The organism is Nocardia sp. CA-084685 (genome assembly GCF_050955785.1).
Lineage (GTDB): Bacteria > Actinomycetota > Actinomycetes > Mycobacteriales > Mycobacteriaceae > Nocardia.
This window is the reverse complement of the sequence record NZ_CP192094.1, coordinates 3,210,052-3,266,018: the sequence shown is the minus strand read 5'-3', so window position 1 is coordinate 3,266,018 and position 55,967 is coordinate 3,210,052. Positions and strand designations below refer to the sequence as shown.

The following is a 55,967-nucleotide window of genomic DNA, read 5'->3' as shown; positions in this document are numbered from 1 at the left end:
CTCTCCCTGTAGTCGCTGCGCGGTCTCGAAGTAGTCGAGGATGGCGGACTTCAGTTCCTCCCGATGCGCCAGGCGACTTTCAGCGAGGAACTCGAGCTTCGCCTCGCGCGCCGAATTCCGTTGCACCAGAAGCGTTGCCGATGCACCGAGACCAGCGCCCAGCAAGGGCATCAAACCCGTTACCAACGTCGAAACCACACCAGAAGACATGGGCCCGATTCTTGCAATCGGCAGCCCACCCGCGGGTCGATTCGGCGCGCTGCTGTCGTTTCCAGCTGGCTAGGGTGTCGATATGGAGTGCATAATCGGCGGCTGCGGCGGCGTACGCTCCGCGGATGAAGGAGATCGGTTCCAGGTCGCGGACTTTGCCCGCACCGCCATACACGGTCTGGAAGTCGCTGACCGAGCCCAGGCAGCCGAGCGCACGCCCCTGGCTCAACCTGCTGGCAGACGAAGTGGACCCGATGGTCTTGAACGCCGATGAACCCGCAACGGTCGCGTGGTCATCGTTGTGGCCGAGCAGGCCCAACGACCAAGTGCGTTTCGACCTGACGGCCGTCGCCGGCGGGTGCACATCGCTGCGGTTCACGCTGCTGGCATACGGGCAACCGCCTGACCAGAGCAAAGTCGGACACCTCCGCCGTCGCCTGAACCAGCTGCTGTTTGCCGATCTTCGTTACTCCTTCGGACAGTGATCGATAGCATCTGTGAATGCGGTGGTCTGACTCGCCTATCCGCAGATCGGTTGGCAGCCAGCATCATTCGTTGTCCGCATGTGCCGACGAGCGTGCATCGGTCCGCTGGCACGACCGTCGACGGCGGCCCCGGTCTCGCATCCGGGATCGCACCCGAAATGGTTACGCCGAACTTCGATCACCAGCCGGAGCGGGTGTGCCGAGTCCAGTGAGCGCCTGCGGCAATGGCCCCTGGTGCAGCACGCCGAGGCGTTGGGTGGCACGGGTCAGGGCGACGTAGAGTTCGGCCGCGCCGCGCGGGCCGTCGGCGAGGATCCGCTCCGGCTCCACAACCAGGACGGCGTCGAATTCCAGCCCCTTCGTCTCCGATGCGGGCACCGTGCCCGGCACACCCGCCGGGCCGATCACGATGCTGGTGCCGTCGCGATCGGCTTCGTCGCGTACGAATTCCGCGATGGCAGTGGGCAATTCATCCTCGGTAACCTGCTTGGACCAGGGCCGGACACCGCACGCGCGGACCGACTCCGGCGCCTGCACTCCGGGGGCGAACTCAGCGAGCAGTGCGGCGGCGACGGTCATGATCTCCGCAGGGGTGCGGTAGTTCACCGACAGCGACCGGTAGACCCAGCGCCCGGGCACGTACGACTCGAAGATCATCTCCCATGAGGTCGCTCCGGCCACCGATCGGCGTTGCGCGAGATCGCCTACCACCGTGAAGGACCGGCCAGGGCAGCGCCGCATCAGGACCCGCCAGTCCATTTCGGACAGTTCTTGGGCCTCGTCGACCACCACGTGTCGATACGTCCAATCCCGGTCCGCGGCAGCGCGTTCGACGAGTTCACGGGTGTCGCGCTCGAGGAAGCGCTCGGCAAGGTCCTCGGCGTAGAGCATGTCCTGGGCGAGCAGGCCGATGTCGTCGTTCAGGTCCTCACGCGCGATGAGAGTGTCGAACACGCCTTCGGCGTACTCGGCCTCGGCCTTGCGTTCCCGCTCGGCGGCTCGTGCGGCGGCCTCGTCGGCCGCCTTGTCGCGGCCGAGCAGGTCGACCAATTCGTCGAGCAGCGGCACGTCCGACACCGTCCAGGCCGCACCATCGGCGCGCCACAGCGACTGGTCCGCACCAGCCGCACGCAACCGTTCCTGGGACGAATACAGCTGTGCCAGTAATGCTTCCGGCGTCAGTATCGGCCAGAGTTCGTCGAGTGCGGCGGTGAACTGGTCGGTGTCGGCGAGCTCGGCCACCAGGTCCGTCCGCAGGTTCTCCCATGCTTCGCGGTCCTCGCGGGTCAGCCAGCCACGGCCGATCCTGGCGATGGCTCGTTCGGTGAGCACATACGTGATGATCTCGCTGAACACCGAGCGGGCCTCGTTGTGTGGCAGCCCGCTCGCGCGTGCCTCCTCCCGTGCCCATTCCGCGGTCTCGGTGTCGATCCGCACAGTGACGTCCTTCAGTTCGATCTGCACCGGATGCTCCGGCACCCGCTGCCGATCGGCGATGGCCGCCGCGAGCACGTCGAGGATTTTCAGCGAGCCTTTGAGCCGCACGGCGGCCGGGGCGTCCTCGGCGGTGACGCGCAAACCGGGCACTAGATCGCCAGTGGTCATGAACACGACATTCGTCTCGCCCAGTGACGGCAGAACGCGGCCGATGTGGTTGAGGAATGCCGGATTCGGCCCGACCACGAGCACACCGTGGCGCTCCATCCGCTCGCGCTGGGTATAGAGCAGGTACGCGACGCGGTGCAGCGCCACCACCGTTTTGCCGGTGCCCGGGCCACCCTCGATCACCAGCACCCCTGGGTGGTCGAGCCGGATGATCTGGTCCTGTTCGGCCTGGATCGTCGCCACGATGTCGCGCATGCCCGCACCGCGCGGCGCATTGACCGCCGCGAGCAAGGCCGCGTCCCCTCGCTCGCCATCACTCGGGCGGCCGAGCACCTCATCGGTGAATTCGACAACTCGACGTCCGCGCGTGTGGAACTGGCGGCGTCGGCGCATGTTCTCCGGTGTCGCGGCGGTCGCGACATAGAACGCGCGCGACGCCGGCGCCCGCCAATCGAGCAAGAGCGGTTCGTACTCGTTGTCCTCGTCGAAGATGCCGATTCGGCCGATATAGGAATGTTCGCCGGAAACACTGTCCAACCGGCCGAAACACAACCCGTTGTCGGCCACGTCAAGCCGCTTGGCCTCCTTGGCCAGCGCGCGCACTTCGAAATCTCGTTCCATGGGTGTGCCGCCGGTTCCGCGCAGCGCGGCGGTGTAGTTGGCCTTCACTCGCGCGCGTTCGGCGTCGAGTCGCGTATAGAGCTCGGCCACATAATTCTGCTCGGATTGCAATTCGAGTTCATACTCTCGCGTTGTCAAGTTCCCCTCCTTCTCCTGGCTCGACGAATTCACTCGGAATGTGCTGCTCGACCGAGCGCGGCGGGCAGCGGCGTAGGGGCCACTGGTCCCACCATCGGTTCGACGTCCCCGCGCGACCTATACGTCGACAGCAACACACGCACTTCGTGACTCCCATTTCCGCAGGTTCTGGCTTCGGCCAGTGATTCTGCGGCACGACCGGGGGCTTGCCGCAAGCCCCCGGGTGCGCTATAGATTGAATACGGCGGGGGATGTCTGCTCCGTGGGGAGGTGCCCTACTTCATGAGACTGAGCAGACCGAGGTTCGGTTCGAGTGCGCCGTCTTGGCCGAGGGCCAGGAAGTCCGGCTCGATGTCGGAGAGCGCGAGCTTCCCGGCGCGTACCGCGCGGTAGCGCACGAACGACCAGAGGAAGACGTCGAGATTGTCGAAGCGGGTGCCGGCTTCGAGCACCTCCTCCTCGTGGAACCATACGGCCACTTGACCATTGGTGCGGACGACATACAGGTTGCCGCCGCCGTCCGCTCCGATCGAGTACACATCGTCGTCGGTCAACTCGGTCGTGTAGTCCGAATCAACGATGCCGCAGTCATTTCCGGCGAAATCGAATCCGTAGGACCAGTCGAAGATGTCCAAGAACTGCGCCAGCTTGCCCGAGCGCACCCGACGATCGAACGCGGCCAGCGCCGCCGCGTCCGCAGCAGCCAGGCGCGCGAGAAACGGTGCCACCGGCCGGGTTTCCTCGGGAACCTGGACGAGGTCGGCAGCGGGAAACCAACGGGCAAGATCGGTGTCGAGGTCGCGATCGGTGTAGCCGACCAGGTCGGCGAGGTTGAGCGTCACGCCGGGATTGTAGAAGGACCCGGGGACAACTAGCCGCGTCGATCTTGCACAGCAATGTATCCCACTCGATCCGAGTAGGTGTTGAGCCCGCTGATCTGGCCGATTAGTCGGTCGTTGGTCGGTCGTTGGTGTGTCGGCACAGAGTTGGTGGCAAGCCGCTCGCAAGGCCGACACCGATACTCACGAAGGACATCACCATGAAACTCACCTACCGCGCCAACGCCATTCGCCGTCTGGTTCCGCTCGCCGCGGCCGTGCTGGCACTCGGCACAGTGGCGGGTGGCGCGATGATCTCGGCCGCCCCGGCATCGGCGACACCGAGCTACGACTGCCCTGGCGGAAAGTTCTGTGGCTGGGACGGCGCCAACGGGACCGGCGACATGCTCTTTCAGTACAACGCGGAATGTTTTCTGCACGACATCGGCAACGGTGGCGTCGGCGACCGTTTGACCTCGTACTGGAACCGCACCGGGGTAACCGTCGCGGTGTACAACTGGACGGGCGAGCGCTGGCAGCTGCTCGCATCCGTCCCGGACAACGCTCGGGGCACCCTGCCGTCCAGCGCGGACAACAAGGCCGACGCGGTCGAGATGTGCCGCTGAATCGCGCCGGTGTGTGAGTGCGAAGTAACTTCGCACTCACACACAGCGTCCGCACGGCCCCGGGGACGCAACCGAAATTCCAACGGACCATCTCGGGGGCGCAGCCGAGATCTCGGTGAAAAGCCATGTCGCGAACCGGCCTTTCGAAAGCCTTGTGCTTGGCTGAATCCCGTGCGGAAACGGACTTGGCTTTCGACGACCGGTCTCGTACTCGTGCTGCTGTGGGGCGAGTGGGAGAACTGGCGCGCATCCCGCAGACTGGTGGGTTCGGTTAAGGGTGCCTCCGAAGCCGTCGTGGTTCTCGGCTATCGCAATGCGGGCCAACGCGCGAACATCATGAACCGGTGGCGGGTGCGTGCCGGTCTGCGTTCCATCGACCCCGCGGTCAGAACTCGTCTCGTGCTCTGCGGAGGAGCGTGCGCGGGTCCGCGGACCGAGGCTGCTCTGATGGCCCGATACGCCACGCAGACCCGCGGGTACCGCGGCGAGCTCGTTTTGGAAGACCAAAGCCGCACTACTTGGGAGAACATCAGTTTTGCGATCCCCTACCTGGAGGACGTCGATCGGATCAAAATCGTCTCGATTCCCCTCCATGCCGAGAAGGCGCGACAGTATCTCGCCCAGCAGCGCCCGGAGTTGGCGTCACGTCTGGTGCGGGGCGCGGATTATCGGTTCGGTGAGTGGATGCTGGTAAAGCCAGTGGTGGCGATCTACGGCCGGTGGAAGGACTCCCGCTCACGTGTCCGCAAAAGCCCGCGCGATGGCATCAGCCGTTGACCTCGATCGGCAATTTCGACAGGCGTGGGATCGAATGCGTCATCATCGCCGAGATGACCCGCACCGCAAGAACCGCGACGCACACGCGGGCGGTCACGCCTGCACGCCAGGCGGTCGGTATTACGTGGGAGGTAATCGACGCGCCGCAGCGACGCGGGCATGGTGGCAGGCATGAACGAACTCGGGACGACCACCACTCGGACTGTCGTCGAGGAGTTGCTGCGCCGGATCGGTGCGGGCGACCCGGACGCCACCGCCGCACTCTATGCCCCGGTCAGCGACTGGAAACTCAATTGGCCGGACAATGAGCACAACCGACCCGCCACGCCATGGATCCGCCACCGCGCCACCCGCGCCGACGCGGCCGCGCATTTCCGTGAAATCGCTCACCACCATGTGCCCGAAGAGGTCGGCACCGTGGTCGAACGCATTCTGGTCGACGGCCCAGACGCGGTGGTACTTGGTGAAATCCGCCAAACCGCCCGCCCCACCGGCCGCGCCTACCGCTCCCGTTTCGCGCTACATCTGACCATCGAAAACGGCCTCGTTACCCGCCACCACGTCTACGAAGACAGCCTCGCCGTCGCCCAAGCCTTCGAGCCACAGATACCCATGCACGACCGGAGCGACTCGAACGCATCATGATCCCGCCCTGTCTCAACTCTCAGATCAGCTGGCAGCCAACGTCATTCGAATTCCGTGCCAGGCAGAACGCCATGGCCCGCGATCAGATGCGTTGAAGCTGGAAAACATCCGAAATGCCGATGGGCGAACAGTCACGGACCTAGTTGGGCGCCAACCTATCTGCTGCGTACACTGCCGACAGCCCCCGGCCGGTACCCCTAATTCTCGGGAACCCGTTGGCGTACAGGCTGATCAGCGGGTCCCCGGACCAGGGGTGGCGCAGCGGCAATCATCCGCGCAGCAGACGATTCGGTCGCGGACTAGGTGGGAATGGCGCCGAGTTGTCGCAGCTGTGCGAAGACGTCGACGACACCCCAGATCTCAGCGATTCGGCCGTCGGCGAAGCGGACGATGAAGATCTCGTTGTACGCGACGGATTTGCCGGTCGGCGGCATTCCCCGATACTCACCCTGATGGGTCCCGGTGACCGTGTTCCGGAAGACAACCTTGTCCCCCTCGGCGATCACATCCTCGACCGCAACGTGAATATCGGGGAATGCACGAAGAAGCACAGCCCACACTTGTTTGAGTGCCTGTTGCCCCGTCGTACCCATCGGCACCGGCGCGTGGAACAGCATGTCCGGCATGACGACCTCATCGATCGTCTTCGAGATGACCTCCAGATCGCCGCTGTTGACGGCGTCATGGATGCGGCTGAACGCCGCCTTATTAGTTGCTGCTGTTGACATGTGGCTTCTCCTCGATTGACATGAACGGGTTTGCCGGACCGCTATCGGCTGATCCGACGCGGAACCGCCACCGTGACGAGCTTGTCCGGGTTGCGGATGGCATAGAAGTTGGTGATCTTGCCGTCGATGATCTCCATCAGGAAGACGCCTTCCAGGTAGTCGTGGCTGTAGACCGCCATGGCGGGAGTGTTGTTGCAGTTGAGCATTTCGATCCGCAGATTCGGTGTCCTGCTCGCCTTGTGGAACAGGTCCACGAGGCATCGGGCCACCTTCTGCGCGCCCACTACCGGTCTGCGCGTCGCGATGGCCTTGCCGCCGCTGTCGGCGGTCCAGGCGACCTCCGGAGCGAGTAGCGAAAGCAACCCCTGTGCGTCACCGGTGGACGCCGCTGTCATGAACTGCTGGGTGATCTCCGCTATTTTCACCGTGTCGACGGGCTCGAAGCGTTTACGCCGCGCCTGCACGTGCGAGCGGGCGCGATGGGCAACCTGGCGCACCGTCGCCACGGATTTGTCCACCGCCGCGGCGATGTCGTCATAGTCGAAGCCGAATACCTCGCGGAGCACGAACACCGCACGCTCGTCGGGAGTGAGTGTTTCCAGTAGTACGAGCATCGCCATCGACACCGATTCGGCGAGTACGACGTCGGCTGACGGGTCGTGCTCGTCGAGCAGCAGCGGCTCGGGTAGCCACGGGCCGATGTAGTCCTCGCGACGGCGCGCGCCGGCCCGCACGGCATTGAGGGCCTGCCGGGTCACCAACTGTGCCAGATACGACTTGGTATCGCGCACCGTCGCGAGGTCCACCTCGGCCCACCGCAGATAGCTGTCCTGCAGCACGTCGTCGGATTCGGTTGCCGAACCGAGGATTTCGTACACGATCGTGAACAGCAGTGGCCGCAGCACGGTGAATCGCTCGGCGTGCTCGTCGGTCGTCACGAGGACGCGACCACCGGCGCGGCGGAGGTCGGCCGCTCAGGACGCGGGCCGCCCTTCGGCCAGATCAGGGAACCCGGCTTGCGGGCCTCGCGACGGATCTTCCACACCGCGACCTTGCAGGTCACCTCCTTGATCCGCGCACCCATGCGTCCGCCGATGTAGAGGTTCACCGCGGTGTCGTCTTTGCGGGCGAGTTGTCGGATGCCGACGCGACGACCGAGGCTTACGCACGCCCCGGTGAGGGCCAAGTCGAGCATCGCGGGTTCGGTCCCCGCGATGTGACTCAGCACAGTATTCGCCGCCTGCGCCCCGAGCGGCCCGGCGCCCTGGCAGCTCATCCGCAGCGGTTGGCCCGATGGCGCTGCGGCGTCGCCGGTCGCCACGATCCGGTCGTCGTCGATGCTGGTCAGGGTTTCGTCGGTGAGTAGCCGACCGAGCGCGTCGGTCCGTAGCCCGCTCTCGGCCGCCAACTGCGGCACGCCGAAACCCGTCGTCCACATGGTCAGTGCGCTCGGTCGCGCCACACCATCGGCGAAGACGACCGCATCCGGCCGCACCTCCGTCACCACGTCACCCTCGAGCACGGCGACACCGTGCCGCGACAGCCAGTCGGCGACGTACCGGCGACCCGACGCGCTCAGTGCGGGCATCAGGGTTGCGCCACATGCCAGCGTGACCGCGCGTCCTTGTTCGGCCAGTTCGGCGGCCGTCTCGATGCCGGTCGGTCCGCCGCCGACCACGGTGACGGGAGCATCGACAGGCAACTCGTCCAGCCTGGCACGCAGCCGCTGCGCGGACTCGAATTCAGCGAGGGGGAAAGCGAACTCGGCCGCGCCGGACACCGACGGTATCGCCGCTGTGCTGCCGACCGCGTAGATGACATGGTCGTAGTCGAGCGTGCGACCCGACGCCAGGCGTATCGTGCGGGCAGCGGTATCGATGCGCGTGGCGCTGTCGACTACCAACCGAATGCCCTCGCCGAGCAGTGTGCCGTAGTCGATCGTCGCATCGCCGGTCCCGGCCACGAACTGGTGCAGGCGGACCCGGTCGACGAACTCCGGACGGGGATTCACCAGCGTGATGTCGATATCGGCGCGCATTCGCAGATGGTTGGCCGCAACTGTCCCGGCGTAACCGCCGCCGATGACGACGACCTTATGGGGTGTGTCGTGTTCATTCATGCCCACAAGACACCGCGCAACCCTGAAACATGACATGGATGCGACGTGACGTGCGTCACTCATCGCTGGAGTACGGCTCTGAGCAGCTCGGCGGGCGTGCCCGTGGTGGCATCGAGTGCATCCATCCACATCGACAGCAGGGCGCTCCATGTGCCGGGCTGTGGAAGTCGGCGCGTTGCCCCGCCGCGGCAATCTGTCGGACCACGTCGTTAATCTGCGAGGATGGTCAGACCTGAGTCGGCGCTGCGTCGCCTGTTGCGTGAAACAGGAAAACTGTTGCAACCGTACCGGTTTCACGGCGCCGACCCCAGGTGGATACGGGTCGAGCCAGGCGGTGTCGCCGCCGTCGGCCGCACTCGAGTTTCCCGCACGTGGACCAATGGGCAGCAGGTCCTCGGATTCGGCTTGGAGCTGGGTGCCACCCCAACAGCCTGGTGGGAATACCTCAATTGGCGCAACGCACAACTTGGCGTGCCGCCCACACCACTGGAAGAGGCCACGGGCCCCGACCTGATCAACACCCACCCCCTGCCCGACGGGCTGACCGCATCGTGGTCCATACGACTCGATCCGGAACAACCCGGCCAGCATGTCCTGCAACCCGATATCGACACCATTCGCACCGAACTGCCCCGGCGCGTACACGCCTACGCGCGCCGCGCATTACGGTTGGTGGAGCCGGACCAGTACCTCTACGAACTGCTCGCCCATCCCGACCCGCGCATCGGCGCCTGGGAGGCGATCGTTGTCCTGCTCGCCGATCGGGGACCAGGCCCCCAACTGGACGACGCATTCGACCAACTCCGGAAGCATTGCGCGGAACGAGACGCGTCCGCATACGCGGACGATGTCATCGCCTACGCACGAAACCGCGCCTTGGTTCACTAGGCCCGGCACTGCTACTTGTGGTAGGCATCGTCGCGGATGACTTGGACACCGCGCCATCCCCAGTAGACGCAGTGGCGCTGAATGAGACCGTCGGCGATCTCCATCACCTCGACGAAGTCCATTTGCTCACCCGTGGGCGTCTGGCGGGGGTATTCGAAGATCATGGTGCGCGCACCGTCGGTCAGGTAGCCCGTTCGATAGTAGGTGCGCAGCGGGGGTTTGCGCGCGGCGACTTGTTCGAGCACTGGCCGAAGTTCGTTGTGGCCGTGCACGACTCCGCTCTCGGTGCCCATGGTCAGTGGAACGGCGGGGCTTTCGAGCACGGCGTCGGGGGCGTACAGAGCCAGCAGTCCCGCCACGTCGTCATCGGACAACGCTTTGTCCCATTCGTAGTAGATCCGTTGTGCTGCTTGCGCAAAGCTCTCGTGGTCGACCATGACTCTCCTTCCGTCGTTATAGTCGCACCTACCCGATACACGTCGAGATAATCCGACCCGCCGCGATACCGGCGACCGGCACGAAGCCGGTCGCCGACACCGTTTCGCGTCCGGTCGCCATGTCCGGGCGCACCGCTGGAGGCCACGGTGCACCGCAGGTGGTCACGTTGTGGTGGGCACGGGACAAGTCAGTGTGCGCCGAGCGCATCCAGGATCATCGGACGCGCCGACGCGAGCGCTTGCTGCCAATAGGGCCAGGTGTGCGTTCCGTTGACGATGTCGAAACGCGCGGGGATGCCGAGTTCGGTCATTCGATCACGCAGCATCTGGGCGGAGGTCAACGTCATCGCTTCGAGGGCCATCCCGTTCGCCGTGTTGCCGATTCCGTACGGCAGGTCGAGCGGGCCGGGCTGGCCATTGCCGGTCCAGACGTAGACCGGCAGCCCGCGCAGCGATTCCGCCTGGACAGTGGCATCGTTGCGGATCCAGGCGGGGTCACCAGCCGGACCCCACATATCGTCCACATTGAAGTTGCCCTCGTCCCACATGGCAGCGCGCATCGCTTCGTTCCAGAGTGGAAAAGTCGGGTGCACGAAGCCGGAAAATGATCCGGCGAACTTGAATTGGTCGCGATGCTGGCCGGCCAGTATCAGTGCGGCATTGCCGCCCATAGAGGCACCGACAATCGCGTTGTTGGTGCGCGAAACGCCGTACCCGGCCAGGAATGCGGGCAACTCCCGAGTGAGGAAGGTTTCCCATTTGTACGTCGTCTGCTGACCATTGGTACTGCTGGGTCGGTACCAGTCGGTGTAGAAGCTCGACCGGCCGCCGACCGGGAACACCAAAGTGACGTTGTCGCCTGCGAATTCGCGCAGCGCGTCGGTATCGCTGGTCCACTGACTGTGATCGGTGGGCGCACGGAGACCGTCGAGCACATAGACGGCCGCGCTGCCGCCTCGGGCCGCCCACTGCACCTGGACCTTGACCGATCCCATACTCGACGGCACGAACAGGTCCTCGAAACCACCCGCGGGTGTGGCGCTGGCTTGTGCCGCACCGATCGATGACAGCAGAACGGCGGCTGCCAGCGCAGCGCCGGTCTTGCGCAGCCAACCCCAATGATTCCCAGACCGTGCTGTACCCACCCGCACACCTCCTACCGATCGGAAAGATCATCATAGTTTGCGCGACAATGCTCTCGCCTCAGCTGACCGCCTTCGCACTGAGCGCGCCGAGCCGTTCCTCATCGTCGGCCGTCAACTTCGTCAATGCGAAGGCGGTCGGCCAGATGGTGCCTTCATCGAGGGCCGCGATGTCGTTCGAAGCCGAACGTCGCGTACCACGACTGGAATTTCTCGGCGGTTCGGAAGAAGCAGACGACCTTGCCGCCCATGGCATACGCGGCCATACCGTACCAAAGTTTCGGTGTAAGAGCTGGTACTTGGCCGATCCCGCACCGGCTTCTCTTCGAAACCGATCAATCACTCGGAGCCGGACTTGCCCGGCGGGCGGAGCGCGTCGCGAATGGTGTCACGGAGCCAGCGCTGCGCCGGGTCGGCGTCGAGGCGGGCGTGCCAGAGCAGTCGCACTTCGACACCCGGTAGGGGTGCCGGGATCGGAAACCAGCGCAGGCCGAGGGCTTGGCCGTACTGTTCGGCGAGCCGCTGCGGCACGAGTCCGACGTACCGACTCGAGGCGACCAAGAGCGCGGCGACGGCGGAAGTCGGCACGACGGCGGCCACGCGGCGTTGCAATCCCGCGGCGTCGAGTGCGTCGTCGAGCGGCCCGCGAGCGTGACCACGCCGGGAAGCCGAGACGTGTGGATGGCGGCACAGTTGCCGCAAGGTCGGGCGGCGGCCCAGCGGGCTGTCGGCGCGGACTATGCCCACTATTCGTTCGCGATACAGCACAGCCGACCGGATGTCGGGAGCGACGATGTCGCCCGCGCCGATATCCAGATCGACCGAGCCGTCACGCAGCGCCTCGATGCTCTCGCTGCCCTCCGCGACGAAGCGCAGCGTTACGCCGGGGGCGACCGCGGCCGTGGCATCGACCGCCACTGCCGCCAGGGTCGCGGCCACACCGTCATTGATGCGAATCGTGAAGGTGCGTTGCAATTCCGCGACCGTGATGTCGCGATCGGCGCTGATCAGTGCCGAGGCCTCGTCCAGCAGGGACCGCACCCGCGGCGCGGTGCGCAGGGCGAACGGTGTCGGAGCCATCCCACGACCGGCGCGCACCAGGATCGGATCACCCATCGCCCGCCGCAGTCGGCCCAAAGCCCGGCTGGTCGCCGGGATGGACAGATGTAGGCGCTCGGAGGCCCCCGTGACGCTGCCGTCCTGGAGTAGCGCGTCGAATACGCGCAGGAGGTTCAGGTCTAGCTGTTCTGACACAGTTGCATCGTACGCAAGTATCAATTGTGAAAGTTGCGTGGCACGAATAATGGCCACGTCCATACGGTCGTGGCCGCGCGGACTCCGTATGTCGCATATGCCGCGTGGCTCGTGGTGATGGGAGTCGGTGTGACGCTGGCACTTCCGACATTGTCGGGCGCGATCGCAGGATCGCTGCCGCCGGAGCAAGCCGGGGTCGCAGCGGGATTGCAGGCCACCACCCGGGAGTTCGGCAGCGCGCTCGGCGTCGCGGTGATCGGCACGGTGCTCACTGCACGGTTCGTCGCCGCACTACCACCGGATATCCGCGCCGACCATGATCCGCACACCGTGGCACAAGCTCTGGCTTCCGGACACACCGATGACGTTGTGGCAGCGTTTGTTTCGGGTGCCGACGACGGACTACGGGCGATCGGCGTGCTCGTGCTCATCTCCGGCGTACTCGTCGTGCTGCAGTCGCTGCTGTCCCGACGTGGATCCGATCGTCGGGCCAAGGACCTCGATGCGTCCTCGCCATCGAGTAGATGGGCCGATTGGTCGCCGGACAAGCCGTCCGGGAGGTCGGTACTCGCCTGGCGATGATCGGTCGAACGGAACAGGCCCGGCAACTGCTCGCCGAACAATCCACACTGCGCACCGCACAGCAACTCGTCACCGTGCTCGGCGCCATGAAAGGCGCGGCGATGAAATTCGGACAGATGCTGTCGGTACTCGATGTGGATCTGCTGCCGGAATCGCACCGTGCGATGTTCCGCGACAAACTCGCCGAGCTACGCGATCAAGCGCCCGCATTCCCGTTTCCGGCGATGCGGCAGGTGATCGAGGACGATCTCGGGCCATTGGCGCGGGCATTCGCCGACTTCGACGAGAACGCCATCGCCGCGGCCTCGATCGGCCAGGTTTATCGCGCGAAGTTGCACGATGGACGCACCGTCGCGGTGAAGGTCAAATACCCGAGCGTGGACGAGGCCGTCGAGGCGGATATGCGCAACCTGGCAATGATCAGCAGACTCTGGAAATCCATGCTGCCGAGCGCGGCCGATAGCGATGTACTGGAAGAAATCGCCCGCAATATCGGCAGTGAACTCGATTACGTGCACGAAGCACGAACCCAGCACCGGGTCGCCGCACGCTACCGGGACCATCCGTTCATCACGGTCCCCGACAGCGTCGAAGAGCTCTGCGGGCACCACGTCCTGGTGACCGAGTTCGTCGACGGCAAGTCGTTTCAGCAGATCCAGGACCTGCCAGCGCCCGAACGCGATGGGATCGGCGAGCTGATCTATCGCTTCTATGTCGGTTCGCTGTTTTCGGATTTCGAATTCTGCGGTGACCCGCATCACGGCAATATCATGCTCGCCGCGGACGGTCGCGTCGCGTTCGTGGATTTCGGGCTCTACAACAATATGGATCCGGTACATGTCGAACTCGAGCGTGCGTGTCTACGGGCCGCCGGTGAAAATCGGGCCCAGGACCTTCATGCGGCGTGGGTGGATCGCGGCATCATCGACCCGGAATCGGATGTCACGGCAGCCGAATGCCTGGAGTATGTGTGGGCGGCCGCCGGCTGGCATCTGACCGATGAGGAAATCACGGTGACACCCGAACTCGCCACCGGCGCAGTCATTCTCGCGGTCGACCCCAGGGTCGCCGAGTTTCGCGGTATGCGACAGCAGTGGCTTCCGCCGGAGCATGTCTTCTCGCGGCGAGCAGACCTGTTCACGCTCGCCGTATTGGGACAATTGCGGACGACGAACAATTGGCACCGAATCGCCCGGGAGTGGCTCTACCACGAACCTCCGGTAACCCGGATCGGACGGGCGACAGCGTTGTGGCGCGCCGACCGGTGACACCTTGGTGGTGATCCGCTCCACCTTGGGGGAAAGAGCTCAGCACTCGGGGACCTGATATCGGCGGGCGATGCGGCGGACAGTTAATCAAGTCACCGCAACCGAACCGGAGCCCTCGATGTCGATCACCCGCACCCCCGCCGCCTCGGCGGAACGTCGTGCCACGGTCTCGACCGAGGACGGCGTGGAACTCGCGGTTCGCGAATACGGCCCGCGCGACGCCGAGCTCACGGTGGTCCTGCTGCACGGGCACTGCCTGCGCACCGCTTCGTGGACCTACGTACGCCACGCGCTGCTGCGCCGGTACCCGGGCGCCCGGATCGTCTGCTACGACCACCGCGGCCACGGTGATTCCGCCGCCGCATCCCGGCGGACCTACCACCTCGAGCAGCTCGGCAACGACCTGCGCGACGTTCTCGATGCTGTCGCCCCCACCGGACCGGTCGTCCTCGTCGGCCACTCGATGGGCGGCATGACGGTGCTCACCTATGCCAGTCAGAACCCGCATGAGATCGGCACGCGCATTACCGGGGTCGCACTCATCGCGACCGCAGCGAGTGGACTCGCCGACGCCGGCTTCGGACGCCTGCTGCGCAACCCGGCCGTTTCGGCATTCCAGGCGGCCGTCCGACGCGCGCCGGGCCTCATGCACCATGCGAAGCTCATGGCCTGCAAGGTCTTCGCCCCGATCATCCGTACCGCCGAATTCGGCGATCGCAAGGTGAGCTCGCGGGTGCTCGCCCTCGCCAACGCGATGCACAACGAGACGCCGATCGTGACGATGGCGAGCTTCCTGAGCGCCTTCATAGTCTTCGACCAGACCGACGCCCTCGCGGTCCTGTCGAAAATCCCGACCTTGGTGCTGTGCGGTAGTGCCGACCTGATGACGCCGCCGCCGCATTCCATCGCGATGGCCGCCGCCATCGAGTACTCGGATTTCGTCCTGGTCGACGGTGCCGGCCATTCGGTGATCCTCGAGCAGCCGACGGCGGTCGTCGAGGCCATCACCCGCCTGATGACGCGCGCCGGCGGTACCGGCACGGCCGCGGGCGCGCACCTCGCCCTCGTCGCGTAGTGGGGCGGCGAGCAACCTCCGCACGCGACGTCGCGGTCTCCGGCACGCTACGGTCGCGCCCAATTTTTGGCAGTCAGGCCGCTTCAGCTCGAATCGGGACTCGCATGGGCCCCATGAACGCTGTATCCATGTGGATACTCCCTTCGGGTTCAGTAGCCGACGGTGAAATGTTGTGTATCGCATGGGGTTTCGAGTTCGTCGAGGACCGCCACGGCGAGATCTTCGGCGGAGATTCGGGATGCGCCATCGGCATCGGTGATGAGGGTCGTGGTGCCGCGTCGGTATCTTCCGGTGCGATGTCCGGGTTCCAGGAGGGCGGGCGGACTGAGATAGATCCAGTTGGCGGGGTGAGTTCGGCAGGCTTCCCATTGCGCGACGCTGGCGGCGGCGATGGGGCGGATCGCGGGCGGCACGTACTCCGGACTGTCTATGACGAGCCGATCGGGATGCCTCGGGTTTCGCAGCGGTGCCGCACCGCCGACAACGAGGATGCGCGCGTCAGCTGCCGCGGCGGCGTCGAGTAGCGCCGTCGTGGTGGCGACGACAGAGTCTTCCTGCCCTGGCGCTGGACGGGTCGCCAGCACGATCGCATCGGCGCTATCGAACAGACCGCTCAACTCGTCGGCGTCACTTGCGACCGAGGTCGTTCCCGGTGGCAGCATGGTAGGCCGCTGGTTCCGGAATACCGCGATGAGGTCATGGCCGCGGCTTGCGGCTTCGTCGAGGACGCGCGAACCGACCATGCCCGCGGCTCCTACTACGGCGATTTTCATCGAATTGTCCTTTCCAGTCCGGCGCGCATGGGCGCGGGAAGTTGACCGGCGACGATGGCGGCGAGTGCGAGGCCGAATCCGAGGAGTTGGATCGGGCCGAGGGTCTGGTCGAGCAGGACTGCGCCGAGCACGGCAGCGACCAGGGGTGAGAGCAGCGACAAGATGGAGACCGAGTTGACGGGCAAGGTAGTGATGCCGCGGAACCACAGGACGTAGGCGAGCAGGCCGCCGAACAGACCGAGCCAGAGGTAGCCGAGGATGGCGGGCGGATCGATGGTGGGAGGCGCTCCCTCGAACAGGATGGTGACGGGCAGCAGGAACAGGCCACCCGCGGTGAGTTGCCAGCCGGCGAAGGCCGTTGGACTCGCTTCGGCGGGCCGTCCCCAGCGTTTGGTGAGCGTCACGCCGAGCGCCATCGTGGCCGCGCAACCGAGGCCCGCCACGATCCCGATTGCGTCCAGTGCCGCATTCGGCCCGATCACCACCAGACCGACGCCAACGAGCCCCACCGCGCCCCAGCCGATCCGCCAGGCCGATGGGCTCTCGTGCAGGACCAGCACGGCCAGGATCGCCACGATGAGTGGCTGAGCCGCTGCCAAGGTCGCGGCAACACCACCCGGCAGACGTTCGGCCGCAACGAACAGCAGTGGAAAGAACAGCCCGATATTCAGAACGCCGAGCGTCGCGGCCTTTCCCCACCACGCTCCGCGCGGCACCGTCCGGGTAACCGCCAGTGCGATCAGACCGGCGGGCAGCGCACGCAAGAGTCCCGCGAACAGTGGATGTCCCAGCGGGAGAAGTTCGGTGGTGACCACATAGGTCGTGCCCCATGCCAAAGGCGCGGACGCCGTCAGCGCGGCCCGCGACAGGTTTCCGGTGGTTACTCCGGAAACCCGCTGTGCTGCTGGATTTTTCACACTCGCAATTTCACCGCCAAAGAATTGATGAGTCCAACACATGTTTGTCACTGGATCAATCTCGATACAAGATTGATCCATGGAGCTCCAGCAGATGCGCTATGTCGTCGCGGTCGCCGAGACGAACAGCTTCACCAGAGCCGCCCAACGGTGTCTGGTCGTCCAGTCCGCCCTCAGCCACCAGATCGCACGTCTGGAACGCGAACTCGGCGCGCGACTCTTCGAACGCACCAGCCGCCGAGTGCGGCTGACACCGGCCGGTGCGGCATTCCTGCCCGCCGCCCGCCAGTGCCTGGACGCCGCCGAGCGCGCGGCGGGCGAGGTCGCCGCGGCTGTCGGGGAAATACGCGGACGCCTCGCCGTCGGCCTGATCGCGACCGTCGCGGCGGTCGATATCCCGGATGCGCTGCGCGAGTTCCGTCGGCTTTATCCGCAGGTGCGCATCGACTTGCGGGTGGGCGCGAGCGATGACCTCATCGAACAGGTCAAGGACGGCACCGTCGACGTGGCCTTCCTGGGTCTGCCCACCACGGCGCACCCCGAGGGTGTCGCCGCCCACGAGCTCGCGCGTGACCGCCTCGTCGCCGTGGTCGCGCCCGATCATCCTCTCGCCGACCAACCGCTGGTCGACCTGCGCAGACTCTCTTCGGAGGTTTTCGTGGACCTTCCGGCCGGGACGGCCGGACGCATCCAATCCGATCAAGCCTTCGCCGCCGCCGGCCTCGACCGCGACGTCGCGTTCGAGGTGACCACCGGGGATTACATCGCCCGACTGGTCAGACCTGGCCTCGCCGTGGCCATGCTCCCCGCCGCCTACACGCCCCAGCTCAGTGGCGTTGTCACCATCGAGGTCACCGACGCACCGGCCCGCATCGAATACGTCATCTGGAGCCGTATCGGCCGGACGCCCGCGGCGACCGCTTTCCTCACCATTCTCGGAATCCCCGTAACCGACCGCCCACCAGGCTCATAGGAGACCAGCCTTGTTCCATGGCTCACATCCTGGGACAGCCCTTGCATTCAGAACAGTTGTGATTACACAATTGTTGTGTGAATACAACTGTTGGAGAGTTGGCGCCGCGACGGAAGTTGGTGGTGTTGGCGACGTGTTGCCTGAGCCTGCTGATCGTGTCGATGGATTCGACGATCGTGAATGTCGCGGTGCCCGCTATTCGGGTGGATCTGGGTGCGCCACTGGCTCGGCTGCAGTGGATCATCGATATCTACACGCTCACGATGGCGAGTCTGCTGATGCTCGCGGGCGCGACGGCGGACCGGTTCGGGCGGCGGCGGGTGTTCCGGATCGGGTTGACGGTGTTCGCACTCGGGTCGCTGGCATGCAGCCTCGCACCGAATATCGAAACTCTCATCGGGGCAAGGTTTTTGCAGGCGATCGGTGGATCGATGCTGAACCCGGTTGCGATGTCGATCATTACGCAGGTTTTCACCGGGAAAGTGGAACGTGCTCGCGCGGTGGGCATTTGGGGTGCGGTGGTCGGCATATCGATGGCATTGGGACCGATGGTCGGCGGCGTGCTGATCGATGGACTCGGGTGGCAGTCGGTGTTCTGGATCAATCTGCCGATCTGTGTGCTCGCACTGGTCTTGACGACACTGTTCGTGCCGGAATCGAAGTCGGCCACGGTGCGCGGGCTCGATCCGATCGGGCAGCTGCTGGCCATCGCATTTCTGTTCACGGTGGTGTTCGGGTTGATCGAGCGGTCGCCCGTGGTATTCGTGGTGTCGGTGCTCGCCCTCGTGGCCTTCCTGTGGCAGGAATCGCGACGCTCGGATCCGTTCATCGATCTACGCTTCTTCCGCAGTGTGCCGTTCGCCTCGGCGACGGTGACCGCGATCTTCGCCTTCGCCGCACTCGGCGCATTCCTGTTCACCTGCTCGCTGTATCTGCAAGAGCTGCGCGGTTATTCGGCGGTGCACACCGGGGCGCTGTATCTGGCCATGGCGGTCGCGACACTCATCTTCTCGCCCCTGTCAGGGCGTCTGGTTGGACGCCACGGGACCAAGCCCTCACTGGTCGCGGCGGGCATCGCGATGACCATCGCCGCCGTGCTGCTCACCCGACTCGATGTGACGACTCCGATCTGGCAACTGGTCATCGTCTTCGCGATCTTCGGAATCGGATTCGGCATGGTCAATGCGCCGATCACCACGGCGGCGGTCAGCGGGATGCCGCTGGATCGCGCGGGCGCCGCGTCAGCGGTCGCCTCGACCAGCAGACAGGTCGGCGTGAGCATGGGTGTCGCACTGTGCGGCGCGCTGACCGGCGCCGGTCTGTGGTGGCTGATTGCGGTTTTCACGGCCGGAATCGCCATACTCGGCATTGTCGCGAACACCCGCTGGGCCGCGCGGTCCCGCGATCGCGTCGCCCCGATACTGGAAGAGAAGGTCCCCGCACATGCCGGATGACGCGCCAACCGCCGACGATGTCTGGGCCCAGCTCACCCACTTGGTGATGGATACCCGTGACTCGTGGAAGCGGGCGGTCACCGAGCGAACCGGATTGCCGTTCAGTCGAATTCGCATTCTGCGCCGCTTGCGGCCCGGCCCGCTCACGCTCAACCAGATCGCGCAGGCGACCGGCATGGACGCGCCCGCCACCACGGTCGCGGTCAATAATCTCGACGAACTCGGCCTCGTCGTGCGCGAGATCGACCCCACCAACCGCCGCCGCAAACAGGTCTCCATCACCAATGCGGGCCGCGCCGTACTCGCACAGGCCATGGCGACCCCCGACCCCGCCCCTGCCACCGTCACCGCCCTCTCCCCCGACGACCTGCACACACTGCACCGGCTCTTACGCAAGCTCGAACACTGACCGTCGGCACATGGGCATTTCACTGTCTCCGAGCGGCACATTGTGCTTGAATCGGCTGTAGAACGTGTTCTAGCTCTGGGAGGTGGCCATGGCCACGCCGTCGATTCCCGCCGGATTCGATTTCACCGACCCGGACCTGTGGGCGAAACGCAGACCCACCGAGGAATTCGCGGAACTGCGCCGAACCGCACCGGTCTGGTGGTGTGCCCAGTCCGACCGGTCCAGCGGCTTCGATGACGGCGGCTATTGGGCGGTCACCAAGCTCGAAGACATCAGGGAGATCTCGAAACATCCGGAGATCTTCTCCTCCTCCGCCAACAGCGCGATCATCCGGTTTCAGTCCACCATCACCCGCGAGCAGATCGATATGCAGCGGCTGATTCTGCTCAATATGGATCCGCCCGCCCACACGAAGAATCGGCGCATCGTGTCCAAGGGCTTCACACCGCGCGCGGTGGAGGGGCTGCGGGCGGCGCTCACCGAGCGCGCGGCCCGAATCGTGCACGAGGCGAAGAAGTCGGGTAGCGGTGATTTCGTGGAGCAGGTCGCCTGTGAATTACCGCTGCAGGCCATTGCCGAACTACTCGGGGTGCCCCAGCAGGACCGCAAGAAGCTGTTCCACTGGTCCAATCAGATGATCGGCGCCGACGATCCGGAGTACGCCAGCGATGCCCAGACCGCACAGCTGGAATTGAGCGGCTACGCCTGGAGCATGGCCGAGCAGCGGCGGGCCTGCCCGGCAGACGATATCGTGACGCAGCTGGTCAATGCCGATATCGAGGGTGAGCAGCTGGGTTCGGACGAGTTCGCGTTCTTCGTGATCCTGCTGTCGGTGGCGGGCAATGAGACCACCCGAAATTCGATCACCCACGGCATGAAGGCCTTCGTCGACAATCCGGACCAATGGGAGCTCTACAAACAGCAGCGGCCCCGCACCGCGCCGGATGAGATCGTCCGCTGGGCGACCCCCGTCTCGGTATTCCAGCGGACGGCGATGCGCGATGTGGAGCTCGGCGGACAGTTGATCCGCGAGGGTCAGCGTGTCGGTTTGTTCTACAGCTCGGCCAATTTCGACGAGGATGCCTTCGAGAATCCGTTCACCTTCGATATCCTGCGCGATCCCAATCCACACGTCGGCTTCGGCGGCGCGGGCACGCACTACTGCCTCGGCGCGAACCTGGCCCGACTCGAGATCGATCTGATGTTCAATGCCATTGCCGACACCATGCCCGAATTGAGTCAGGTCGCCGAACCGGAACATCTGCGCTCCGGCTGGCTCAATGGCATCAAACGGTGGGAAGTACGTTTCGATTGATGCACGCGACCTCGGCAACGCCGTTGCCAGCGCGCATCATGTACTTATGGATCCTGAACCAGTGCGGGTGCGGGTGATCCTGTTGTTCGGCGATCGGGCGCAGGTGCAGACACCATGGCATCCGGCACATTCGCCAATGTGGATACCGGCGGCCGATATCGCCGAACAGGCCGGGCTGCCGCAGAACGAATTACCGGGACGGGAGTTCTGGGCCATCGGTGATGAGCACGAGCTGACCGGATTTCGGCTGGTCTTCGATCCGCGGCTCTGATAAGCATCAGGCGGATTCTGCAGAGTATGCGCGAGTGCTGTGGCTATCGTCACGCAATTTCCGAACGCCGCAAGCGCTTTCGGCCCATCTCCTGGTGCGAGCGGACACGCCGCACGTCGAGCTGAGATGGTCGACCGTAGTCGACCATGGATCAGTTCGGCACAATGTCGTACTTCAGCAGCTCGAAGCCGGTGGGCACGGTGGCGCTCATGGAAATGCGATCGCCGGACCAGGTACCGATCAGTGCGAAATCGCCACCGGCGCAATCCGCGCCTTCGGCGGTGAGCATCGGCAGCGGGTGGATGCGGTGGCGGTCGTCGCCGTGTCGGACCGCCGCCTTGTCCACATAGGTGCGTTTGTCGTGGTTGAGGATGTAGCGGCCGATGAAGCCGTGCTGGGGCGCGATCAGCGGGGCAACGGAGGCGGCCTTGTCATACAGACTGATCTGCTTCCCTACTTGCGGTCCGGCCCACACCACGCGCGTCGGCACCGTCAGGAGGCGCTCCACACCCTGGACGAAGTCGTCGCCGATCCAGGCGCGTTTCAGGAAGCGGACCTTGGGTTCGAGATACCCGATCAGCTTGTGGTCGACGTCCAGGAAGACGGCTCTGCAGAACGGCCCCACGGGGGTGTTTTCCTCTCTGGGATAACGGCTTTCGGACAATCTAACCGTGCCGGGCGCGCCGTCGCGCGGCGGGCGGTAACAGTCGAGTTACCGGCATGTTGAGGTCTGGCTCGAAATCACCTGAAGGGGGTGCCGCGACGCGCGAGCTAGGCTCGGACGATGCGATACGCCATTTCGGTTCCGCAGCTCATTCCCGACGGATCGTTCCAACCGGAAAATCTGCGGACCTACCTGGATCGAGCCGAGGCGCTCGGCTTCGAAAGCGCCTGGACGACCGAGCAGCTGCTCGGATCCGCGCCCAATCTGAGTCCGATCGAGTTGTTGACCTACGCGGCCGCATGCAACGAGCGGCTCCGCTTCGGATGCGCGGTGTTCGTGACGCCGCTGCACAATCCGGTGCACCTCGCCAAACGCATCAGCACGCTGGATCAGCTCACGCGTGGCCGACTGGAGATCGGCGTCGGGATCGGCGGGCGCAACCGGATGTTCTCCGCCTTCGATGTCGACCCTGCCGACAATCTGGTGACCCGCTTCAATGAGGGCCTGCGCGTCATGAAGGCGCTGTGGACCCAACCGCGAATCGATTTCGAGGGCGAGTTCTGGCAGTTGACCAGTGCCACCATGGAGCCGAAGCCGTTCCAGAAGCCTTATCCGCCATTGTGGTTCGGCGGCAGCACACCCGCGGCCCTGCGCCGCGCGGTCCGGCACGGCAACGGTTTCTTCGGCGCCGGTTCCAGTACGACGGCCAAATTCGCCGAACAGGTCCGGTACGTGCGCGAAACCCTGGCCGAGAACTCCGGCGCCCCATCGGATTTCCGTATTGCCAAACGCGTCTACATCGCGGTCGACGACGATCCGACGCGGGCCGAACAGCGCATGGCCACCGCCCTGACCGACTTCTACGGCGACTTCGGCAAAACCCTGCTCCCCGTCGCCGTCCACGGCACACCGAAGGACTGCATCCAGGGCCTGCGGGAAGTGGCCGATGCCGGGGCCGAAATGATCCTGATCAACCCGCTTTTCGACGAGGCCGCGCAGATGGAGCGCATTGCCGCGGAGGTACTGCCGCAGGTCGATTGAGCAATAACGGAGCACGCCCGCGTCGACCACTTCAACGGCGACATCCGCAACGACAACTCCACCAACGCCATCGCCTACGCGGCTTGAAGAGACCGTGCCAGGGTCAGCGGGGGTCGGGGGCCTCTGCGGTTTCGTAGCCGAGGCGGACATCGTGGGCTACCTCGCCGCCGGAGACTGTTACTCGGGTGGTGACCGGTGGATAGCCGCGCGCGATTACGGTGTAGTGGCCTTCGGGGAGGTCGGTCACCAGATAGCGGCCGTTGGCATCGGTGCGGGTAGTGGCGGTGAGATCGCCGGATGCGTCGAGGACGCTGATCTGGATGTCCGGCACGGCTCGGTCGCCGTCGGCCCAAGCGGATCCGGCCAGGACGGCCATCGATGCCATATCGATGTCGTGATGCAGGAGACCGCTGTCGGGGATGGTGAGGGTGGTGGCACTGGGGCGCATATGCTCGGCGACGGCCACCAGGGTGTAGGTGCCCGAGACGACGCCGTGGCAGACATATCCGCCGTCACTCGCGGTTATCGCGGCACCGACGACCTCGCCGTGGATATCGGTGAGTGTGACGGTGGCACCGGGTAGCGGGGTACCGCGACCGGCCGAACGGACCACACCGGACAGTTCGCCGGAGCCCGTCAGGGTCAGATCGAGCAGCTGTGGTCGCTGTCCGATGGCCACGCTGACCGCCTCTGGCCGATGTCCGGTCGCCGACGCGATCAAGACGTAGTTGCCCGCGGCTGGCGCTTCGATCCGGTAGCCGCCATCGGCATCCCCGATCGCGCGCGAAACCTGGTGTCCCCGTTGGTCGATCAGCGTCAGCACCGTGCCCGGCACCGGTCTGCCGTCCTCGCGCCCGATCCGCCCGCCTATCGACGCGCCTTCGTAGTCGAGGACCGAATGCGACTGCGGTACAACGGCGGCCACATACACACCATTGCCGTCGTGATTTACCGAGATGCGGCCAACCGCACCCGCCAGCACCGGTTCGGGTTCGGAGAGCACCTTCGCCGCACCCTCCCAAACCTGCGCCTCATCCCAGCTGGATTCGGACTCCAACGTCGCCGACTCCATAGCGGGCACCGGATTGTCCTGCAGCGGAATCTCTTTCATGAACATCAGCACCAGGCACGCGAGCAGTGCGACTCCCGCCGCGACATAGAAGACGCCGTGCATCGCATCGGTGAACCCGATCAGAATCGGCACCCTCAGCTCATCCGGCAGCGCCGCGATTCCGCTGGTATTGCTCTGCATGGTGCTCAGCTGCGCGGCATCGAATCCGGCGGGCAGCGCGCCACCGAAGGCGTCGATGATCCGGTGCGGCAACAGGTTGAACAGAATGGTCAGGAATACCGCGACACCGAGCGTGCCGCCCATCTGCCGGAAGAAGGTCGCCGATGCGGTCGAAACACCCATATCCGAACGCGGACCGGCATTCTGCGCCGCGATGATCAGGGTCTGCATACAGCAACCGAGCCCGAATCCGATGACGCCGCCGTAGACCATCGGCTGCCAGAGCGGACTGTCGTAATGCACCTGCCCGTAGAGCCCCGCGCCGACCGCGATGATGAATGTCCCGATCACGGGGAGGATCTTGTAGCGCCCGGTCAACTTGGTGGTCAAGCCGGCCAGCTGCGAACCGAACATGATCCCCAGCACCAGCGGCAGCATCAGCAGACCCGATTTGGTCGGCGAATATCCGCGCACCACTTGGAAGTACTGCGGCACCATGACAATCGCGCCGAACATCGCGATACCGACAATGAACCCACCCGCGATGGTCACGCTGAAGGTCGAGTTCTCGAACAGCCGTAGCGGAATCAGCGCCGCGTCCTTCATCAGGAATTCGACGAGCAGGAACAGCAGCAGTCCGCCAGCACCGATCCCGTAGCAGATGAGCGCGTGCTGCGAACTCCAGCCCCAATCCCGGCCCTGTTCGGCGACGATCAGCAGCGGCACCACACAGGTCGTCAATGCCACCGCGCCGAACCAGTCGATGCGGTGATCCTGGCGCTGATGCGGCACATTGAGCACCTTGGCGACCACACCGAGCGCGAGCACACCGATCGGCGCATTGACCAGGAACACCCAGCGCCAGCCCTCGAGGCCCCAGAGCTGGTCGTAGTTCGAGAAGAAACCACCGAGTACCGGACCGAGCACCGTCGCCGAACCGAAGACCATCATGAAATAGCCCTGGTAGCGCACCCGCTCCCGGGCGGGCACGATATCGCCGATAATAGTGAACGCCAACGACATCAACCCGCCCGCACCCAGGCCCTGGAAAGCGCGGAATCCGGCGAGTTCATACATCGACGTGGCGAAGGTGCAGGCCACCGAGCCGATGACGAACAATCCGATCGCTGTGAGATAGAACGGCTTTCGACCGTAGATATCGGCCAGTTTGCCGTACAGCGGGGTGGTGATCGTCGCGGTGATCAGATACGCCGTGGTCGCCCAGGCCTGTTCGTCGAATCCGTCCAGGCTGTTGGCGATCCGCACGATCGCGACGCTCACGATGTTCTGATCGAGCGCGGCGAGGAACATGCCGAGCAGCAGTCCGGACAGGATGGTGAGGATCTGCCGGTGCGACAGTGACGTACCCTCACCGGCACCCAGGTCCGGCGACGTTGCCGGGGCCTGGCTGGTCGAATTCGTCATAATTTGAGCCCTAGTTCTGATCGGCTATCCGTGGTGGAAGTGTCTCGAAACCTGAGTCGAGCCGGTCGAGCGATTGGCACACTGCGCCACAAGCGATCCGCCCCCACGCCGATCACCCGTAACTAGTTGCGCTCGCTAATATACATACGGCCGCTCGGGGTGAAACGGCCTGGTCGGGTCATCCCGGCACCAATACCTCAGCGGCCGAGCGGATCCGGGCGGCACTGCGCCGGATCACTGGCAACGGCTCGACCGCAGCCGAAGATTATGACGGGTTCGGCGTGATTCGACGGGTCCCAGATCTGGCCGACGCCGAGCAGAACAGCAGCGCAGGCCGCGCCCACCACGGCGGTCGCGGTACCGAGCACCAGCCACGGCAGCAGATCTTCGAATGCATCCGCAAACTCTTGGCATACTTGGTTCTATGCTGGTCAATAGGGGTTGAACTCACCACGCCAACGCGGGTTCAGTTCGTCGGCAAGCCGTTTGGGGGCCGAGATCCTATTCGGGTTGCCGTCGGAGGTATACCGCTGGTCGGGATGCTGGTCGAGGCGGTCGAGCCAGTAGGCCGAGGCGAAGTCGACCTCGGTCTTTCCCGACCGGATGCGCGGCACACCAGCGGGATCGACCTGACCGAACGGGGAGGGTGCTGGCTCGGCGCCGACCAGCAACACGGCTTCGAACGCGTAGTTCGTACCGTCCCAGCTTCCTGCGGTGACGAGGGCACGGTCGCTGGGAAAGATGCCGAGCGGTAGGGCCATCGTGCGCACGCGATCGCCGGGCGCCGCGATCGCGATCGCGCGCAAGTTCTCGACCAGCTCACGCTGCACACCGGTGCTGTCCAGCCGACCGAGGTCGGCGTGACTCGCGGTGTGCGCACCGATTTCGTATCCGTGCGCGGCCAGCCAGGGCAGTGCGCGCGCGTCACCGGCGAACGGCTCGTTATTGACATAGAACGTCGCGGTGGGCCGGAAGTCCGGATTGCGTGCGCCGAACTCCTCGAGTATCCCGATCGCGGTATCCGGAGCCACCGTGGCGTCCCCGATGAACCGGAGTTGGGTGCTGGTGGAGTCGTCGAAGGTGAGCACCACCGGATGGGTGCCAGCAGGGATGTCGATATGGCCGCGGATGTAGTTGGCGACGGTCACCGGCCGGTAGTTCTCGCGGTACAGGCGCTCGAGTTCGGCGCGGAACTTCTCCGGAGTCTGGTCGTATTCGCCTACCGGAGTCGATGTCACCTGGTGATACATCAGGATCGGGACGAGTCCGAGTTCATTGGCTCCCACCGCGATCGGGTCGGGCGTCGAGGTGGCCACCGGAACCTTTTCGATGGCCGCCGGGGCCGGATCCGCCGCTGCCCCACATGCGGTGACCGTCGCGAATATCAAGGCCGACAGGACAACCCGAGTTCCGCTAGCCCTGCACCGCACCACCGATCGAACGGTACGCGGCGGCGAGGAATCTCGGTTGCGAATCGGCATAACCACGCCCGATGGCGCTGTCCGAGGTAGATAGTTGGGCAATAGCGACAAATGAAAGTTGGTGTGCGCGTTGGACAAATTGGTCCCGATCACCGGGCGATGGCGGCTGGCGGCAATAGCGGTTATCGCAGCATTATCAATCCTCATCGCATCCGTGATCATCGGCGCCCATCGGTCCGAGCCCGCGGGTTCGACGCTGACCGGATTACCGGACGGAGTCGTCGGCGCGAGCACGCTGACCGGGCTCGCATTGCGCGTGGATGCCCAGGGCCACAACCCGAGCGATATGCGGCTCGAACTCGACGGCAAGACGGTGAACGGCACGGTCGAGGGCGATTCGGTGGTGTATCGGCCCGGTCAGCTCGCCGATGGCGATCACAAGTTCACCGCCGAGATCCCACGCGCGGGCATACTCGGCCTGTTCAGCGCCGGTCTGGGGGTTACCGCAACCTTTACCGTCGACACAGAGGCGCCGAAACTCGAGCTGACCCAGCCGGGCAGGGCCGGATCGTATCGTCAGCCGATTACATTGCGCGGCAAGGAATCCGGTGCCGTGCGCGTCTTCGTCGGCACACAGTCGGTCACGCCCGCCGCGGACGGCACCTTCGAGATCACGCTGGCGCGCACTCCCGTCGGCGGTGAGGTGACCGCGGTCGACGCGGCGGGAAATAGGGCGACGCAGGCGATTACCACATCGGTCGATATGCCTCGGGTCAAGGCCGCGCACATCACGGCGTACGGATGGGCCTACGACGGCTTGCGCGAACCCATTCTGGATATGGCGCGCGAGGGGCGCATCGACACCGTTCAGCTCGATATCAAGGATGAGGACGGGGTTATCGGTTACGACTCGCAAGTGCCGCTGGCACGGCAGGCGGGTGCGGCCGCAAATATCTACGATGTGCGCGCCGCACTTCGACAACTGCACGATATGAACGTGCGGGTGGTCGGGCGGATCGTGGCCTTCCGTGATCCGGCCATGGCCGAATGGGCCTGGCACGCAGGACATCCGGACTGGGTCATCCAGAACCCCTCCGGTCAGCCGTATGCCAGCAAGTACGGTGCGATCGCATTCACCAACTTCGCCGATCCGGAAATCCGCAAGTACAACATCGATCTCGCCACCGAGGCAGCCGAACTCGGCTTCGACGGAATTATGTACGACTATGTCCGGCGGCCCGATGGTGCGCTGTCGCAGATGCAGTTTCCGGGGCTGACCGTCACGCCGAGCGCATCCATCGCCGAATTCCTGCACGAGAGCCGGGATCCGGTGCGCGATAAAGGCGCGAATCTCGGTGCCGCGGTGTTCGGTATCGCTGCGACGCGGCCGGATGAGATCGCACAGGACATTCCGGCGATCGCTCGGTATGTCGACTATGTCGCTCCGATGCTGTACCCGTCGCATTGGAATCCTGGTGAGTACGGTGTCGCGAACCCGAACGCCCAGCCGTACGACATCATTTTCCGGTCGCTCGCCGATTTCTTCGGACAGACCAAAGGTACCGGCGCGAAAGTCATTCCGTGGCTGCAGGATTTCAGCCTGGGAGTGAACTATGGCGATGCCGAGGTCAAGGCGCAGATCGATGCCGCGGCCGCGGCGGGGACGAATAGTTTCTTCCTGTGGAATGCGGCGTCGCGGTATCACTCATGGGCGGTGGTGCCTGGTTGATTCCTACTGGTCCGCGTGGCAGGTGACGTCGGCGGCGGGCAGGGCGCCCTCGGCGAAGTAAGTATTGATCGCGTTGTCGACGCAGGCGCTCAAATCCGGCCGGAAGGTCATGTGGATGCGGATGTCCTGCAGTGTGACCAAGCGGGATGCGGAGAGGTACTGATGTAGTCGGACACCGTGGGTGTACGGGGTTCGGGCATCGCCGGTCGCCTGCAGGATAAGCACCGGAACCGAATTCCGCACGGTGGTGGCGGGTTCGACGGGTCTTGGCCAGAATGCGCACGGCTGGATGTTGTTGGCCAGCGGACCGAATATGGGCTGGGTGGCCCGGCTGGTTTCGATATTGTTCGCATACCACGCCGGATCTGTCGGTGCCGCGGCATCACCGCAGGTGATCTGGGCGAGGACGGAGTTCTCCTCGGATCGCAAGGCCTGCAAGACGATGTGCAGGCGTGGCGCCCGCGCGGCTACGGGTGGGCCGCCCGCCGCATCGGCGATCTCACGTAACGATTCGGCCAGCGCTTGGTTTCGCCGGAAATCGGTCACCATGTTGTGCAAGAGAAATGGAAGCCAGTGATCGTCGATCGGGAAGTCGTCGATCACGATCGGTTGGCGTGCCGCCGCGGCGATCAACTCCGTCACCCATGCCCGCACTTCGACCGGGGACGACCCGAAGTGATAGGTATCATCCTGTCCCGCAGCCCAATTCGACCATTCATCGATCGCTCGCTCGTCCGACGGACCCCAATCCTGGACGAGGCCGGTCCAATAACGATCCGGGTCGATTGCGCTGTCGAGCACCATCCGGTCACTGCGTTCTGGGAACATCTGGGTGAATACCGCACCGAGATACGTGCCGTAGGAGACACCGTAGTAGCTGAGCTTCGGTTCGCCCAGCGCCACTCGGATGACCTCCATATCGCGAGCGGTATTACGGGTGGTGAGCTGGCGCACCTTCACCGGATCATCGGCCAGACATCCTGCGGCCATATCCGCCGCCATCGCGGTTTCCCGCGCGAAGCCGTGCGAATCCAGACCCGCCGAATGGATCATTTCGCCGACCGGCCACCCGCAGCGCGGCGTGCGCCCGGAGTCGCCGATCCCACGCGGATCCATACCGATCACATCGAAACGCGCCCGCACCTGCGCAGAGAGCACGTCACCGAGCAGATCCACGGTGTCAAGACCCGACGCACCGGGCCCGCCCGGATTGGCCAGCAGAATGCCATGACGCTGATCCGGATCGGTGGCTCGTAGCCGCGATATCGCGATCTTCAGTGTGCGATCGGAGGGCCGCAGATAATCCAGCGGCACCAGCACATCCGCGCATTCGGCCTCGGCCTTGTCCAAATCCTCGAGACCGCAAGCATGCCAGTGCAGTCGCTGGTGATAGAACCGGTATTCCGGATCGACCTGCGCCCCGGGCACGGTGATCAACGCCGCCCCGACCGCTACCAGCACCAGCCACCGCAAAAGCGTCGCCGACAACCCACCCACCTCTCACCCGCCAAATCCCGCAACTTCGTACCACACCCACATGCGGGACACCCTTGCCACATTTGGTGGTGCCGCCGATACTCCATGGGGGCCGCGCCACCGCCGGTTCCGCATCGAGGGGAGGAACCAATGCTTCGAAACCAATTGAATTCACTACGGACAGTGGATGATTCGCTCATCTACGGGCAGCCGTACGAAACGTCCGACGGCACCACGATCATCACCGCCACCAGGACGGGCGGCCCGCTGCGCACCGCTCGTCCAGTGGGTGCGTTCGTCGTCCATGAAGGCGAAGTCAGTTGGACGCCCGCGGTCGATGCTACCCGGATCGCGCTGATGGGTGAATTGATCGGTCTACTGGCCGCGGTCATCGCCACACTCGCGGTGCTGCGTAGGCCGCCGTGGCCCGATCTATCGCGGGTGGTGGCAATCAGACGGGACTCGCGACACACTTGATCCCGTGAATCGCATGCCACTCGGACATATGGACCGGGGCGGTCCGCCGTGACCGCACTCGCACGCGGGGAAAATCGCCCCGCGCCCGGCGACCGGATGATCGTGACCGTCAGCTGTGCGGCGCCGGTCGATGTGTCGGCGCTCCTGCTCGGGGCCGACGGGCGGGTCCGATCCGATGCCGACTTCGTCTTCTTCAATCAACCGGCCGGGCCCGGCGTCACCTATCGGCACGGCCGCGGCGCCGGCGATATGGTCGATGTGCAGACTTCCGCGCTGCCCGCCGATGTCGACAAGGTCGTGGTCACGGCCAGCCTCGACGGCAGTGGGCCGCCGACCTTCGCGGGCGCGAGTTCGCTGACCGCGACGATCGGATCCGATGCGGGAACGCTGACCTTCCCGATGACCGGGCTCAGCACCGAGACGGCCGTTGTGTGCGTGGAGATCTACCGGCGCGGCGGTGCGTGGAAGGTGCGCGCGGTCGGGCAGGGCTACGACAATGGGCTGGCCGGAATCGCGACGGCATTCGGTGTGAATATCGACGACGAACCCGAAACGGCGCCGCCCGCTGTGCCCCATCCGCAGTACCAGCAGCAGGCCCCAGCGACGCAATATCCAGCCCAGCCGCAGTACGCGGCTCCGATGCCGCCCGCTGCGGCACCGCAGCAATACCCAGCCCAGCCCCAGTACCAGGCTCCGCCCGCCTATCCCCAGTCCGGCGCCGTGCCGCCACCACCGATTGCACCCCAGCAAGGAGCGCTGCCGATGCAGAGCGAACTGTTCGATCCGAGCCACGCCGAGGTCAACGGCATCGGCATCCAGAAGCAGGGCGGCAAGATGATCAAGGTCGCCGTCAATGGCGAGACCATGGCGCGGGCCGGCTCGATGGTCGCATACCAGGGCGATCTGCATTTCAAGGCGCTGGGTTCGGGCGGTATCGGCCGGGCGATCCAGCAGCGACTGACCGGCGAGGGTGTGCCGCTGATGCAGGTGACCGGTCGCGGCGACCTATTCCTCGCCGATTCCGCCGCCGACGTGCACACCGTCGATCTCGACGGCACCGATGGGCTGACCATCAACGGCTCGAATGTGCTCGCCTTCGATACCTCGCTGTCCTACAACATCCAAAGGGTCCAGGGCGCAGCCGGTTTCGCCAGTAACGCGGGCTTCTTCAACTGCGTGTTCACCGGGCGCGGTCGCATCGCCATCACCACACACGGCTCGCCGGTCGTCCTCAATGTCGACCAACCGACCTACGCCGACCCGCAGGCCGCGGTGGCCTGGTCGTCGAGCCTGTCCACCGGCATCAAACGCAACGATTCCTTCGGCCTCGGCCGCCTCATCGGCCGCAGCACCGGCGAGGGCCTCACCCTGTCGTTCTCCGGGCGCGGTTTCGTCATCGTGCAGCCCTCGGAACTGCCGCCGGGCGGGTTCATCGGCGGCACCGGTGGCGGTCAAGAGGCCGGACAAAGCGGCGGCGTGCTCGGCGGCTTGTTCGGATAACCGCCCGGCGCTGGAACCGGCTGGGCCACAGCCGGTTCCAGCGTCCGGTCAGTTCAGCAGACCCCGCCGGGCCAGGAGCGGTTCGATTTCGGGGGCGCGGCCGCGGAAGGATTCGAAGGCCGTCAGCGGGTCGACCGAGCCACCGCGGGAGAGCAGTTCGCGACGGAAGGTCTCGCCGTTCTCGCGGATGGACGCATCACCCTCGTCGAACCATTCGACGGTGTCCGCGTCCAGCACCTCGCTCCAGATATAGGAGTAGTACCCCGCCGCATAACCGCCGGAGAATATGTGGGCGAAGTAGCCGGTCCGGTAGCGCGGCGGAATCGCGTCGATGGCCAGACCGGCCTTGCGCAACGCTTCCCCTTCGAACGCCTCGGCATCGGTGTCGGCCAGCGCCTCGGGTGCGGATACGCGGTGCCAGGCCCAGTCCAGCAGTGTCGCGCCGAGGTATTCGACGGTCTTGAAGCCGGTACCGAACCGCGCGGCCTCGGCCATCCGCTCGACCAGTTCGGTGGGCATCGGCTCGCCGGTCTCGATATGCCGGGCGTAGTTGGCGAGCACCTCCGGTCGCGACATCCACATCTCGTTCACCTGGGATGGGAATTCGACGAAATCCCGCGGGACTTCGGTGCCGGAGAAGAACGGATACGTCACATCCGAGAACAGTCCGTGCAGTGCGTGCCCGAACTCGTGGAACAGCGTGCGCACATTGTCCCAGGTGAGCAGGGCAGGTTCGCCCGCGGGCGGCTTCACGATATTGAGGTTGTTGACCACTACCGGCCGTTTACCCAAAAGCCGTGACTGGCTGACCAATGCGTTCATCCACGCCCCACCGCGCTTCGACGGTCGTGCGAAGAAGTCACCGAGGAACAGTCCGAGCGCACTGCCGTCGGTGTCGAATACCTCGAAGATCCGCACCTCCGGGTGGTATCCGACCAGATCCTCGCGCTCCTGGAAGGTGATCCCGTACACCTGCTCGGCGGCGAAGAACACTCCGTCGCGCAACACCCGCTCGAGCTCGAAATAGGGACGCAACGCCTCCGCGTCTACCGAAAACCGCTCGGCCCGAACCTTTTCCGACCAGTACTGCCAATCCCATGAGCGCAGCTCCTGCCCGCCCATGGCCTGTGCCAACTCGGCCGCCTCGCGCTCCGCATTCGCCACCGCTGGTGCGATCAAACGCCCGAGCATGTCCTCCACTGCCGCAGGGGTTTTGGCGGTCTGATCCGCAACCGTATAAGCCGCATGATCCGAATAGCCGAGCAGCGCGGCCCGTTCCGCTCGCAATGCGGCGATCCGCACGGCGAGCGCGCCGTTGTCACCCAACCCGCGCCCCAGTGAAGCCGCCATTACGCGCTGCCGCACGTCGCGGTCGGCCAGTTCCGCCAGCACCGGTTGATTCGAAACGTTCTGCAGCCGAAGCGCCCACGCGCCCTCGCGCCCCAACTCCCGAGCATTCTCCGCGGCCGCGGCCACTGTGGCCGGCCCCAGTCCCGCCAATTCCGCCGCCGACTCGACGACCACAGTCGCATCATTGGTCGCCGCCAAAATGTTCTGCCCGAATTCCGTTGCCGCCGCAGCGAGTTCCGCATTCAGCTCACGCAACCGCGCCTGTCCCTCCGCATCCAGGCGAGCCCCCGCCCGCACGAACCGAATGTGATACCGCTCCAACAGCCGCGCTTCCTCGGGATCCAATCCCAATTCCTCCCGGCGGCCGTAGAGGGCCTCGACCCGCGCGAAGAGCTGAGGATCCAAATAGATCGCGTCGCGATGCGCCGCCAGCTTCGGCGATACCTCGGCCTCGATCGCATCGGTGGTCGCACTGGAATCGGCGCTCGTGATATTGAAGAACACATTCGCGACCCGGATCAGCACCGCGCCCGAACGCTCCAAGGCCGCAATGGTATTCGCGAAACTCGGTTCCGCTCCGCTCGAAGTGATGGCGGCAACCTCAGACAATTGCTCCGCCATGCCTCGCTCGAACGCAGGCAAATAGTGCTCCGTAGCGATCTCGGCGAACGGAGGAAGTTCATACGGCAGCACACTTGGCTCGAAGAACGGGTTGCTGGTCATAGGTCAACCCTATTGACCTCTGACCCGCTTCGCACTGCCCTGGGCCACCAGTGGCAGCAGGCTGTCGGCTGCGATCGGTAATGTCGAGCGGGTGAGTGGCTGGGTGCGGCGAAAGTTCTACAGGGTCGGACGATTCGATCGAGCGGTCGGCAGCGCGGTCGCCGACTTACCGGCATCGATACTCGACAGCGGCCTGCTACGGCTCACCAAGAGTGCCGATTTCAGTGCGCTGTGGCTGGCCAGCGCCGCACTGCTCGCCACCCGCCAGGGCACACCGCGGCGGGCGGCGCTGCGCGGGGTTGTCTCGGTCGGGGGCGCGAGCCTGGCCGTCAACCTCGGTCTCAAGACGCTCATTGCGCGGCGCCGACCGGCCGCCGAACTATTGCCCGCATACCGGCGGCTGACGCCCGCCCCGAAATCCTCCTCCTTCCCCTCCGGGCACAGCGCCTGCGCGGCGGCATTCGCCACGGCGGTCGCACTCGAAAGTCCGCGCACCGCACTCGTTGTCGCCCCGCTGGCAGCTACCGTCGCGTACTCGCGGGTGCATACCGGCGTGCACTGGAGCTCCGATGTGCTCATCGGAGCGGCCGTAGGTTCCGGTATCGCATTGGCCACCCGACGCTGGTGGCCGGTGCGTGAATCGGACGAGGCACAGGCCCGGCTGGTCCGTGAGGCGCCCGCAATGGTGGCGGGCAAAGGTCTTGTGGTGTTGGTGAATCCGGTTTCCGGTGATCCGAGCTACGATCCCACCGCCGATATCAGCGCGGCCCTGCCCGCCGCCACCGTACTGCGCACCGAACCCGACCTGGATGTCGCCGAACAACTCGAACGAGCACTCGCCGAACACACCGAGCCGGTGTTGGCGATCGGCATCGCCGGTGGTGACGGCACCGTGGCCGCAGCGGCCGCGGTGGCGCTGCGGCACGAGTTGCCGCTGGCCGTCATACCCACCGGCACGCTCAACCATTTCGCGCGTGATCTCGGCGTCTACGACCTGCTCGAGGTGATCGATGCCACCGGTGCCGGTGAAGCGGTCGCGGTCGATATCGCGCGCGTCGAGTACGGCGACGAAACCGGTTCGCATACCAGGCATTTGATCAATACCGCAAGCATCGGCGCCTATCCGGACCTGGTGCGACTGCGCGAGAAATGGCAGGCGCGCTGGGGCAAATGGCCCGCCTTCGCGGCCGCGCTGGTGGCCACCCTGCACCGGGCCGAACCGATCGAGATCTATCTCGACGATCGCTGGCAGCGAGTGTGGTTCCTGTTCATCGGCAACGGCCCCTACCACCCGCACGGCGCCGTACCCGCCTTCCGCGACCGGCTCGATGCCGGACTACTGGATGTCCGCTGGCTGCGCGCCGATCTGCGTTGGTCGCGCACCCGTGCGTTGGTGGCACTGCTGCTGGCCGCGATCGGCCACAGCAAGGTCTACGGCGAGCGCCGCCTACCCGAGCTGCATGTGCAATTGCCCAGACCGGAGGCGCTGGCCACCGATGGCGAGGTGATCGGCAAGGCCACCCACCTGCATTTTGCGATGGCGGGCCAGCTCGCTGCCTACCGCCGCGACGAATCGAACCCCCGCTGGGCCGACCGGTTCCGCCCGCACCACCGCCGCGCGCCTTGGCTCCGCGATGCCTTCCGCACAAACCGCACGCCTACTGCGTAGGTCCTGGCCGCGCAATAATGACGGAAGTGTGACGCGCTGCTCGGCGGGGACTTTCCGTATCGGACCGCGGGTTGTACGTGGGGCCTATATAAGGAGGTCAGGTGGCACAGGAATACAACCGGAACCCGGCCGCGGTAGACGCGCTGTCGCCCGAGCAGTACCACGTCACCCAGGAGAACGGGACCGAGCGGGCGTTCACGGGCGAGTACTGGGACAACCACGAGCCAGGTCTCTATGTGGATGTGGTGTCCGGTGAACCGTTGTTCGCCTCGGTCGACAAGTTCGACAGCGGTTCGGGATGGCCGAGTTTCACCAAGCCGATCGATAGCGACCACGTCGTCGAAAAGCGAGATTTCAGTCATCTGATGATCCGCACCGAGGTGCGTTCGGCGCACGGTGACAGCCATCTCGGGCATGTGTTCACCGACGGACCGCGCGCGGCGGGTGGCCTGCGGTATTGCATCAACTCGGCAGCCCTGCGGTTCATCCACCTCGATGACCTCGAGGCGGAAGGTTACGGTCGGTACAAGACCCTGTTCACTAAGGAGGACGCGTGACGGACACGCGAAAGGCGATTCTGGCCGGCGGCTGCTTCTGGGGCATGCAGGATTTGATCCGTAAGCGGCCGGGGGTGATTTCGACGCGAGTCGGCTACTCCGGCGGGCGCAACGATCACCCCACCTATCGCAACCACCCTGGCCATGCCGAGGCCGTCGAGATCATCTACGACCCGACCCAGACCGACTATCGGGCACTGTTGGAGTTCTTCTTCCAGATCCACGATCCGACGACGAAGGACCGCCAGGGCAACGACATCGGTACCAGCTACCGTTCGGCGATCTTCTATCTCGACGACGAGCAGAAGCGCGTCGCGCTGGATACCATCGCCGATGTCGACGCCTCTGGCCTGTGGCCGGGCAAGGTGGTCACCGAGGTGACCGCGGCGAGTGAGTTCTGGGAGGCCGAACCCGAGCACCAGGACTACCTGCTGCGCTACCCGGACGGCTACACCTGCCACTTCCCCCGACCGGGCTGGAAGCTGCCGAGACGGCAGGCCGCCACACAGTAGTTGGTCTTGTGCCGCAATTCGTTGCGGCACAAGGTGCGGTCTGGACGGCGACTAGAAGAATCGCGCGGCGGCGAATCCTGTCAGCAGGACGCAGAATCCGCCGATTTCGCCGACGATCAGTGCGACCAGCACCCAGCGGAAGGTGGGCGGCGGATTGTGCATCTGGTTGTCGGTGTCGCGGCGGATTCCGTGGTTGACGTAGTTGGCGATCGTGATGACGAACATCAGGATCAGCGCGGTGGCGGCAATGGCATTGACGGCGGTGGGCCAACCGGATAGTTCGACGAAGATCGCTATCATCGCGGTCGCGAACGAATAGAGCAGGGCCGAGCGGTGCGCGATATCGACGTACGGGTGCGCCCGGCCATCTGGTGCGCCGACCATCGCCAACCACTTCCACACTCCGAGGCCGAGCGCCGTCACGAAGAGCATGCCGGCGGCCAGCAATACCAGTGCAGTCAGCGTGCCGATGGTCATATCCGGACACCTTTCACCGACGTTGTCATGTCAAGCGTCGAGTATGTCTGGACAAGCGACCATCTGCCACCGGTGGGAATGATCATGAACTCCCGGTGAGAGATTCGAGCTCCCGAATTTTCCGGCACTCGTCACTACCGGTGTGAGGCGAAAGCGCCCGCTAGGTGCAGCGGATGCTCAGTTCGTGCCGGAAACCCCGGCCTGACCTGGCGAAGCACCGGTGCCGGTCAGGATGGTGCGCAGGACCAACTCAGGGTCGTCGATCATCGGGACATGCCCGACACCGGGCAGCACCTCGAACGTGGCATCTGGTAGGCGCTGCTTGGCGATCTCGCCATTGACCGCTACCGGAAAGATCCGGTCGGCCTGCGACCAAGCCACCGTGATCGGGCAAGGTAGTCGCTCGAAATCCGCGATCGCATCCTTGGTACCGAGCAGATCATCGGTGACCGTGCAGCCGAGAAGATCCGCGACAATCCCATTGGCAGCCGATGATTCGAGGCCGTCACCGTGTTCGGCGATCACCCGCAACGCCAACCGCCGCACCAGCGATGACCGCAGTGTCAGCGGGGCGAGCGGCCGGGTCAGGCGTGCGAAGGTGACGTTGCGCGCGATGGTCGCGGAGGAATCGGCATGTCCAGTGCCGCCCGCATCCCAGAATCCGGCCGGTGAGAGCGCGCAGACCGTACGAGCACGACCCCGGCGCGCCAACTCGATGGCCGTCCACCCGCCGAGCGAGTTTCCGGCCAGATGTGCTGTCGCCCAACCTTTTTCATCGAGCAGTCGTTCAACCTCGTCGACAAAGTCGGTGATCCGCGCCGGACGCCGCGACACCGCCGCCCCACCCCGATGCCCCAGCGCGGTCAGCGCCAGCAGCTCGAACTGGGCAGACAGCGGCGGAATCAACGGATCCCACACCCGCGCCGACATCGCTACACCGTGCAATAGCACCAGCGGCTCACCGCTCATCGGACGCGGCCCACATCGACGTTCATGGCCTATCTCCTCATCGCTCCGGAACAGATCTACATCAATGGGCCGCTTGACGGCGAGCGGCCTCATGGAATCGCGTGGAGCTACCCGGCCGAACGGTTCTCCTGCCACCGCCGCACTGCCGTCTGTACCGCCGCTTCGTCTTCGACGGCATGGGCACCGGATGCGCCCGCGGCACCGAGGATCAAATCACCGTCGGTGACCAGAACACCACCGGCCCACGGGACGAAGTCGCCGCCATATAGATGCCGGATGCTATCGACGATCCCCTCTGGCAGGTCGATCGTGCCGGAAGCGCGCAGTGTGTACAGCGCGGTTCGCGCCTTGGCCACAGCGATTCGGCTGGTCATAGGCATAGCGCCATCGCCGCGTCGCAGGACGATCACCTCTGCGGCCAGGTCGACAACCGCGACGGCCAGCGGCGGGAACCCCCGCTCCGCACCGACCGCCAATGCGGTTTGCACCAGCCGATCCGCATCTGCCAACGTCAACCCGGGAAGTCTCGGAGCACCAGCCACGAACACGAAACTAACGACGATAGCCTCGGCCGTCAAAGCATCCATCTGTCATCCGCATGAGCGTGCTATCCAGCGTGGCCGCAAGTGATCTGGGGCCGGCAGGTCACCGGGATCACTGGCGGTGATCCGTTCCTCGCTCCACAGCTCCAACCACGGTCTCCAGTTCATTCCATGAACGCTACGAATAGCCTCCGACAAGTTCGGCATGCGTGCAGGCCGAGATCGTGGTGAGAGGAGCTACTGGTCGTGCTTCGACATGTCCGCACATGCCGCTGGGCGTGTGTCGGGCTCGCCGGTCATATCTTTGTGTCCGGGGTAGGCGACGCGCCTGCGCGTTCCAACAGCTCGGCGGTCGCCTCCCACAGGCGCCGCTCCCGGCCGCGGTCGTGGGCCACTGGCTGGACCTCGGTCAGCTTGGTCTTCACGACGAACGCGCCGTCACGCAGGTGTGCCCACCGCTTGTCGAGGGCCATCGCGGCCAGCAGCGGCCCCGAGCGCTGCGGCGTCGAGACCCCGGGAATCCGGCCCAGGGCGCGGCTCATCGCCTGGAACGCCGCGGAGGCGCCGCGACCCAGCGCGGTGCCGGGCATCCAGCCCGGCTCGAACACGGACACGTTGATCCCCGGGCCGGCCTGACGTTGCAACTCGTGGGCGTAATAGAGGATCGCGAGCTTGGCGTTGGAGTAGGCGATGCCGGAGGCCTCCATGCCCGGGGTTCGCTCACCACCTGCCGGGCGGGCGAGCTCGACGGGGTCGGTCCACTCGGCCTCGGCCACGTGTAGCAGCTTGCGCCAGAAGTTGGCGTGGTAGGTGTTCGAGCCGACCAGCACGACCCGCGTCGGGGCGGTGAACGAGATGAGCAGGTCGCCGATGAGCTGTGCGTGGGCGAGGTGGTTGACGGCGAAAGTCAGCTCGTAGCCGTCGGCCGAGACCCGCCGGGTGTCGGCCGACATGGTGCCGGCGTTGGCAACCAACGCGCGCAGCGGACGGACGGCGCCGTCTGCGAGGAGGCCGTGAGCGGTAGCCGCGGCGGCACGGACCTCCGCCAGGCTCGCCAGGTCGCAGCCGATCTCGTGGACGCGCGCCCCGAGGGCACGAGCCTCGTCGGCGACCGCGGTCAGGTCACGCCCGGCGCGGCCGACGAGCAGCAGGTCGGGTCGCTGCCCGTCCGGGCGGTCGGCCATGGCCAGCACGGCGTGGCGGCCCAGGTTGCGCGTGGGGCCGGTGATGAGGACGGTTCCGGGTTCGGTCATGGCTCCAGCCTGCGAGCACGAGCGGGTCGCAGCCAGTCGTCCGGTTTTCGTAGGACCGTCAGGACCAGGACAACCGGTGCAGACTCGTCCAGAATGGACCGCGTGGAAGCGTGGGAGTTCGGCCGGACGGTGCGTCGCTGGCGCGACCGGGTGGCACCCGAGGCCATCGGTGTCTCGGCAGGCCGGCGGCGCCGGGCCAACGGGTTGCGCCGCGAAGAACTGGCCGCGCTCGCCGGCATCTCGGCCGACTACCTGACCCGCCTCGAGCAGGGACGCGCGACCGCGCCGTCGACGCAGGTGGTGGAGTCGCTGGCCCGCGCGCTGCGCCTGGCCGACACCGAACGTGACCTGCTATACCGGCTGGCCGGGCACGCCGCGCCCGGCCCGGACGTCGTGCCGTCGCGGGTCACCCCCAGTGTGCAGCGGCTGCTCGACCGGCTGTCGCACACGCCGGTGGTGGTCTACGACGCCACTTGGACGCTCGTGCTTGCCAATGCGCCGTACCACGCGCTCATGGGCGACACGACCACCTGGCGCGGGCTGGAACGCAACGCCGTCTGGCGCAACCTAACCCGGCTGCCCTCGCGGGTCGTGCACACCCCGCGCGAACAGGCCGAACACGAAGCCCGGCTCGTGGCCGACCTGCGCCTGACCGCGTCGCGCTACCCCGCCGACCGCGCGCTGCGGCGCCTGGTCGCCGACCTGGCCGGCGGTAGCGCGCGGTTCGCCGAACTCTGGGACGTCGAAGCCCCGCCGTCCCTGGCCGCCCCATCCCGGCGCAAGACCATCGACCACCCAGCGGTCGGCCGGATCACCCTCGACTGCGACACGCTGCTCGTTGCCTTGGACGACCTGCGTATCAGCGTCTACACCGCCGAGCCCGGCACCGAGGACGCCGACCGCCTGGCCCTCGCCGCCGTCCTCGGCACCCAGTCGCTACAGCTCTGAGCGCAAATGTTCGGAAGTATCAGGTGAGACGCCGTCGGGCGTCCGGCCGGGTTTCTACCCAACATCCGCTCATAGCCGCTGGGCATGTGGTGATGAACGTCCGCATCTGCCGATTCCGCGATGATTCAACGGCGGGTTCTCCCGACAGCAACGGTTACGGTTCCAGTGCGTGGGAACTGGCTCGCGACAATAGCCAGCTGTACCCCAGGATGAGGGCATGATCGAACCCACGGCGGTGTTGGGAGTGGCCGCGACCGAGTTGGGAATGGTGCTGACGCCGGGCCCGAACATGATGTATCTGGTGTCGCGCACCATATCGCAGGGACGACGAGCGGGTCTGGTATCGCTATCGGGTGTGGCCGTCGGATTCATCGTGTATCTCGTGGCCGCCACCGTCGGGATCACCGCGATCTTCGCGGTGGTGCCGGGGTTGTATCTGAGCATGAAGCTGGCCGGCGCAGCTTATCTGGCGTACTTGGCGTGGAAGACGTTGCGCGGCGGCATCTCTGTGTTCGAGCCATCCGATCTGCCCGCCGACTCCACGCGCAGGCTCTTCAGCATGGGGCTGGTCACCAACCTGCTCAATCCCAAGATCGCGATCATCTACATGGCGTTGATCCCGCAGTTCGTGACCCCAGAACAAGGGCGAGTCTGGTTGCAGAGCCTGCTGCTGGGCGCAGTGCAGATCGGTATCGCGCTGACGGTCAACGGCATGATCGTGCTGGGAGCCGCCACAATCGCCGCGTTCCTGACCGGCCGACCGCTCTGGATGCGGGCACAACGCTGGGTCACCGGCACAATGCTCGGCGTCGTCGCCGTTCTACTAGCTACCGACCGGACCCGCCCGGTTCCGACCTAGGCTGACCGACGCGAATAACACGCTGCTGGCAAGTGCGCGGTAAGTAGCCGAATATCGGATGTGTCGTCCGGGTTGTCGCGGTCCCCAGGGTGGCCGACCAGACAGTCCCGACGCGATTCATCCTGCGGTTCAGCAGTGCCTCTGGGAGCGGGTTGCATTGTGTTGCTGCAGGTTACGGCTCGAGCACGATTTTGCCGTGGGTGTGTCGGCGTTCGAGTTCGGTGTACGCCTGGCGGACCTGCGCCAACGGGTAGACGTTCGCGATCGGGACTTCGAGTTGTCCGTCGGCGATCAGGGCGGCCAATTCGGCGAGTACCTCGGCACCCGGCGGGGCGTTGGTTGCGGGTTCGGTTTTGACTCCGTACTTCGCGGCTGCTGCGAAATCGGCGATGGTGTCGATCCGTTCGACCGCGACGCCGAGAGCCAGGGCCAGTTCGACGTACCCGCCGCCGTGGGTGTCGATGAAGGCATCGATGCCGCCCGGTGCGGCGGCCTTGATCCGGTCGACCACGCGGTCACCGTATACGACCGGGATCACACCGTGGCTTTGCAGCCACTCGTGGTTGTACTGGCTCGCCAGGCCGATGACCGTGGCTCCGGCACGTCGCGCGAGCTGAACAGCGAGCGAGCCGACTCCTCCGGCTGCGGCGGAGACGACAACGGTCTCCGCTTTGTCGAGTTGCACGGAATGTACTGCCCCCCATGCCGTCACGCCGGCGACGAATAGGCCGCCCGCCACCTCCCATGAGACGTTGCGCGGTTTGGGTGTGAGGTTGTCGACGTCGACCTGGACCAACTCGGCCTGGGCGGCTCGCTTCTCGGAGAACCCGATCACCTCGTCGCCGACCGAGAATCGGTCGACTCCGGCGCCGACTTCCGCGACAACCCCGGCGAGATCGCTGCCCTGCCCGGAAGGAAAGGTCGAGGGAAAGATGTCAGCCATCGCGCCGGTTCGGATGGCGGCCTCACCGGGGTTGATGCCTGCCGCTTTGACCCGCACGAGAACCTGCTCGTCCCCGGGCACAGGGCGGTCGATCTCGTCGACCCGCAAGACCTCGATTCCGCCGAACTCGTCGTATCTGACTGCCTTTGTCATTGTCGTGCTTCTCCTCCGACGCGCGACGCGCGGCTGACTTCGAGAACGGGAATGGTGGCGACCGGCGTGCCCGTCACCAGGGCACTGTTCCGGCGTCGTCGAAGAATCCGCCGGTCGGGCCGTTGTCGGGCAGGGTCGCGAGGCGAATCGCGATGGTCGCACCCTGTTGCGGTGTACGGACGCCGCGAAAACCGTTGAGGTCGGTGGCAGTGAAACCCGGGCAGCCGCTGTTGATCAAGATATTGGTGTCGCTCAGCTCTTTGACGTATTGGATCGTGACGGCGTTGAGAAACGTCTTCGATGCCATGTATGCGGTGATGGCAAAAGAACCGATCTCGGTACTGGGCAGCCCGGGCGTGGTTTGCAGGGTGAGAGAACCGACGCTACTGGACATGTTGACGATGCGCGGAGATGCGGAGTCGCGCAGCATCGGCAACATCGCGTTGGTAACGCGAATGACACCGATCACATTTGTTTCCACGACGGTCCGCAGGGTCGCGGGATCTACCGTGGTGGGTGTCTGTGGATGATCGCCGACGATTGCCGCGTTATTGACCAGGACGTCCAGGCCTCCGGCGTGGTCGGCGATAAAACCGGCCGCCTCGGTCACACTCGTATCGTCGGTCACGTCCAGCGGCACACCGAACGCATCGGTCCCCGCCGCGCGCAGCTTCTCCACCGCGGTGTCGCGGCGTTGCTGATCCCGCGCGCCCACACCGATTCGCCAGCCAAGGGCGCCCAAGCCCGCGGCGATCTCGTATCCGATTCCTTTGTTCGCGCCGGTCACCAGCGCGATCGTCTGTTCACTCACAGCGCCGATCCTGCTGTGGCTCCGGGGACAGCGTCCAAGACCGGTCGGGTGGGCGGCGATACCGCACGGGTATTGATCGTGGTCAGCGCCGGATACGTCGGAAGCGACGATTGACAGCGAATGGTCGAGCTGTCAGCGTATCGGAGAACATCGGGGTCCGTGATTCGGCTTGATGCTCCGGTGTCGGCGAATCGGAGCGTGCTTTATGGGGTTTCTCGAACCCGACCTGCCCGTGGTCGATATGGCGGAGTGGAGCAAGGGCACCCGCAGTGAGCGAATCCGGCCGATGGCGCGGCACTGGGCCGAGGTGGGATTCGGGACGCCGGTCGCGCTGCACTTGTTCTATGTCGCCAAGGTCTGTCTCTATATTCTCGGGGGCTGGCTGTTCGCGTTGTCCACCAAGGGGATCGATGGATTCACGAACGTCGACGCGTGGTGGTCGGAGCCGATCGTCTTCGAAAAGGTCGTGCTGTATACGCTGTTGTTCGAGGTGGTCGGGCTGGGATGCGGGTTCGGTCCGCTGAACAACAGGTTCTTTCCGCCGATGGGGTCGATTCTGTATTGGCTGCGACCCAAGACTATTCGGCTGCCACCGTGGCCCGCGGTCGTTCCGCTGACGAAGGGGACCAGCCGCTCATCGGTGGATATCGCGTTGTACGCGGCGCTGCTGGTGATGACCACGATCGCGTTGCTATCCAACGGAACCGGTCCAGTGCCGGAGTTGGATACGACGGTCGGGATGCTTGCGGTGTGGCAGATCGCGGTGATCCTCGGCCTGCTGGCGCTGATCGGGTTGCGCGACAAGGTGATATTCCTGGCTGCGCGCGGCGAGGTCTATGCCACGCTCGCCGTCACCTTCCTCTTCGCTGCCGATATGATCGTCGCCGCGAAGCTGGTCTTCGTGGTGATCTGGATGGGTGCGGCGACATCGAAGCTGAACAAGCACTTTCCGTTCGTGGTTTCCACGATGATGTCCAATAGCCCGGTATTCCGGGGTAAGTCGCTCAAGCGCAAGTTCTTCGAGAACTTCCCCGACGATCTGCGGCCGGGCCGGCTGTCGCGCATCTTCGCGCACGGCGGCACTGTCATCGAGATGTGTATTCCATTGGTGCTGTTCTTCTCTCACGGAGGCTGGCTGACGGCGGCGGCCGCATTCGTGATGGTGTGTTTCCACCTGGCGATCCTGACGGCCATTCCGATGGGTGTTCCGCTGGAGTGGAACGTTTTCATGATCTTCGGTGTACTCGCACTGTTCGTCGCGCATGCCGATCTCGGACTCGGCGATCTGCGATATCCGGTGCCCGTGGCACTGCTCATTCTCGTCATCGCGGGCATCGTGGTCGCCGGAAACCTTTTTCCGCACCAGATTTCGTTCCTACCGGGCATGCGCTACTACGCGGGCAACTGGGACACCACGATGTGGTGCATCAAGCCATCGGCCGCCGAGAAGATCGGCCGCGGCATCGTCGCGATCGCCAGCATGCCGCAGGCCCAACTGGAACGGTTCTACGGCAAGGACCGAGCCCAGATCCCGATGTTCATGGGATATGCCTTCCGCGCCATGAACACCCACGGCCGCGCCCTGTTCACGCTCGCGCACCGAGCGATGCCATCCGGCCATGAGGACGAATACACCCTCACCGACGGCGAACGCATCTGCAGCACCGCCGTCGGCTGGAATTTCGGCGACGGCCACCTGCACAACGAACAACTCATCACCGCCATGCAGGAGCGCTGCCACTTCGAACCCGGCGAAGTCCGCGTAGTCCTCCTCGACGCCCAACCCCTCCACAAACAGACCCAGTCGTATCGCCTGGTCGATGCCGCCACCGGCGAATTCGAGCGCGGCACAGTAAATGTCGCCGATATGGTCACCCGCCAACCGTGGGCCGACGACGTTCCCGTGCACGTCACCCACACCAACCGGCGCTGATCGAAGAAGTCCCGCAGCGTCGCGCCGGCTGAGGTACAGCCGAAACCGACCTCGGCTCGAACAGCAAGTGGCCGTGACGCCGAGGCGGGCCGATCGGGGGTTCGTGGGTCCGCCGAGCTTCCCATTCACCAGCCGGGACGTCGAGTCCACAACGACTTTCAGGCGCTGATGTAGCTCGAAAGGAACGGGAGGACGACGGGTGCGCTGCTTCCAGCAGATCCGAGGTCCAGGCGGTTGAGGAGGTTCTGGATCACGACATAGAGATTCATAGTCAGGGCCTTTTCTCGCGATTGGCGACCAAGGGTCGAGGATGACGAAACCTGTTGCGCCGCAACTGTTGCTAGCGCTCTCGTGCGATGGCGGTGCTCTGATCATTGGAAATCCTTGCGAATTGGTTGTGATGGCGATCACGGTGTGGTGTCATCGAAGATACACAGATACATCCGTTGTGTCTTTATATCAGCTCGACGAAGAGGACCTAGCATGGATGCACACCGTCTCAGCCGGCGCGACGCATTGCGGACAGGTGGCGGGTTGTTGGGCGTGGTCGGCGCGATGGCGCTGACCGCCCGCACCGCGAGGGCGGAGCCATGGAAGTGGTCGCCCGCCGATTCGGTGGTCGGCAGCGGCGGGGGCGCCGATCCGATGAAAGTGTGGGACCCCGAAGCGGATTCGGTGCTGGCGGATGTCATCGACCACGCCGATGTGCCCGAGATCAACAGGCTGCTGGCGACCTGGATCTACAACGACCAGCCCCTGCCCGTTGGCCTGCCGAAAGGACTGGCCGACTTCATCGAATACGCTCGGCAGCTGCCCGCGTGGACCGACCAGGGCAAGCTGGCCAGTTCCTTCCAGTTCTACAAGAAACGGGGAACGTACCTCGGCGTGCTCTACGCCTTCGCCAGCGGCATGATGTCCACGGTCATCCCGCACGAGGCGCTCGCGGTGTATTACTCACGCGGCGGATCGCATTTGAAGGAACGCATCGCCAAGACTGCGAAATTCGGGTACGACATCGGCGCGGTCAACGCCTACGGAGACGGCGGTGAGATGGTCGTGACCTGCGTGAAGACCAGGATCATCCACGCGTCCGTGCGGCATCTGCTGCCGCAGTCACCGCACTGGCCCGCCGGTGTCACCCCGATCAGCCAGGACGACCTGATGGTCACCTGGCACAGCCTGGCCACCACCATCATGCGGACCCTCACCGCATGGAAATTGCCCATCCCGGCCGCTGAATCCGAAGGCTACCTGCACAGTTGGCAGCTGGCCGCGCACCTGCTCGGCATCGCTGACGAATACATCCCGTCGACCTGGGAGCAGGCCAACGCGCAGGCCCAACAGCAGCTCGACCCCATCCTCGCGCCGACCGCCGAGGGCAACGACCTGGCCAACCAGCTGCTCAACCTCGGCGCCGATCTCGACCTGACCCTGCTCAGCCGGGGCATCCTCGGCGCGTTCACCCGATTCATTCTGGGCGACAAGGTCGCCGACTGGCTCGTCATCCCCAGGGAACCGGTCTGGAGCCCGCTGCTGGAAGTCGCTTGGGGACCATTCGTCGCGGTCCGGGAAGGCGTGCTGTCGGTGGCCCCCGGGGCCGATGCTCCGTACTGGATGTTCGACGAGTTCCTACGTCAGTTCACCATGTGGTACATGGCCGAACTGCGGATGCCGCTGAGCATCGAAATCCCCCTGACCAACCGCTGACAACCGGCCCCCGCCGGCCGCAGTGGACACCCGCGAAGGAACGACCGATGAAGAACAGCTCGAACCTCGCACGGGTTCGTGACATCTCGGCCGGACTCGTCGGCGGGATCGCCACGGTCGGCGGGACCGCCACGGTCGGCGGGACCGCCACGGTCGGCAGGACCGCCACGGTCAGCAGGACCGCCGCAGCCAGCGGGATTGCCGCGCACCTGGCGACTGACGCCGACGCCACCGGGTTTATGCCTTTCCGCGCGAGGCCGGTGTGGATTCCGCACTGGCCGCCGAGACCATCGAACTCTGTCCCGGCAGTGCCCTGCGCTGGTTCGAGCGGCCAGCGCGGTCACCGAAACCTGCACTCCCCATGGCGAACCGCCGATGCAAAGAAACAGCTAACATACCTGCATACCATCGACGATGGGGAAAATGCCACGCAATCAGGCAGGAGCGCGATGGCGGCGCAGTCGGACGACTGACGCGGAATGAGATGCCGCAGGAGGATGCCGTGGAATCCGCGCTGCCCGCGAACCCATCCGAGGCCGGGAAATCACTGATCGAACGGGCGTACCGGGAGGCCGTCGAACAGACCGATGACACCGATCGCATCCGCGCGCGCATCCTCGACGCGGCCGGCGAGCAGTTCCGGCGGTGGGGTACCCAGCGGTCGACCATGGAGGACGTCGCCCGGCAGGCGGGCGTGTCACGCATTACCGTCTACCGCCGGTTCGCCACCAAGGACGTGCTGGTCGAACATGTCATCCTGCGCGAATTCCGGCGCTACTTCGACACGTTCCTGGTCGACGTCGCCGCCGCCGACAACCCCGCCGATCGCGTCGTGCTCGGTTTCGTGAGTTCCTTACGCGCCCTGCGCGGCAACCCGCTGATCGGCGCGCTGATCACCACCGAACCCGACCACTTCGTCAGCTCACTGATCGGCGATGGCGGACGAGCGGTGGCCATGGTCCGAGAGTTCGTCGCCAACCAACTCCGGCAAGAGCAGCGTGCCGGCACCATCTCCGCGAACCTGCGCACCGATCTGGTCGCCGAGCTGATGGTCCGCATCTGCGCCTCGTTCCTGGCGATCCCGAGCCAGGTTGTCGACCTCGACGACGACGAGCAACTCGCCATGATCGCGCGCCAATTCCTCGTCCCTATGCTCGAAGCGCCGACTGGTCCCCCGAAACACCGCGACAACCGACCTACCCGTGACAGCGCCGTCTCCGGGGGTTGACTCGGCGCAGATGCGTGATCATCACGACCCCACCGGCCTGATCATGTTGACCCACAACAAAATTCGACACCCACGGCCACACGAAAGCCCCTCAGCGCCAAGGGGCAGCTGAGGGGCTTTCTGAGTTGGGGCGCTGCGGCTCGAGCACGCCCCATAGAGCAGTCTACGGTGCTACGGCCGATCGAACTCGCCATCGTTCACACCAGCGGTGAACGCATCCCACTCGGCCGGAGTGAATATGAGCGCCGCGCCGGTCGGATTCTTGGAGTCGCGGACGCCAACCACACCCCCGTCCAGGTGTGCGACTTCCACGCAATCCTTGGACGCGGTGCTTCGGCTGCTCTTGAACCACGCAGCGCCGGACAGGTCAACATTCACTGGGCATACTCCTCTGCAATCTGGAGGATGAGTCTGCGGCTCAGTAGCGCAGTCTACGGCGCTACTGCCGATCGAACTCGCCATCGTTCACACCAGCGGTGAACGCATCCCACTCGGCCGGAGCGAATACGAGCGCTGCGCCGGTCGGATTCTTGGAATCGCGGACGCCGATCATGCCACTACCGAGGAACGCAACTTCTACGCATTCTTGGTTAGCCGAACTCCGGCTGCTCTTGAACCATTGCGCCCCCGACAGATCGACACTCACCGGGTCAACTCCTCTGCAATCTCGAGGATGAGCCTACGGCTTTCGCCCTCATCCAGTGCTACGCCTTGGATCCCAGCATAGGCGTCTCGGTATTGGTCGACCTCGTCCGCTTTCTCTAGGTACAGACAGCCTGTTATTCCTTGGATGTAGACCACCGGCGGCTCTGTTAGCTGCGCGGTCGGGTGGCGCGGGAACTCGAGAAGGATGAAAGATCCTGTGCTGGTGCCTTTGTGCAATCCAGCTGCCAGCGGCACGACTCGGACCGAGATGTTGGGGAGTCGGCCAATCTCTATCAGGTGTGTCAGCTGAGCAGCCATGATTTCCGGTGAGCCTGCGACACGACGCAATACCGACTCTTCCAGCAGGACGTTTACTTCGAGTGGGTTGGTTCGACTCCGCAAGCGCTCGACCCTGCGAGTGTGGATTTCGATGCGGCGCTCGACCTCGTTGGTGGGCATCGCTGGATACTCGGTCCAGATCACCGCTCGGCGGTATTCCGCCGTTTGCAGTAGCCCCGGAAGTAGCGTCGCCTGATAGGCGCTGAATCGTTTGGCGGCATCTTCGAGGCCGACGTAGAGATCGAAGTGCTTCGGGATCGTGTCCCCGTAGGCGTGCCACCAGCCCTTACCTTGCGATTCCTCGGTCAGCCCCAGTAGCACGTCAGTCGTCTTGTCATCAAGCCCATACATCTGGGCGAGATGCGTGATGAACAACGGATTGATCCGAGTCGGTTGCCCGGTCTCCATCCGCCAGAATGTCTGCTTCGATACCCCGATCGCTCGACGGGCAGCGTCGGGACCGATTCCAGCCGCTTCTCGCTTGTCCTTCAGCAGGCGGGCAAGTATCCGACGCGGAAGGGTCGAACCAGTAGTCATAGTGTTCGGCTCCAAAGGGTTGCTAACAACTCTCGTTCGTCTAGGAACCAGTCTGAACGGCGCGTTGGAATCTCGGAGATTCATTGACGAAAATTCGCCTGGGAACGTTCCAAGTGTGCGGTCGTGGTGCTGCACTGGATGTGCGCCCGCAGCGATAACTCTTCCCTTCCAGGAGTTTTCAGGGCTGGGCGCACCCTAGCCGACGTACCGAGGGGTCACGATGTCGAACCCAAAACTGCCGCACCGGACGCCGCCCGTCGCCCCGCCTGCAGAACTCGCAATCGATCTACCTGTTGATGTTGTCGAGCGGTACCTGAATGCCCTATGCGAGTGGCAACCCGACCAAGCCCGCACTGAACAACCCGATCAAGGGGCCTGAACCGATGGACCACATAGCTTTTGGCGATACCCCGTTGTCTCGTTGTCACTTCTACCGGCGGGTGTGCGATCTGCCCGCGACCGTCGACCCGCCGCACCTCGGGCGGATCATCATGAAGGCCGAGCACGTTTGGGCGCTCATCCTGCCTACCCAGCTCGGCCAAGCGGTGAAAAGCTGCATGCAGCAACGCGCTTCGGATATCGGGCCGATCCTGTCGCATCCACGCTCGAACCGGTGGACGCTGCTCGTTCGACCGGACATCCCAGACGACGTGCGCCTGTTCGCCGAGATGTTCCGCCTGAACGTGTCGGTGGTGCGAACCGGTGGCACCGTCGCGCTGCCGTCACCGACCGACAAGGGCGCGCAGTTCCGGCGCTGGATCGAACCACCCCGATGCACATTCCGGCCGTCCGGGCTTGTCGTGGTCGACGCGATCCGCGCATGCTCAGCGCCGTATCGACCCGCGCGGCGCGGAGCCGACCACGGCCGCAACGCCATCGAAGTGATCTTCGATGAATGAGGCCGCGCCGCAACCGAACACAGAGATCGCGCCATCGGTGGCGGCGCTGCTCGAGGTCTTTCACGAGCAGACGTCCGAGAAATTGGCGATCGCTCCGGTCGACAGTGTCGCGCTGTGTCACTTGACCACCGGAATAGTCGAGGTAGACGAGGACGGTTGGTGCACCGACTACGACGACCTGGACGAGCAGGATGGGATCGATGGTCTTCCGATCGGTGTCGAAGGACGCGAAACACCATGAGCGCGAACATCTCCCCCAACCCGGGCGAGCCCGACGTGCACCTGAGCGTATTCCTGCACGGAGCACGATTCGACTTCGCCGCCTGCCTGACCGCCGCCCTGGTCTTCGTGCGCGAATACCGGGCACGCCACTACGCCGATGCGGTGACTATGGACCTCGGCGACACCAGCGGCTATCCACGACTGCCGTGCGAGAGGCTCTATCTCGAGCCTGGAGGTGAGACACCGATCCGTTGACGGCTCCGACTTGTGGACAGGCCAGGTCGAAACCGCACGAAAACGGACCGCGGATTCATTGCCGAGGCGCCTCCTCGGAGAGTTACTTGATATAGCGGGCTCGCGACAAGATCCGTTGCAGCACAACTATTTCTCATCCTGCCGCCGTTAGGAAGGCGTACGATGGCACCCCAAATCATTTCACTCACCCCCTCCTCCGGCCCCGAAGCGGGTCTCAACTCCGTGGTGATCGCCGGCTCCGGATTCGCCAACGTCGGTCCATTGACCGTGGTTTTCGGCACGACGGCAACGACCTTCACCATCGACTCCAATACCCAGATCACGGCCATCGTCCCGCCGGGAACCGGCACCGTGAACGTCACCGTCGCCGCACTGCTCGACGGCACGAGCAACCCAATGCCCTACACCTATGACACTCCTGCCCAGGGCCTCATCTATGTCAGCGATGGCATAGACACGGTGTATTCGATTCCGGCCGCCGGCGGCACGGCAACCCCCGTCGTGACCGGCCTGAGTCAACCCATGGGTATCGCCCGCGTCGAAAACACCCTCTACATCGCGGAATACGCGGCCAACCGGGTGGTATCGGTGCCGACGACCGGTGGCGCGGTCACCCCGCTGGTGCCGCCGAACGGTGGCCAGGAAAGCCGCCTGGCCGCGAGCGGTCTGTCGGGCCCGACCGATGTCAAGGTTTCCGGCAGAAGGCTCTACATCGCCGACAGCGGTAACCTGAGGGTGGTGTCCGCGCCGATCAGTGGCGGGAACCCCACCTTGGTCGCCGGTGGTCTCAGAGGCGCATTCGGCGTCGCCGTTTGAGCTCAACAGGACAGCTGATTATCCGCCCGTTGTCCCCGGCCAAAGCTTGGTCGGCCGGGGACAATCGCCTGTACGGCGACGTAACCCCCGCACCTTTCCCATCCACAACACACAATCGGCCACGAAATCCGAGGTCCATGTCTTGTCTCGAAGTGGCGGGGCATCCATCGACCGGAGTCGAATGGCGGTACGGCCCAAGAGTATCCGGAACCGCCATTCGACTCGGCTCGACGCCCGAATGTGCATTCCGAACGACCGGAGCTCGCGCTCGAAATCAGCCGATCCAGTCGGCGAGCAGCTGATCGCTTCTGCCGGTGCGGATTTCGGATTCGAGCCAGGTGTTGACCACGGTGTTGAAGAGGGTGTCGCCCTTGGGCAGGAGGTAGGCCTTGGGAGCGGAGTCGAAAGGGGTGTCGGGATGGAGGACCTGGAGGGTCGGGTGGGTGCGTTGGCGGTAGCGGCCCTCGACCGAGTCGGTGACGAAGACGTCGGCGTTGTGCTGTTCGAGCTGGTCGTAAATGGTGAGGTTATCGGGCCAGATGGTCAGTTGGGCCGCGGGGAAGTTGGTGCGGGCGAAGGCCTCGTTGGTGCCGCCCCGGTTGACGATTACGCGGACCTCGGGACGGTTGATCTGGTCGACGGTGGCGTAGTCGGCGGCGTCGGAGCGGCGGACGATGGGGGTCTTGCCGTCGATGGAGGTTGGGATGGAGAAGTCGGCGACGATGCGGCGGGCCGGGGTGTCGGAGATACCGCCGACGGCGATATCGCAGCGGGCGAGGAAGTCGTCGGTCAGGGTGGACCAGGTGGTCGGAATCCATTGCGGGACAACATGCAAGGTCGCGGCAAGGTCGGTCGCGAGGGTGATGTCGACGCCCCAGTAGGTGCCGTCGTCTTCGCGCAGGGTATAGGGCGGGTAGTCGCCGGTGGTGCAGACGCGCAGTACGCCGGACTGCTGCACGGTGATCAGGTGCGACGGCTCCTGCGCGGTCGCGACGGGCCCGGTGGCGAGCAGCCAGCTCAGGGTCGAGAGGACGGCTATCGGCAGATATCGGAGCGGTCGGCGCATCGAGACAGGCTAACCGACCTGATAGTCGACTGAGAACCCGGCGAATGGGACACTTCCCAGCCGGTGCCGACCGTTGATACTGATGTTGGCCACCCACGAAGGAGTTCGACATGAGCCTTATCGGAACCTTGCTCGGGTTAGCCCTGACGGTATTCATCCTGCTGCTACTCGCCCGGCTGGTACTCGATTGGGTAGGGGTGCTCGCCGATGGCAGGCACCCTGAGTGGGTGAATCGCGCCCGCGACCTGAGCCACAGCGCGACCGAACCGGTGATCGCCCCGGTGCGCCGGTACCTGCACCCGGTCCGGCTGGGCGGACTGTCGATCGACCTGGCGTTCACCGTGGTGTTCATCGTCGCCCTGGTCCTGCGTCAGATCTTCTTCAGCCTGTAAGCGATGGAACCCATCGCCTACGGCCCACACCGCGACCAGGTGGCCGACCTGTACCTGCCCGCCGCGGACGGTCCGGCACCGCTCGTGGTGGTGCCGCACGGCGGATTCTGGCGCGCGGAGTTCGACCGCACACATGCCCGGCCGGAAGCGCAGGCGCTGGCCGCACTGGGCCACGCGGTCGCGAATCTCGAATATCGTCGGGTCGGTGACGGCGGCGGATGGCTGCAGCGCTGCCACGAGAGCTCCTCCGGCTCGTGATCGAAAGCGATGCGGTTGCGGGTGGAGGCCGGGGCATAGAGCCCGCGCCACCGCACGAATTGTGCCCTCGATTCGGGTCGCCGTCGATCACCTAGACGGCTATCGCACCCGCCCCTAGACGGCGGCGAATCCGTTGCCCGATCGCGCATGTTCCGCGTCGTGCGAGTGACCCGAACCCCACCGGGAACGGCGGTGTCTCCCAACATCATCGGTCACCGGATGCGCTGTATGATCGGGCCTCATGGGTTGGGAAGCCGGGCCCGGTTCAGCAGACGGCTCGGGCAGCGACCTGACCGGACGCTGGACTGCCGCGCTGACAGGTGGGGCGCGTGATCAAGTGGTACCGATGAGTGCTGGTGAGGCGCGCGCGCTGCTGACGCGGCTGGCTATGGAATTCGAAAACGCAATGCAGCCAACAGAATCTGCCGGTCGAGTGGCGGAGTTGGGTGCGGAGTTGGCGCGGTCGCATTGCGTCGGCGACGAGGTGCTCGGGGGCAGCATCGCGGCGCTCACCGCGCATTTCACCGAAACGGGCACCATCACGGCGGAGCGGCTCGCCGATTTGCTCGCCGCCTTCACGAATGGGTATATCCGCGCATTCCGGGCATGGCTGCTCGCCGAACAGGAAAGCGTCCGCGCCGCCGAAATCGCCGCCCGGCGCGCGGTCGCCGAACAGTTGCGTGCGAGTGAGGCGCGGCTGCGATATCGCGCCCACCACGATCACCTCACTGGCCTGCCGAATCGGACGAAATTCATCGACGCACTCGCCGCCGCCTTCGCCGATCCGAGTGCCGACTTCGGCCTCTGCTATCTCGACCTCGACCATTTCAAACTCGTCAACGATACCTTCGGACACGCATTCGGCGACCAACTGCTCATCCAGGTCGCCGACCGCCTCCGTGCGTGCACCCGATCCGGTCAATTGGTGGCGCGTATGGGCGGCGACGAATTCGTCACCCTGGTCCCGCAATCCGGCGAAACCGTCACCACCCTCGCGAAGCAAATGCTCGAGGCCGTGGCTGAACCGTTCGATATCGACGGTCACCACCTCACCGTCACCGCGAGCATCGGAGTCATGGCGGGACGCACCGAGCACACCACCGCCGACGAACTCCTGCAGGCCGTCGATACCACCATGTACTGGGCCAAGGCCGCCGGTCGCGGTCGCTACGCGGTCTTCGATGCCGATCGTGGCCGCCGCGAACACACCCGCGCCGAACTCTCGGCCGCCATGCCCGCCGCCCTGCTCCGCGACGAACTATTTCTGGACTACCAGCCCATCGTCGCCCTGCCCGACCAGCGGATGATCGCGGTGGAGGCCCTGGTGCGCTGGCGGCATCCGGAACTCGGCGTACTGGCGCCGGCGCAATTCGTGGACCTCGCCGAGGACAACGGCCATATCGGCGCATT

60 protein-coding genes (2 of these 60 only partly in view) are annotated in these 55,967 nt (G+C 65.0%); 33 read left to right on the top strand and 27 right to left on the bottom strand.

Features of this window, described 5'->3' with window-relative positions:
* Positions 1-210, bottom strand: the 5' end (the start) of a protein-coding gene (locus tag ACQP2U_RS14960; RefSeq protein ID WP_433715203.1) for a hypothetical protein. It extends 255 nt beyond the left edge of the window; the window shows 210 of its 465 coding nt (coding positions 1-210); it begins with the start codon at positions 208-210; its stop codon lies off the left edge, out of view.
* A 125-nt stretch (positions 211-335) separates the two neighbouring features.
* Between ACQP2U_RS14960 and ACQP2U_RS14955 the strand changes: the two genes are divergently transcribed.
* On the top strand, positions 336-695 hold the full coding sequence (locus ACQP2U_RS14955; protein ID WP_433715202.1) for a hypothetical protein: 360 nt from the start codon (positions 336-338) through the stop codon (positions 693-695).
* A gap of 162 nt (positions 696-857) precedes the next feature.
* On the opposite strand, the gene helR is transcribed toward ACQP2U_RS14955, so the two are convergent.
* The gene (gene helR, locus ACQP2U_RS14950; protein ID WP_433715201.1) at positions 858-3,059 is read right to left on the bottom strand and encodes an RNA polymerase recycling motor ATPase HelR; all 2,202 of its coding nucleotides are present in this window, start codon (positions 3,057-3,059) and stop codon (positions 858-860) included.
* A 275-nt stretch (positions 3,060-3,334) separates the two neighbouring features.
* A complete protein-coding gene (locus ACQP2U_RS14945) occupies positions 3,335-3,901 on the bottom strand; it encodes a hypothetical protein (protein ID WP_433715200.1) in 567 nt (188 codons plus the stop codon).
* Between the two features lie 197 nt (positions 3,902-4,098).
* Here ACQP2U_RS14945 and ACQP2U_RS14940 point away from each other — a divergent pair, with 197 nt between their 5' ends.
* From ACQP2U_RS14940 to ACQP2U_RS14930, 3 genes are all read left to right on the top strand, one after another.
* Positions 4,099-4,503 carry a peptidase inhibitor family I36 protein gene (locus tag ACQP2U_RS14940; protein WP_433715199.1) on the top strand — a complete coding sequence of 135 codons (405 nt, stop codon included), beginning with the start codon at positions 4,099-4,101 and terminating at the stop codon, positions 4,501-4,503.
* 213 nt (positions 4,504-4,716) lie between these two features.
* Positions 4,717-5,280: a YdcF family protein gene (locus ACQP2U_RS14935; RefSeq protein ID WP_433715198.1), complete on the top strand. Its 564-nt coding sequence runs from the start codon at positions 4,717-4,719 to the stop codon at positions 5,278-5,280.
* 171 nt (positions 5,281-5,451) lie between these two features.
* Positions 5,452-5,925 carry a nuclear transport factor 2 family protein gene (locus ACQP2U_RS14930; protein ID WP_433715197.1) on the top strand — a complete coding sequence of 158 codons (474 nt, stop codon included), beginning with the start codon at positions 5,452-5,454 and terminating at the stop codon, positions 5,923-5,925.
* A gap of 299 nt (positions 5,926-6,224) precedes the next feature.
* Here the strand turns inward: ACQP2U_RS14930 and ACQP2U_RS14925 are convergent, their stop codons facing one another.
* Genes ACQP2U_RS14925 through ACQP2U_RS14915 form a run of 3 tightly spaced genes read right to left on the bottom strand, consistent with a single transcriptional unit; the run spans position 6,225 to position 8,772 of the window.
* On the bottom strand, positions 6,225-6,653 hold the full coding sequence (locus ACQP2U_RS14925; RefSeq protein ID WP_433715196.1) for an ester cyclase: 429 nt from the start codon (positions 6,651-6,653) through the stop codon (positions 6,225-6,227).
* Positions 6,654-6,694: 41 nt separating this feature from the next.
* Positions 6,695-7,591, bottom strand: a complete 897-nt coding sequence (gene sigJ, locus ACQP2U_RS14920) for an RNA polymerase sigma factor SigJ (RefSeq protein ID WP_433715195.1) — start codon at positions 7,589-7,591, stop codon at positions 6,695-6,697.
* Positions 7,588-8,772, bottom strand: a complete 1,185-nt coding sequence (locus ACQP2U_RS14915; protein ID WP_433715194.1) for an NAD(P)/FAD-dependent oxidoreductase — start codon at positions 8,770-8,772, stop codon at positions 7,588-7,590. Before ACQP2U_RS14915 ends, sigJ begins: the two co-directional genes overlap by 4 nt.
* Before the next feature lie 222 nt (positions 8,773-8,994).
* On the opposite strand from ACQP2U_RS14915, the gene ACQP2U_RS14910 reads away from it, so the two are divergent.
* A complete protein-coding gene (locus ACQP2U_RS14910) occupies positions 8,995-9,660 on the top strand; it encodes a hypothetical protein (protein ID WP_433715193.1) in 666 nt (221 codons plus the stop codon).
* Positions 9,661-9,671: 11 nt separating this feature from the next.
* Here ACQP2U_RS14910 and ACQP2U_RS14905 read toward each other — a convergent pair whose 3' ends face one another.
* From ACQP2U_RS14905 to ACQP2U_RS14895, 3 genes are all read right to left on the bottom strand, one after another.
* Positions 9,672-10,097, bottom strand: coding sequence for a nuclear transport factor 2 family protein (locus ACQP2U_RS14905; RefSeq protein ID WP_433715192.1), 426 nt, complete (start codon positions 10,095-10,097; stop codon positions 9,672-9,674).
* A 188-nt stretch (positions 10,098-10,285) separates the two neighbouring features.
* Complete coding sequence (locus tag ACQP2U_RS14900; protein WP_433715191.1) at positions 10,286-11,242, bottom strand: alpha/beta hydrolase; 957 nt, start codon at positions 11,240-11,242, stop codon at positions 10,286-10,288.
* 336 nt (positions 11,243-11,578) lie between these two features.
* Positions 11,579-12,493, bottom strand: coding sequence for a LysR family transcriptional regulator (locus ACQP2U_RS14895; protein WP_433715190.1), 915 nt, complete (start codon positions 12,491-12,493; stop codon positions 11,579-11,581).
* 69 nt (positions 12,494-12,562) lie between these two features.
* On the opposite strand from ACQP2U_RS14895, the gene ACQP2U_RS14890 reads away from it, so the two are divergent.
* From ACQP2U_RS14890 to ACQP2U_RS14880, 3 genes are all read left to right on the top strand, one after another.
* Complete coding sequence (locus ACQP2U_RS14890; protein ID WP_433715189.1) at positions 12,563-13,075, top strand: hypothetical protein; 513 nt, start codon at positions 12,563-12,565, stop codon at positions 13,073-13,075.
* Positions 13,018-14,343, top strand: coding sequence for an ABC1 kinase family protein (locus tag ACQP2U_RS14885; protein ID WP_433715188.1), 1,326 nt, complete (start codon positions 13,018-13,020; stop codon positions 14,341-14,343). Before ACQP2U_RS14890 ends, ACQP2U_RS14885 begins: the two co-directional genes overlap by 58 nt.
* A 118-nt stretch (positions 14,344-14,461) precedes the next feature.
* Positions 14,462-15,418: an alpha/beta fold hydrolase gene (locus ACQP2U_RS14880; RefSeq protein ID WP_433715187.1), complete on the top strand. Its 957-nt coding sequence runs from the start codon at positions 14,462-14,464 to the stop codon at positions 15,416-15,418.
* Between the two features lie 149 nt (positions 15,419-15,567).
* Here the strand turns inward: ACQP2U_RS14880 and ACQP2U_RS14875 are convergent, their stop codons facing one another.
* A complete protein-coding gene (locus tag ACQP2U_RS14875) occupies positions 15,568-16,191 on the bottom strand; it encodes an NAD(P)-dependent oxidoreductase (protein ID WP_433715186.1) in 624 nt (207 codons plus the stop codon).
* Positions 16,188-17,108: an EamA family transporter gene (locus ACQP2U_RS14870; protein ID WP_433715185.1), complete on the bottom strand. Its 921-nt coding sequence runs from the start codon at positions 17,106-17,108 to the stop codon at positions 16,188-16,190. The genes ACQP2U_RS14875 and ACQP2U_RS14870 overlap by 4 nt, the downstream gene beginning before the upstream one ends.
* A gap of 79 nt (positions 17,109-17,187) precedes the next feature.
* On the opposite strand from ACQP2U_RS14870, the gene ACQP2U_RS14865 reads away from it, so the two are divergent.
* The 5 genes from ACQP2U_RS14865 (at position 17,188) to ACQP2U_RS14845 (ending at position 21,530) form a co-directional block, all read left to right on the top strand.
* On the top strand, positions 17,188-18,081 hold the full coding sequence (locus ACQP2U_RS14865) for a LysR family transcriptional regulator (RefSeq protein WP_433715184.1): 894 nt from the start codon (positions 17,188-17,190) through the stop codon (positions 18,079-18,081).
* A 77-nt stretch (positions 18,082-18,158) separates the two neighbouring features.
* Positions 18,159-19,535, top strand: coding sequence for an MFS transporter (locus ACQP2U_RS14860; protein ID WP_433715183.1), 1,377 nt, complete (start codon positions 18,159-18,161; stop codon positions 19,533-19,535).
* On the top strand, positions 19,525-19,944 hold the full coding sequence (locus ACQP2U_RS14855) for a MarR family winged helix-turn-helix transcriptional regulator (protein WP_433715182.1): 420 nt from the start codon (positions 19,525-19,527) through the stop codon (positions 19,942-19,944). Before ACQP2U_RS14860 ends, ACQP2U_RS14855 begins: the two co-directional genes overlap by 11 nt.
* 88 nt (positions 19,945-20,032) lie before the next feature.
* Complete coding sequence (locus tag ACQP2U_RS14850; RefSeq protein ID WP_433715181.1) at positions 20,033-21,259, top strand: cytochrome P450; 1,227 nt, start codon at positions 20,033-20,035, stop codon at positions 21,257-21,259.
* A gap of 46 nt (positions 21,260-21,305) precedes the next feature.
* On the top strand, positions 21,306-21,530 hold the full coding sequence (locus ACQP2U_RS14845; RefSeq protein ID WP_433715180.1) for a hypothetical protein: 225 nt from the start codon (positions 21,306-21,308) through the stop codon (positions 21,528-21,530).
* A 151-nt stretch (positions 21,531-21,681) separates the two neighbouring features.
* Here the strand turns inward: ACQP2U_RS14845 and ACQP2U_RS14840 are convergent, their stop codons facing one another.
* Entirely contained in the window at positions 21,682-22,155 is a 474-nt protein-coding gene (locus ACQP2U_RS14840; protein WP_433715179.1) for a hypothetical protein, read from the bottom strand.
* Positions 22,156-22,314: 159 nt separating this feature from the next.
* On the opposite strand from ACQP2U_RS14840, the gene ACQP2U_RS14835 reads away from it, so the two are divergent.
* Positions 22,315-23,235 carry an LLM class flavin-dependent oxidoreductase gene (locus ACQP2U_RS14835; RefSeq protein WP_433715178.1) on the top strand — a complete coding sequence of 307 codons (921 nt, stop codon included), beginning with the start codon at positions 22,315-22,317 and terminating at the stop codon, positions 23,233-23,235.
* Positions 23,236-23,338: 103 nt separating this feature from the next.
* On the opposite strand, the gene ACQP2U_RS14830 is transcribed toward ACQP2U_RS14835, so the two are convergent.
* From ACQP2U_RS14830 to ACQP2U_RS14820, 3 genes are all read right to left on the bottom strand, one after another.
* Positions 23,339-25,891, bottom strand: a complete 2,553-nt coding sequence (locus ACQP2U_RS14830) for an MFS transporter (protein ID WP_433715177.1) — start codon at positions 25,889-25,891, stop codon at positions 23,339-23,341.
* Between the two features lie 197 nt (positions 25,892-26,088).
* Entirely contained in the window at positions 26,089-26,259 is a 171-nt protein-coding gene (locus tag ACQP2U_RS14825) for a hypothetical protein (protein WP_433715176.1), read from the bottom strand.
* Positions 26,260-26,322: 63 nt separating this feature from the next.
* Positions 26,323-27,279, bottom strand: coding sequence for a polysaccharide deacetylase family protein (locus ACQP2U_RS14820; protein ID WP_433715175.1), 957 nt, complete (start codon positions 27,277-27,279; stop codon positions 26,323-26,325).
* A gap of 163 nt (positions 27,280-27,442) precedes the next feature.
* Between ACQP2U_RS14820 and ACQP2U_RS14815 the strand changes: the two genes are divergently transcribed.
* Positions 27,443-29,041: a putative glycoside hydrolase gene (locus ACQP2U_RS14815; RefSeq protein ID WP_433715174.1), complete on the top strand. Its 1,599-nt coding sequence runs from the start codon at positions 27,443-27,445 to the stop codon at positions 29,039-29,041.
* A 3-nt stretch (positions 29,042-29,044) separates the two neighbouring features.
* Here the strand turns inward: ACQP2U_RS14815 and ACQP2U_RS14810 are convergent, their stop codons facing one another.
* A complete protein-coding gene (locus tag ACQP2U_RS14810; protein WP_433715173.1) occupies positions 29,045-30,529 on the bottom strand; it encodes an alpha/beta hydrolase in 1,485 nt (494 codons plus the stop codon).
* Between the two features lie 138 nt (positions 30,530-30,667).
* Here ACQP2U_RS14810 and ACQP2U_RS14805 point away from each other — a divergent pair, with 138 nt between their 5' ends.
* Both ACQP2U_RS14805 and ACQP2U_RS14800 read left to right on the top strand, forming a co-directional pair.
* Positions 30,668-30,994, top strand: a complete 327-nt coding sequence (locus ACQP2U_RS14805; RefSeq protein WP_433715172.1) for a hypothetical protein — start codon at positions 30,668-30,670, stop codon at positions 30,992-30,994.
* A gap of 48 nt (positions 30,995-31,042) precedes the next feature.
* Entirely contained in the window at positions 31,043-32,494 is a 1,452-nt protein-coding gene (locus tag ACQP2U_RS14800; RefSeq protein ID WP_433715171.1) for an AIM24 family protein, read from the top strand.
* Positions 32,495-32,542: 48 nt separating this feature from the next.
* Here ACQP2U_RS14800 and ACQP2U_RS14795 read toward each other — a convergent pair whose 3' ends face one another.
* Positions 32,543-34,567 carry a M3 family metallopeptidase gene (locus ACQP2U_RS14795; protein WP_433715170.1) on the bottom strand — a complete coding sequence of 675 codons (2,025 nt, stop codon included), beginning with the start codon at positions 34,565-34,567 and terminating at the stop codon, positions 32,543-32,545.
* A gap of 91 nt (positions 34,568-34,658) precedes the next feature.
* Between ACQP2U_RS14795 and ACQP2U_RS14790 the strand changes: the two genes are divergently transcribed.
* The 3 genes from ACQP2U_RS14790 (at position 34,659) to msrA (ending at position 37,305) form a co-directional block, all read left to right on the top strand.
* A complete protein-coding gene (locus tag ACQP2U_RS14790) occupies positions 34,659-36,236 on the top strand; it encodes a bifunctional phosphatase PAP2/diacylglycerol kinase family protein (RefSeq protein ID WP_433715169.1) in 1,578 nt (525 codons plus the stop codon).
* A 101-nt stretch (positions 36,237-36,337) separates the two neighbouring features.
* Positions 36,338-36,793, top strand: coding sequence for a peptide-methionine (R)-S-oxide reductase MsrB (gene msrB / locus ACQP2U_RS14785; protein ID WP_433715168.1), 456 nt, complete (start codon positions 36,338-36,340; stop codon positions 36,791-36,793).
* A gap of 44 nt (positions 36,794-36,837) precedes the next feature.
* Positions 36,838-37,305: a peptide-methionine (S)-S-oxide reductase MsrA gene (gene msrA / locus ACQP2U_RS14780; protein WP_433716472.1), complete on the top strand. Its 468-nt coding sequence runs from the start codon at positions 36,838-36,840 to the stop codon at positions 37,303-37,305.
* A gap of 51 nt (positions 37,306-37,356) precedes the next feature.
* Here msrA and ACQP2U_RS14775 read toward each other — a convergent pair whose 3' ends face one another.
* The 4 genes from ACQP2U_RS14775 to ACQP2U_RS14760 all read right to left on the bottom strand — a co-directional run bounded on the left by ACQP2U_RS14775 (position 37,357) and on the right by ACQP2U_RS14760 (position 40,546).
* On the bottom strand, positions 37,357-37,782 hold the full coding sequence (locus ACQP2U_RS14775; RefSeq protein ID WP_433715167.1) for a hypothetical protein: 426 nt from the start codon (positions 37,780-37,782) through the stop codon (positions 37,357-37,359).
* A 177-nt stretch (positions 37,783-37,959) separates the two neighbouring features.
* Positions 37,960-38,751 (bottom strand): alpha/beta fold hydrolase, encoded by a 792-nt coding sequence (locus tag ACQP2U_RS14770; RefSeq protein ID WP_433715166.1) that lies wholly within the window; start codon positions 38,749-38,751, stop codon positions 37,960-37,962.
* 107 nt (positions 38,752-38,858) lie between these two features.
* The gene (locus ACQP2U_RS14765; protein WP_433715165.1) at positions 38,859-39,266 is read right to left on the bottom strand and encodes a GlcG/HbpS family heme-binding protein; all 408 of its coding nucleotides are present in this window, start codon (positions 39,264-39,266) and stop codon (positions 38,859-38,861) included.
* A 323-nt stretch (positions 39,267-39,589) separates the two neighbouring features.
* On the bottom strand, positions 39,590-40,546 hold the full coding sequence (locus ACQP2U_RS14760; protein ID WP_433715164.1) for an SDR family NAD(P)-dependent oxidoreductase: 957 nt from the start codon (positions 40,544-40,546) through the stop codon (positions 39,590-39,592).
* 93 nt (positions 40,547-40,639) lie between these two features.
* Here ACQP2U_RS14760 and ACQP2U_RS14755 point away from each other — a divergent pair, with 93 nt between their 5' ends.
* Together ACQP2U_RS14755 and ACQP2U_RS14750 are read left to right on the top strand one after the other, a co-directional pair.
* Complete coding sequence (locus ACQP2U_RS14755; RefSeq protein WP_433715163.1) at positions 40,640-41,494, top strand: helix-turn-helix transcriptional regulator; 855 nt, start codon at positions 40,640-40,642, stop codon at positions 41,492-41,494.
* Between the two features lie 217 nt (positions 41,495-41,711).
* Entirely contained in the window at positions 41,712-42,353 is a 642-nt protein-coding gene (locus tag ACQP2U_RS14750) for a LysE family translocator (protein ID WP_433715162.1), read from the top strand.
* A 172-nt stretch (positions 42,354-42,525) separates the two neighbouring features.
* Here ACQP2U_RS14750 and ACQP2U_RS14745 read toward each other — a convergent pair whose 3' ends face one another.
* Positions 42,526-43,449: an NADP-dependent oxidoreductase gene (locus tag ACQP2U_RS14745; protein ID WP_433715161.1), complete on the bottom strand. Its 924-nt coding sequence runs from the start codon at positions 43,447-43,449 to the stop codon at positions 42,526-42,528.
* Positions 43,450-43,522: 73 nt separating this feature from the next.
* Entirely contained in the window at positions 43,523-44,260 is a 738-nt protein-coding gene (locus tag ACQP2U_RS14740; RefSeq protein WP_433715160.1) for an SDR family oxidoreductase, read from the bottom strand.
* A 205-nt stretch (positions 44,261-44,465) separates the two neighbouring features.
* Here ACQP2U_RS14740 and ACQP2U_RS14735 point away from each other — a divergent pair, with 205 nt between their 5' ends.
* The 4 genes from ACQP2U_RS14735 to ACQP2U_RS14720 all read left to right on the top strand — a co-directional run bounded on the left by ACQP2U_RS14735 (position 44,466) and on the right by ACQP2U_RS14720 (position 49,128).
* A complete protein-coding gene (locus tag ACQP2U_RS14735; protein ID WP_433715159.1) occupies positions 44,466-46,193 on the top strand; it encodes a DUF3556 domain-containing protein in 1,728 nt (575 codons plus the stop codon).
* A 483-nt stretch (positions 46,194-46,676) separates the two neighbouring features.
* Complete coding sequence (locus ACQP2U_RS14730; RefSeq protein ID WP_433715158.1) at positions 46,677-47,900, top strand: oxygenase MpaB family protein; 1,224 nt, start codon at positions 46,677-46,679, stop codon at positions 47,898-47,900.
* Between the two features lie 47 nt (positions 47,901-47,947).
* Complete coding sequence (locus ACQP2U_RS14725) at positions 47,948-48,373, top strand: hypothetical protein (RefSeq protein ID WP_433715157.1); 426 nt, start codon at positions 47,948-47,950, stop codon at positions 48,371-48,373.
* 11 nt (positions 48,374-48,384) lie between these two features.
* Positions 48,385-49,128 carry a TetR/AcrR family transcriptional regulator gene (locus tag ACQP2U_RS14720; RefSeq protein ID WP_433715156.1) on the top strand — a complete coding sequence of 248 codons (744 nt, stop codon included), beginning with the start codon at positions 48,385-48,387 and terminating at the stop codon, positions 49,126-49,128.
* Positions 49,129-49,299: 171 nt separating this feature from the next.
* Here the strand turns inward: ACQP2U_RS14720 and ACQP2U_RS14715 are convergent, their stop codons facing one another.
* From ACQP2U_RS14715 to ACQP2U_RS14705, 3 genes are all read right to left on the bottom strand, one after another.
* Entirely contained in the window at positions 49,300-49,506 is a 207-nt protein-coding gene (locus tag ACQP2U_RS14715) for a DUF397 domain-containing protein (protein WP_433715155.1), read from the bottom strand.
* Positions 49,507-49,567: 61 nt separating this feature from the next.
* The gene (locus ACQP2U_RS14710) at positions 49,568-49,774 is read right to left on the bottom strand and encodes a DUF397 domain-containing protein (protein ID WP_433715154.1); all 207 of its coding nucleotides are present in this window, start codon (positions 49,772-49,774) and stop codon (positions 49,568-49,570) included.
* On the bottom strand, positions 49,771-50,649 hold the full coding sequence (locus ACQP2U_RS14705; protein ID WP_433715153.1) for a helix-turn-helix domain-containing protein: 879 nt from the start codon (positions 50,647-50,649) through the stop codon (positions 49,771-49,773). Before ACQP2U_RS14705 ends, ACQP2U_RS14710 begins: the two co-directional genes overlap by 4 nt.
* A gap of 317 nt (positions 50,650-50,966) precedes the next feature.
* Here ACQP2U_RS14705 and ACQP2U_RS14700 point away from each other — a divergent pair, with 317 nt between their 5' ends.
* The 4 genes from ACQP2U_RS14700 to ACQP2U_RS14685 all read left to right on the top strand — a co-directional run bounded on the left by ACQP2U_RS14700 (position 50,967) and on the right by ACQP2U_RS14685 (position 52,841).
* Positions 50,967-51,548 carry a DNA-directed RNA polymerase subunit beta gene (locus ACQP2U_RS14700; protein ID WP_433715152.1) on the top strand — a complete coding sequence of 194 codons (582 nt, stop codon included), beginning with the start codon at positions 50,967-50,969 and terminating at the stop codon, positions 51,546-51,548.
* Positions 51,541-51,789, top strand: coding sequence for a hypothetical protein (locus tag ACQP2U_RS14695; RefSeq protein ID WP_433715151.1), 249 nt, complete (start codon positions 51,541-51,543; stop codon positions 51,787-51,789). The genes ACQP2U_RS14700 and ACQP2U_RS14695 overlap by 8 nt, the downstream gene beginning before the upstream one ends.
* Positions 51,786-52,025, top strand: coding sequence for a hypothetical protein (locus tag ACQP2U_RS14690; protein ID WP_433715150.1), 240 nt, complete (start codon positions 51,786-51,788; stop codon positions 52,023-52,025). The genes ACQP2U_RS14695 and ACQP2U_RS14690 overlap by 4 nt, the downstream gene beginning before the upstream one ends.
* Positions 52,026-52,187: 162 nt before the next feature.
* The gene (locus ACQP2U_RS14685; protein WP_433715149.1) at positions 52,188-52,841 is read left to right on the top strand and encodes an IPT/TIG domain-containing protein; all 654 of its coding nucleotides are present in this window, start codon (positions 52,188-52,190) and stop codon (positions 52,839-52,841) included.
* A 274-nt stretch (positions 52,842-53,115) separates the two neighbouring features.
* On the opposite strand, the gene ACQP2U_RS14680 is transcribed toward ACQP2U_RS14685, so the two are convergent.
* Complete coding sequence (locus ACQP2U_RS14680) at positions 53,116-53,907, bottom strand: transporter substrate-binding domain-containing protein (RefSeq protein ID WP_433715148.1); 792 nt, start codon at positions 53,905-53,907, stop codon at positions 53,116-53,118.
* Between the two features lie 110 nt (positions 53,908-54,017).
* On the opposite strand from ACQP2U_RS14680, the gene ACQP2U_RS14675 reads away from it, so the two are divergent.
* The 3 genes from ACQP2U_RS14675 to ACQP2U_RS14665 all read left to right on the top strand — a co-directional run.
* Positions 54,018-54,299 carry a YggT family protein gene (locus ACQP2U_RS14675; protein WP_433715147.1) on the top strand — a complete coding sequence of 94 codons (282 nt, stop codon included), beginning with the start codon at positions 54,018-54,020 and terminating at the stop codon, positions 54,297-54,299.
* Positions 54,300-54,302: 3 nt separating this feature from the next.
* Positions 54,303-54,557, top strand: coding sequence for a hypothetical protein (locus ACQP2U_RS14670; RefSeq protein ID WP_433715146.1), 255 nt, complete (start codon positions 54,303-54,305; stop codon positions 54,555-54,557).
* 241 nt (positions 54,558-54,798) lie between these two features.
* A protein-coding gene (locus ACQP2U_RS14665; protein WP_433715145.1) for a putative bifunctional diguanylate cyclase/phosphodiesterase crosses the window boundary here: on the top strand, positions 54,799-55,967 show its 5' portion. Its footprint extends 577 nt past the window's final position; only the first 1,169 of its 1,746 coding nucleotides appear in the window; it begins with the start codon at positions 54,799-54,801; the stop codon falls past the right edge of the window.

Excerpts from the sequence above, each read along its gene's own strand:
- ACQP2U_RS14925 (WP_433715196.1), bottom strand. The coding sequence starts at position 6,653 with ATGTCAACAGCAGCAACTAATAAGGCGGCGTTCAGCCGCATCCATGAC.
- ACQP2U_RS14725 (WP_433715157.1), top strand. The coding sequence starts at position 47,948 with ATGAAGAACAGCTCGAACCTCGCACGGGTTCGTGACATCTCGGCCGGA.
- ACQP2U_RS14745 (WP_433715161.1), bottom strand. The coding sequence starts at position 43,449 with ATGACAAAGGCAGTCAGATACGACGAGTTCGGCGGAATCGAGGTCTTG.
- ACQP2U_RS14865 (WP_433715184.1), top strand. The coding sequence starts at position 17,188 with ATGGAGCTCCAGCAGATGCGCTATGTCGTCGCGGTCGCCGAGACGAAC.
- ACQP2U_RS14675 (WP_433715147.1), top strand. The coding sequence starts at position 54,018 with ATGAGCCTTATCGGAACCTTGCTCGGGTTAGCCCTGACGGTATTCATC.
- ACQP2U_RS14680 (WP_433715148.1), bottom strand. The coding sequence starts at position 53,907 with ATGCGCCGACCGCTCCGATATCTGCCGATAGCCGTCCTCTCGACCCTG.
- ACQP2U_RS14670 (WP_433715146.1), top strand. The coding sequence starts at position 54,303 with ATGGAACCCATCGCCTACGGCCCACACCGCGACCAGGTGGCCGACCTG.
- ACQP2U_RS14700 (WP_433715152.1), top strand. The coding sequence starts at position 50,967 with ATGCCCTATGCGAGTGGCAACCCGACCAAGCCCGCACTGAACAACCCG.
- ACQP2U_RS14775 (WP_433715167.1), bottom strand. The coding sequence starts at position 37,782 with ATGACCATCGGCACGCTGACTGCACTGGTATTGCTGGCCGCCGGCATG.
- ACQP2U_RS14685 (WP_433715149.1), top strand. The coding sequence starts at position 52,188 with ATGGCACCCCAAATCATTTCACTCACCCCCTCCTCCGGCCCCGAAGCG.
- ACQP2U_RS14880 (WP_433715187.1), top strand. The coding sequence starts at position 14,462 with ATGTCGATCACCCGCACCCCCGCCGCCTCGGCGGAACGTCGTGCCACG.
- ACQP2U_RS14930 (WP_433715197.1), top strand. The coding sequence starts at position 5,452 with ATGAACGAACTCGGGACGACCACCACTCGGACTGTCGTCGAGGAGTTG.
- msrA (WP_433716472.1), top strand. The coding sequence starts at position 36,838 with ATGCAGGATTTGATCCGTAAGCGGCCGGGGGTGATTTCGACGCGAGTC.
- ACQP2U_RS14885 (WP_433715188.1), top strand. The coding sequence starts at position 13,018 with ATGGGCCGATTGGTCGCCGGACAAGCCGTCCGGGAGGTCGGTACTCGC.
- ACQP2U_RS14850 (WP_433715181.1), top strand. The coding sequence starts at position 20,033 with ATGGCCACGCCGTCGATTCCCGCCGGATTCGATTTCACCGACCCGGAC.
- ACQP2U_RS14830 (WP_433715177.1), bottom strand. The coding sequence starts at position 25,891 with ATGACGAATTCGACCAGCCAGGCCCCGGCAACGTCGCCGGACCTGGGT.
- ACQP2U_RS14910 (WP_433715193.1), top strand. The coding sequence starts at position 8,995 with ATGGTCAGACCTGAGTCGGCGCTGCGTCGCCTGTTGCGTGAAACAGGA.
- ACQP2U_RS14730 (WP_433715158.1), top strand. The coding sequence starts at position 46,677 with ATGGATGCACACCGTCTCAGCCGGCGCGACGCATTGCGGACAGGTGGC.
- ACQP2U_RS14690 (WP_433715150.1), top strand. The coding sequence starts at position 51,786 with ATGAGCGCGAACATCTCCCCCAACCCGGGCGAGCCCGACGTGCACCTG.
- ACQP2U_RS14720 (WP_433715156.1), top strand. The coding sequence starts at position 48,385 with ATGCCGCAGGAGGATGCCGTGGAATCCGCGCTGCCCGCGAACCCATCC.
- ACQP2U_RS14695 (WP_433715151.1), top strand. The coding sequence starts at position 51,541 with ATGAATGAGGCCGCGCCGCAACCGAACACAGAGATCGCGCCATCGGTG.
- ACQP2U_RS14845 (WP_433715180.1), top strand. The coding sequence starts at position 21,306 with ATGGATCCTGAACCAGTGCGGGTGCGGGTGATCCTGTTGTTCGGCGAT.
- ACQP2U_RS14755 (WP_433715163.1), top strand. The coding sequence starts at position 40,640 with ATGGACCGCGTGGAAGCGTGGGAGTTCGGCCGGACGGTGCGTCGCTGG.
- ACQP2U_RS14770 (WP_433715166.1), bottom strand. The coding sequence starts at position 38,751 with ATGAGCGGTGAGCCGCTGGTGCTATTGCACGGTGTAGCGATGTCGGCG.
- ACQP2U_RS14955 (WP_433715202.1), top strand. The coding sequence starts at position 336 with ATGAAGGAGATCGGTTCCAGGTCGCGGACTTTGCCCGCACCGCCATAC.
- ACQP2U_RS14705 (WP_433715153.1), bottom strand. The coding sequence starts at position 50,649 with ATGACTACTGGTTCGACCCTTCCGCGTCGGATACTTGCCCGCCTGCTG.
- ACQP2U_RS14835 (WP_433715178.1), top strand. The coding sequence starts at position 22,315 with ATGCGATACGCCATTTCGGTTCCGCAGCTCATTCCCGACGGATCGTTC.
- ACQP2U_RS14760 (WP_433715164.1), bottom strand. The coding sequence starts at position 40,546 with ATGACCGAACCCGGAACCGTCCTCATCACCGGCCCCACGCGCAACCTG.
- ACQP2U_RS14940 (WP_433715199.1), top strand. The coding sequence starts at position 4,099 with ATGAAACTCACCTACCGCGCCAACGCCATTCGCCGTCTGGTTCCGCTC.
- ACQP2U_RS14855 (WP_433715182.1), top strand. The coding sequence starts at position 19,525 with ATGCCGGATGACGCGCCAACCGCCGACGATGTCTGGGCCCAGCTCACC.
- ACQP2U_RS14735 (WP_433715159.1), top strand. The coding sequence starts at position 44,466 with ATGGGGTTTCTCGAACCCGACCTGCCCGTGGTCGATATGGCGGAGTGG.
- ACQP2U_RS14805 (WP_433715172.1), top strand. The coding sequence starts at position 30,668 with ATGCTTCGAAACCAATTGAATTCACTACGGACAGTGGATGATTCGCTC.
- ACQP2U_RS14750 (WP_433715162.1), top strand. The coding sequence starts at position 41,712 with ATGATCGAACCCACGGCGGTGTTGGGAGTGGCCGCGACCGAGTTGGGA.
- ACQP2U_RS14915 (WP_433715194.1), bottom strand. The coding sequence starts at position 8,772 with ATGAATGAACACGACACACCCCATAAGGTCGTCGTCATCGGCGGCGGT.
- ACQP2U_RS14795 (WP_433715170.1), bottom strand. The coding sequence starts at position 34,567 with ATGACCAGCAACCCGTTCTTCGAGCCAAGTGTGCTGCCGTATGAACTT.
- ACQP2U_RS14905 (WP_433715192.1), bottom strand. The coding sequence starts at position 10,097 with ATGGTCGACCACGAGAGCTTTGCGCAAGCAGCACAACGGATCTACTAC.
- ACQP2U_RS14875 (WP_433715186.1), bottom strand. The coding sequence starts at position 16,191 with ATGAAAATCGCCGTAGTAGGAGCCGCGGGCATGGTCGGTTCGCGCGTC.